Origin of the sequence: Hymenobacter segetis (assembly GCF_038448715.1) — a bacterium.
GTDB lineage: Bacteria > Bacteroidota > Bacteroidia > Cytophagales > Hymenobacteraceae > Hymenobacter > Hymenobacter segetis.
Genome location: NZ_JBCEVZ010000028.1, coordinates 1 through 57,671 on the forward strand (window position 1 = coordinate 1; position 57,671 = coordinate 57,671).

Annotated in this window: 40 protein-coding genes, 1 tRNA gene and 1 pseudogene; 21 read left to right on the top strand and 21 right to left on the bottom strand. The window is 60.9% G+C overall.

All coding sequences use genetic code 11. The annotated features are described in order from the left end of the window. Both AAFH49_RS12475 and AAFH49_RS12480 read left to right on the top strand, forming a co-directional pair. A pseudogene (locus tag AAFH49_RS12475) lies at positions 1-357 on the top strand (glutathione-dependent formaldehyde dehydrogenase); the annotation flags it as partial. 314 nt (positions 358-671) lie between these two features. Further along, positions 672-3,158 (top strand): S8 family peptidase, encoded by a 2,487-nt coding sequence (locus AAFH49_RS12480; protein ID WP_342298531.1) that lies wholly within the window; start codon positions 672-674, stop codon positions 3,156-3,158. An 85-nt stretch (positions 3,159-3,243) separates the two neighbouring features. Here the strand turns inward: AAFH49_RS12480 and AAFH49_RS12485 are convergent, their stop codons facing one another. Together AAFH49_RS12485 and AAFH49_RS12490 are read right to left on the bottom strand one after the other, a co-directional pair. After that, the gene (locus AAFH49_RS12485) at positions 3,244-4,008 is read right to left on the bottom strand and encodes a M57 family metalloprotease (RefSeq protein ID WP_342298532.1); all 765 of its coding nucleotides are present in this window, start codon (positions 4,006-4,008) and stop codon (positions 3,244-3,246) included. A gap of 202 nt (positions 4,009-4,210) precedes the next feature. After that, positions 4,211-5,020 (bottom strand): M57 family metalloprotease, encoded by an 810-nt coding sequence (locus tag AAFH49_RS12490; RefSeq protein ID WP_342298533.1) that lies wholly within the window; start codon positions 5,018-5,020, stop codon positions 4,211-4,213. 479 nt (positions 5,021-5,499) lie between these two features. Between AAFH49_RS12490 and AAFH49_RS12495 the strand changes: the two genes are divergently transcribed. Together AAFH49_RS12495 and AAFH49_RS12500 are read left to right on the top strand one after the other, a co-directional pair. Further along, positions 5,500-7,167 carry a regulatory iron-sulfur-containing complex subunit RicT gene (locus tag AAFH49_RS12495; protein WP_342298535.1) on the top strand — a complete coding sequence of 556 codons (1,668 nt, stop codon included), beginning with the start codon at positions 5,500-5,502 and terminating at the stop codon, positions 7,165-7,167. A gap of 37 nt (positions 7,168-7,204) precedes the next feature. Beyond that, on the top strand, positions 7,205-7,696 hold the full coding sequence (locus AAFH49_RS12500; RefSeq protein WP_342298537.1) for a gliding motility lipoprotein GldH: 492 nt from the start codon (positions 7,205-7,207) through the stop codon (positions 7,694-7,696). A gap of 136 nt (positions 7,697-7,832) precedes the next feature. Here the strand turns inward: AAFH49_RS12500 and AAFH49_RS12505 are convergent, their stop codons facing one another. Further along, positions 7,833-8,027 (bottom strand): cold-shock protein, encoded by a 195-nt coding sequence (locus tag AAFH49_RS12505; protein WP_198069229.1) that lies wholly within the window; start codon positions 8,025-8,027, stop codon positions 7,833-7,835. A gap of 197 nt (positions 8,028-8,224) precedes the next feature. Here AAFH49_RS12505 and AAFH49_RS12510 point away from each other — a divergent pair, with 197 nt between their 5' ends. Next, positions 8,225-9,451, top strand: coding sequence for a putative sodium/potassium/calcium exchanger (locus AAFH49_RS12510; RefSeq protein WP_342298539.1), 1,227 nt, complete (start codon positions 8,225-8,227; stop codon positions 9,449-9,451). 151 nt (positions 9,452-9,602) lie between these two features. Here the strand turns inward: AAFH49_RS12510 and AAFH49_RS12515 are convergent, their stop codons facing one another. After that, positions 9,603-10,526 (bottom strand): hypothetical protein, encoded by a 924-nt coding sequence (locus AAFH49_RS12515; RefSeq protein WP_342298541.1) that lies wholly within the window; start codon positions 10,524-10,526, stop codon positions 9,603-9,605. Positions 10,527-10,697: 171 nt separating this feature from the next. Here AAFH49_RS12515 and AAFH49_RS12520 point away from each other — a divergent pair, with 171 nt between their 5' ends. The 3 genes from AAFH49_RS12520 (at position 10,698) to AAFH49_RS12530 (ending at position 18,517) form a co-directional block, all read left to right on the top strand. Further along, positions 10,698-11,294 (top strand): DinB family protein, encoded by a 597-nt coding sequence (locus AAFH49_RS12520; RefSeq protein ID WP_342298542.1) that lies wholly within the window; start codon positions 10,698-10,700, stop codon positions 11,292-11,294. 242 nt (positions 11,295-11,536) lie between these two features. Further along, the gene (locus tag AAFH49_RS12525; protein ID WP_342298544.1) at positions 11,537-17,701 is read left to right on the top strand and encodes an alpha-2-macroglobulin family protein; all 6,165 of its coding nucleotides are present in this window, start codon (positions 11,537-11,539) and stop codon (positions 17,699-17,701) included. 129 nt (positions 17,702-17,830) lie between these two features. Continuing rightward, positions 17,831-18,517: a hypothetical protein gene (locus AAFH49_RS12530; protein ID WP_342298545.1), complete on the top strand. Its 687-nt coding sequence runs from the start codon at positions 17,831-17,833 to the stop codon at positions 18,515-18,517. A gap of 213 nt (positions 18,518-18,730) precedes the next feature. On the opposite strand, the gene AAFH49_RS12535 is transcribed toward AAFH49_RS12530, so the two are convergent. Further along, positions 18,731-20,269 (bottom strand): family 43 glycosylhydrolase, encoded by a 1,539-nt coding sequence (locus tag AAFH49_RS12535; RefSeq protein WP_342298547.1) that lies wholly within the window; start codon positions 20,267-20,269, stop codon positions 18,731-18,733. Positions 20,270-20,560: 291 nt separating this feature from the next. Here AAFH49_RS12535 and AAFH49_RS12540 point away from each other — a divergent pair, with 291 nt between their 5' ends. After that, positions 20,561-20,830, top strand: a complete 270-nt coding sequence (locus tag AAFH49_RS12540) for a hypothetical protein (protein ID WP_342298549.1) — start codon at positions 20,561-20,563, stop codon at positions 20,828-20,830. 33 nt (positions 20,831-20,863) lie between these two features. Here the strand turns inward: AAFH49_RS12540 and AAFH49_RS12545 are convergent, their stop codons facing one another. From AAFH49_RS12545 to msrA, 3 genes are all read right to left on the bottom strand, one after another. Beyond that, entirely contained in the window at positions 20,864-22,018 is a 1,155-nt protein-coding gene (locus AAFH49_RS12545; protein ID WP_342298550.1) for a methionine aminotransferase, read from the bottom strand. A 193-nt stretch (positions 22,019-22,211) separates the two neighbouring features. Next, positions 22,212-26,444, bottom strand: coding sequence for a PAS domain-containing sensor histidine kinase (locus tag AAFH49_RS12550; RefSeq protein ID WP_342298552.1), 4,233 nt, complete (start codon positions 26,442-26,444; stop codon positions 22,212-22,214). Positions 26,445-26,612: 168 nt separating this feature from the next. Beyond that, on the bottom strand, positions 26,613-27,287 hold the full coding sequence (msrA, locus tag AAFH49_RS12555) for a peptide-methionine (S)-S-oxide reductase MsrA (RefSeq protein ID WP_342298554.1): 675 nt from the start codon (positions 27,285-27,287) through the stop codon (positions 26,613-26,615). 320 nt (positions 27,288-27,607) lie between these two features. Between msrA and AAFH49_RS12560 the strand changes: the two genes are divergently transcribed. The 3 genes from AAFH49_RS12560 to AAFH49_RS12570 all read left to right on the top strand — a co-directional run bounded on the left by AAFH49_RS12560 (position 27,608) and on the right by AAFH49_RS12570 (position 29,575). Then, positions 27,608-28,006 (top strand): hypothetical protein, encoded by a 399-nt coding sequence (locus tag AAFH49_RS12560; protein WP_342298556.1) that lies wholly within the window; start codon positions 27,608-27,610, stop codon positions 28,004-28,006. A 56-nt stretch (positions 28,007-28,062) separates the two neighbouring features. After that, the gene (locus AAFH49_RS12565; RefSeq protein ID WP_342298558.1) at positions 28,063-28,482 is read left to right on the top strand and encodes a hypothetical protein; all 420 of its coding nucleotides are present in this window, start codon (positions 28,063-28,065) and stop codon (positions 28,480-28,482) included. A gap of 88 nt (positions 28,483-28,570) precedes the next feature. After that, on the top strand, positions 28,571-29,575 hold the full coding sequence (locus AAFH49_RS12570; protein ID WP_342298559.1) for a fatty acid desaturase: 1,005 nt from the start codon (positions 28,571-28,573) through the stop codon (positions 29,573-29,575). Positions 29,576-29,652: 77 nt separating this feature from the next. Here AAFH49_RS12570 and AAFH49_RS12575 read toward each other — a convergent pair whose 3' ends face one another. Both AAFH49_RS12575 and AAFH49_RS12580 read right to left on the bottom strand, forming a co-directional pair. Continuing rightward, positions 29,653-30,054 carry a hypothetical protein gene (locus AAFH49_RS12575; RefSeq protein WP_342298560.1) on the bottom strand — a complete coding sequence of 134 codons (402 nt, stop codon included), beginning with the start codon at positions 30,052-30,054 and terminating at the stop codon, positions 29,653-29,655. A 132-nt stretch (positions 30,055-30,186) separates the two neighbouring features. Beyond that, positions 30,187-30,738: a YceI family protein gene (locus AAFH49_RS12580; protein ID WP_342298562.1), complete on the bottom strand. Its 552-nt coding sequence runs from the start codon at positions 30,736-30,738 to the stop codon at positions 30,187-30,189. 224 nt (positions 30,739-30,962) lie between these two features. Here AAFH49_RS12580 and AAFH49_RS12585 point away from each other — a divergent pair, with 224 nt between their 5' ends. Next, entirely contained in the window at positions 30,963-33,836 is a 2,874-nt protein-coding gene (locus AAFH49_RS12585) for a hypothetical protein (protein ID WP_342298564.1), read from the top strand. 166 nt (positions 33,837-34,002) lie between these two features. On the opposite strand, the gene AAFH49_RS12590 is transcribed toward AAFH49_RS12585, so the two are convergent. The 4 genes from AAFH49_RS12590 to AAFH49_RS12605 form a co-directional block, all read right to left on the bottom strand. Beyond that, positions 34,003-34,836 carry an alpha/beta fold hydrolase gene (locus tag AAFH49_RS12590; protein ID WP_342298566.1) on the bottom strand — a complete coding sequence of 278 codons (834 nt, stop codon included), beginning with the start codon at positions 34,834-34,836 and terminating at the stop codon, positions 34,003-34,005. 179 nt (positions 34,837-35,015) lie between these two features. Beyond that, positions 35,016-36,659 carry a sensor histidine kinase gene (locus tag AAFH49_RS12595; protein ID WP_342298567.1) on the bottom strand — a complete coding sequence of 548 codons (1,644 nt, stop codon included), beginning with the start codon at positions 36,657-36,659 and terminating at the stop codon, positions 35,016-35,018. A 42-nt stretch (positions 36,660-36,701) separates the two neighbouring features. Continuing rightward, entirely contained in the window at positions 36,702-37,148 is a 447-nt protein-coding gene (locus AAFH49_RS12600; protein WP_342298568.1) for a hypothetical protein, read from the bottom strand. Between the two features lie 12 nt (positions 37,149-37,160). Further along, on the bottom strand, positions 37,161-38,207 hold the full coding sequence (locus AAFH49_RS12605) for a hypothetical protein (protein ID WP_342298570.1): 1,047 nt from the start codon (positions 38,205-38,207) through the stop codon (positions 37,161-37,163). A gap of 504 nt (positions 38,208-38,711) precedes the next feature. Between AAFH49_RS12605 and AAFH49_RS12610 the strand changes: the two genes are divergently transcribed. Next, positions 38,712-39,290, top strand: a complete 579-nt coding sequence (locus AAFH49_RS12610) for a YdeI/OmpD-associated family protein (RefSeq protein WP_342298571.1) — start codon at positions 38,712-38,714, stop codon at positions 39,288-39,290. Between the two features lie 12 nt (positions 39,291-39,302). Here the strand turns inward: AAFH49_RS12610 and AAFH49_RS12615 are convergent, their stop codons facing one another. The 5 genes from AAFH49_RS12615 to AAFH49_RS12635 form a co-directional block, all read right to left on the bottom strand. Further along, entirely contained in the window at positions 39,303-39,611 is a 309-nt protein-coding gene (locus AAFH49_RS12615) for a hypothetical protein (protein ID WP_342298573.1), read from the bottom strand. An 82-nt stretch (positions 39,612-39,693) separates the two neighbouring features. Further along, a complete protein-coding gene (locus AAFH49_RS12620; protein ID WP_342298574.1) occupies positions 39,694-40,155 on the bottom strand; it encodes a DinB family protein in 462 nt (153 codons plus the stop codon). Positions 40,156-40,182: 27 nt separating this feature from the next. Then, the gene (locus tag AAFH49_RS12625; RefSeq protein WP_342298575.1) at positions 40,183-40,974 is read right to left on the bottom strand and encodes a PhzF family phenazine biosynthesis protein; all 792 of its coding nucleotides are present in this window, start codon (positions 40,972-40,974) and stop codon (positions 40,183-40,185) included. 289 nt (positions 40,975-41,263) lie between these two features. After that, positions 41,264-41,923 (bottom strand): hypothetical protein, encoded by a 660-nt coding sequence (locus AAFH49_RS12630; RefSeq protein WP_342298576.1) that lies wholly within the window; start codon positions 41,921-41,923, stop codon positions 41,264-41,266. A 33-nt stretch (positions 41,924-41,956) separates the two neighbouring features. Continuing rightward, complete coding sequence (locus AAFH49_RS12635) at positions 41,957-44,287, bottom strand: GH92 family glycosyl hydrolase (protein ID WP_342298578.1); 2,331 nt, start codon at positions 44,285-44,287, stop codon at positions 41,957-41,959. Positions 44,288-44,333: 46 nt separating this feature from the next. Here AAFH49_RS12635 and AAFH49_RS12640 point away from each other — a divergent pair, with 46 nt between their 5' ends. Then, positions 44,334-44,822 (top strand): HNH endonuclease, encoded by a 489-nt coding sequence (locus AAFH49_RS12640; RefSeq protein ID WP_342298579.1) that lies wholly within the window; start codon positions 44,334-44,336, stop codon positions 44,820-44,822. 28 nt (positions 44,823-44,850) lie between these two features. Here AAFH49_RS12640 and AAFH49_RS12645 read toward each other — a convergent pair. Together AAFH49_RS12645 and AAFH49_RS12650 are read right to left on the bottom strand one after the other, a co-directional pair. Then, positions 44,851-44,924: transfer RNA gene (locus tag AAFH49_RS12645), tRNA-Arg, on the bottom strand. A 55-nt stretch (positions 44,925-44,979) separates the two neighbouring features. Continuing rightward, positions 44,980-46,335 carry a Pycsar system effector family protein gene (locus tag AAFH49_RS12650; RefSeq protein ID WP_342298580.1) on the bottom strand — a complete coding sequence of 452 codons (1,356 nt, stop codon included), beginning with the start codon at positions 46,333-46,335 and terminating at the stop codon, positions 44,980-44,982. Positions 46,336-46,544: 209 nt separating this feature from the next. Between AAFH49_RS12650 and AAFH49_RS12655 the strand changes: the two genes are divergently transcribed. The 6 genes from AAFH49_RS12655 (at position 46,545) to AAFH49_RS12680 (ending at position 57,266) form a co-directional block, all read left to right on the top strand. Continuing rightward, on the top strand, positions 46,545-50,681 hold the full coding sequence (locus AAFH49_RS12655; protein ID WP_342298582.1) for a metallophosphoesterase: 4,137 nt from the start codon (positions 46,545-46,547) through the stop codon (positions 50,679-50,681). A 198-nt stretch (positions 50,682-50,879) separates the two neighbouring features. Continuing rightward, the gene (locus AAFH49_RS12660; protein WP_342298583.1) at positions 50,880-52,178 is read left to right on the top strand and encodes a M43 family zinc metalloprotease; all 1,299 of its coding nucleotides are present in this window, start codon (positions 50,880-50,882) and stop codon (positions 52,176-52,178) included. A gap of 290 nt (positions 52,179-52,468) precedes the next feature. Continuing rightward, positions 52,469-54,484, top strand: coding sequence for a GEVED domain-containing protein (locus AAFH49_RS12665; protein ID WP_342298585.1), 2,016 nt, complete (start codon positions 52,469-52,471; stop codon positions 54,482-54,484). 389 nt (positions 54,485-54,873) lie between these two features. Continuing rightward, positions 54,874-55,560: a hypothetical protein gene (locus AAFH49_RS12670; RefSeq protein ID WP_342298587.1), complete on the top strand. Its 687-nt coding sequence runs from the start codon at positions 54,874-54,876 to the stop codon at positions 55,558-55,560. A 501-nt stretch (positions 55,561-56,061) separates the two neighbouring features. Beyond that, the gene (locus AAFH49_RS12675; RefSeq protein WP_342298589.1) at positions 56,062-56,370 is read left to right on the top strand and encodes a hypothetical protein; all 309 of its coding nucleotides are present in this window, start codon (positions 56,062-56,064) and stop codon (positions 56,368-56,370) included. A gap of 584 nt (positions 56,371-56,954) precedes the next feature. Beyond that, complete coding sequence (locus AAFH49_RS12680) at positions 56,955-57,266, top strand: hypothetical protein (RefSeq protein WP_342298590.1); 312 nt, start codon at positions 56,955-56,957, stop codon at positions 57,264-57,266. The last annotated feature ends 405 nt before the right edge of the window (positions 57,267-57,671 follow it).

Consider the following 57,671-nt stretch of genomic DNA (forward strand, 5'->3'; position numbering starts at 1 on the left):
CTGCTGGACCGTGCCAAAGCCGTGGCCAACCTAGAAAAAGGCTCCGACAAGGTGCTGCTGGCCTGCATGAGCGCCGTGCGCCGGGGCGGCTTCGTGTCGGTGCTGGGCGTGTACTCCTCGCCGTTCGACAACTTCCCCATCCACCAGTTCTTCGACAAGGGCATCACGCTGAAAGGCGGCCAGGCCCCCGCCCACAAGCACATCGACAAGCTGCTGGCCCACGTAGCCAACGGCGACGTGCGCCTCGACGATATCATTTCGCACCGCCTGCCGCTCTCGCAGGCCCCGCACGCCTACGACATCTTCCGCAACAAGAAGGACAACTGCACCAAAGTGGTGCTGAAGCCCGGCGAGTAGTTTGGCAAATGGCTGCCACCAAAAGAGAACGGAACCCACGTAAGCGGGTTCCGTTCTCTTTTGGTGGCAGGTGGGAATGTATGATTGTTTTACCTTTGGCAAAGGCCATTTGAGCCGCCAATTTCATCTGATAAGCTGATTACATGGGGAATTCTCGGCGTGAATTAATATCTGGTTCAAATTCTTCGCGCTATGGCCGATGGGCATTGCTGCTGATGCTATTGCTGCCGCAGTTGCTCAGTGCTCAGGTGCCTGCTGCCCGTTTGGCTTTGGCAAAGCTGGCTCCGGGCTTACAAGCCACCTCCACCGCCAATATGCCGTGCCCGCTCCGCATTCGCGTGGCCGACGGCCCCGCCTTCCGGCAGTGGGCGCGGCAGCACCAGCCCGTCGCGCAGGTAGCGCCAGCCGGAAATGATGCCCGTACGCTTTCCATCACCGGCCTCACGCCGGCTCAGCTGGCCGCCGCGCCGGGCGTGGAGTTTGTGGACGTGGCCGACCGCCGCGCCCACGAGGAGCGCCGCCTGGGCAATTCCGACTTATCGGTCAACGTCATCTCGGCGGTGCACGCCCGCTTCCCCGACCTCACCGGGCAGGGCCTCACCGCCTCCGTGAAAGAACTGCCCTTCGACCCTGACGACATTGACCTGAAAGGTCGCGTGGTGAACCCCAGCGCATTCGCCAAGCCGTATTCTGACCACGCCACGGCCATGGCCACGCTGCTGGGCGGGGCCGGCAACTCCGACCCGCTGGGCCGGGGCGCGGCCCGCGCCGTGCGGCTGGCCACCTCCGACTTCGCCCGCCTGCTGCCCGACGATGCCACCCAGCTCACCCAGGCCGGCGTGTCGGTGCAAAACCATTCCTACGGCGTGGGCATCGAAAACTACTACGGCCTCGAATCGCAGGCCTACGACCAGCAGACGCAACAGCTGCCGCAGCTACTGCACGTCTTTTCGTCGGGCAACGTGGGGGCATCGGCCAGTCCCAGCGGCGTTTATAAAGACATTGCCCGGTTCGCCAACGTCAGCGGGCAGTTCAAGATGTCGAAAAACACGCTGACCGTGGGTGCCACCGACCCCAGCGGGCAGGTGGCCGCCCTCAGCTCGCGCGGCCCGGCCTACGATGGCCGCATCAAGCCCGAGCTGGTGGCCTACGGCGAAGGCGGCTCATCCGAAGCGGCGGCGCTGGTGTCGGGCATCAGCATCCTGCTCCAGCAGCAGTACCGCGACCTGCACGCCGGTACCCTGCCAACCGCCGCCCTCGTCAAAGCCGTGCTCCTGAACAGCGCCGACGACCTCGGCACAGCCGAAATCGACTACCTCAGCGGCTTCGGGCAGGCCGATGCTCTGGGAGCCGTGAGCACCATGCGCGCCGGCCGCTTCTTCGGCGGTAGCGCCAGCCAGGGCACCGACCAGGTATTCCGCATCACCGTGCCCGCCAGCCAGCAGCAGCTGAAAGCCACGCTGGCCTGGAGCGACCCCGCCGCCACCGCCAACGCCGCCACGGCCCTCGTCAACGACCTCGACCTGGAGTTAGTAAACGTGAGCACCGGCCAGCGCTGGTTGCCCTGGGTACTGAGCGCCTACCCGAACGCCGACTCGCTGGCCCGCCCCGCCCGCCGCCGCCCCGACCATCTCAACAACGCCGAGCGAATCACCCTCACGCTGCCCGCCGCCGGCACCTACGAGCTGCACGTGCGCGGCTTTGCTGTGCCGCAAGGCCCCCAAGCCTTCAGCCTGGCCTACGAATTCAGCCCCCCCGGCCTCACCTGGACCTATCCCGTGCGCCCCGACAACCTACGCCCCACCACCACCGCCAATCTGCGCTGGCAGTGGAGCGGCCCGGCCACCGCCAGCGCCCGCCTCGACTACCGCCCCGTGGGCCGTCCCGGCTGGCGCGTGCTGAATGCGTCCGTGCCGCTGGCCGCCGGCCGCACCACCTGGGCCGTGCCCGATACCGCCACGCTGGCCCAGTTGCGGCTGGTAAGCGGCAGTAGTGAATTCATCTCCGACACATTCGCCATCGCGCGGGCTCCCGCGTTGCAGGTCGGCTACGCCTGCCCCGAAGAGGCCCTGCTGGAATGGGCGCGCATTCCGGGCGTGGCCCGCTATCAGGTGTACCAATTGGGCGCTACTTATTTGGAACCCCTGGCGCAAACGGCCGATACGGCGCTGGTGCTCGGCCGGGCCCAGGTGCCGGTGCTCTACTACGCCGTGGCCCCCGTGGTGGGCGGGCGCGTGGGCCAGCCGGGCACCACCATCAACTACACCACGCAAGGCACGGCGTGCTATTTCCGCTCCTTCCTGCCCAGGCAGCTGGTCGATGAAACCATCCGCCTCGACGTAATCCTCGGCACGATATACCACCTGAAATCGGCCACGCTGGAACGCCAGCGGCCCGATGGCAGCTTTGAGGCCGTGCAAACCATCAGCCCGCTCACCAGCACCACGTTCACCTTCACCAACCACCCCGCCGCTGGCCGCTACCTCTACCGCGTGCGCCTAGACAACGTGGCTGGCCAGCAGTTCTACAGCGACACCGAAGAGGCCTTCCTGCTGCAAGCCGGCCTGATTCAGGCCTATCCCAACCCCGTGCAGACCGGTGCCCTACTCACCGTGGTGGCCAACAGCGCGGACCCCGTGGCCATCCGCCTCTACGATATGCTGGGCCGGTACCAGCGCACCGCCACCGCCGAAGGGCTGATTAACCTGATAGAAACCACCGGGCTAAAGCCGGGGCTGTACCTGCTCCGGGTGCAGCAGGACAACCAGGCCGGGCAAGTCCTGAGAATTGTCATTCAATAAGCCCGCCGGATTGTGCTGCGGGGAAACAGCAAAAAGCCTCGACTTATGAAAGTCGAGGCTTTTTCTCTGAAAACACCAGCCGAGGCTAGTAGATGTAGTTCAGGGCCGTCAGGTCGTTGGCGGTGAAGGGACGGTTCACACCGTTGCCCACGCAGGCCAGCATCCACGAGTTCGGCTCGGCCGTCGAGGGCGTGCCGGGGATGAGGATGGCACCCACGGTGCTGGCCCCTTCGTTGGCCTTACGACCACCGCAGCTATACTGACGGTTGTAGTAGTCGGTGTGGCGCATGCCGATGCAGTGACCCATCTCGTGGGCCATGATGGTGGCGATGTAGTTGGTGTTCGTGCTGTTGATTACGCTGGGAACCAGCGTAAAGCCCGGCGCAGGATTGCCGCCGCTGGGGAAGCCGCCCGACTGGCCCAGTACGCCCGGGCCCAGGTCCGCCGAATACTTCACGGGCAGGTCCGCGGTGCCCGTGGTGACGCGGGTGAGGTGCAACTGCAGGTTGGCGTTATTGTAACGGGCAATGGCTTCGTCGATGGCCGGCCCGTAGGCGGCCGGAAACTGGCTCGACAGGCTCACGGTCAGCGTGCGCGGCAGGCCGGTAACCAAGTTGGTGGTGCGGTATTGCTCCTCGCCGCCCACGCGCAGCGTAGAATAGCCGGGGGCGCTGGCCAGCAGCTCCGGGGTCAGCAGCATGTCGCCTTCTACCACGTAGCCACCATCCACGGTACGCACGTCATCTGTGCTAAAGCCCAAGGCTTTGATTTGGCCCATTACCTCGGTGTTGATGCTTTCGGATTGGGGAGTCGACTCTTTTTCTTTCGAGCAGGACGAAAAAGCGAGCATTGAGGCAAGGCACAGGCCGGCTGCAAATAATTTGTTTGTCATCATAACAAATGGTGGGAAAGATGAAGTGATGGTGAGAATATGGGGGCAATAAGCAATAATTTATGCAATTGTGCTAATAATGCTCCAGTAAGATTATGGCAATTAAAAAAGCCTCGACTTATGAAAGTCGAGGCTTTTTCTCTGAAAACACCAGCCGAGGCTAGTAGATGTAGTTCAGGGCCGTCAGGTCGTTGGCGGTGAAGGGACGGTTCACACCGTTGCCCACGCAGGCCAGCATCCACGAGTTCGACTCAGCCGTCGAAGGCGTGCCGGGGATGAGGATAGCGCCCACGGTGCTGGCCCCTTCGTTGGAAGCGCTGCCGCCGCAGCTAATGGCGCGGTTGTAGTAATCGGTGTGGCGCATGCCGATGCAGTGACCCATCTCGTGGGCCATGATGGTGGCGATGTAGTTGGTGTTCGTGCTGTTGATTACGTTAGGAACCAGTGTGAAGCCCGGTGCGGGGTTGCCGCCGCTGGGGAAGCCGCCCGACTGGCCGAGTACGCCCGTGCCCAGGTTCGACGAATACTTCACGGGCAGGTCGGCCGTGCCCGAGGTGATGCGGCGGAACGTCACCCGCAGAGCGGCTGCGTTGTAGCGCCGGATGGCCTCATCAATGGCCGTTACATAATACGAGTTAAACGAGCTGCTGATGCTCACCGTGAGCACACGCGGCAGGCTGCCCACCAGGTTGGTGGTGCGGTACTGCTCCTGGTCGCCCACGCGCAGGGTGGAGTAGCCGGGGGCGCTGGCCAGCAGCTCCGGGGTCAGCAGGATGTCGCCTTCTACCACGTAGCCGGCATCAACGGTTTTAACATCCTGCGTGCTAAAGCCCAGGGCTTTGATTTGGGCCATGGCATCCGCCGAAGCAACTGTAGGAGCCGCAGTGGCTTCTTCCTTTTTGCTGCACGACGAGAGTGATAGAGTTGCGCCGGCCAGCGCAAGGAGAGTGAAAAGTTTGAAATTTTTCATAGAACTTTTTGGTGGTGAGGTTTTGGTGAAGAATGGGCGAATATATGTGGATGAAATTGCGAATCACATCATTCAAAAACCATTATGTTAAAAATAGTTTAATGAAAACCGTGTTTGAATGTAATGAGGGTATTATTTGGTGGTTTTAATTATGAAAAATGACAAAATTTTGTAAGTGCCAGTATAATAAACTATTGTAATAATTACACGACTGATTGGGAGCATTGCGGCCGGCATTGGGGCCGGCCAGGCTAGGGTAGAAGCGGTTCTAACCCTGTTCTTAGCCCATCGGAAGCGCCCTGTGCTATTTGTGTATCTTTGCTAGGAACCGAATTTTCGCGAAAACCAGCTTTTCGCCCAACTATATAATTGTCTGACTCGTGGCTTGTGCATCATGTTCAACCGGTGGGGGCTGCGGCACCACCAAAGTAGGGGGCTGCGGCTCGAAGGGGGGCTGTAGCTCCGGTGGCTGCACCCGCATGAATGTCTTCGACTGGCTCCAGGACGTGGAAATCCCCGACTCCTTTGCCGGGTTCGACCTTGTGGAGGTGCGCTTTAAAGGCGGCCGTAAGGAGTTTATGCGTAATGATTTGCGTCTGCCCCTCGTGACCGGCGATGCCGTGGTGGTGGATGCCGCCGGCTCCGGCTGGCACCTCGGCCACGTCTCGCTGAAAGGCGAGCTGGTGCGCCTGCAAATGCGCAAGAAGAAGGTGTCCACCGACTCGAAGGAAATCCGCAACATCCTGCGTATTGCCACGCCCGATGACGAGGAGCGGTGGCAGGCCGTGCGTGACCTCGAAACCGGCACCATGTTCCGGGCCCGCGCCATGGTGAGCGAACTGCGCCTGCGCATGAAGCTGAGCGACGTGGAATACCAGGCCGACCGTACCCGCGCCCTCTTTTATTATTCGGCCGAGGACCGGGTGGATTTCCGCGAGCTCATCCGCCGCCTGGCTGACGAGTTCCGGGTGCGCGTGGAGATGCGCCAGATTTCGCTGCGGCAGGAAGCCGGCCGCATCGGCGGCCTCGGCATCTGCGGGCGCGAGCTGTGCTGCTCGACCTGGCTCACCGACTTCAAAACCGTGAGCACCACCGCCGCCCGCTACCAGAACCTCAGCCTGAACCCGCAGAAGCTGGCCGGCCAGTGCGGCCGCCTCAAGTGCTGCCTCAACTATGAGCTGGATGCCTATCTGGATGCCCTCAAGGACATCCCGCAGGTGCAGCGCCCGCTGAAAACCAACAAGGGCGAAGCCTTCTTGCAGAAAACCGACATCTTCCGCCGCCGCATGTGGTTTGCCTTTAAGGGCGATAACAACTGGGTGATGCTTGACACGGCCCGTGTGCGCGAGTTGCTGGAAATGAATAAGCGCGGCGAGGTCATCGAAAGCCTGCTGCCCCCGCGTGAGGAAGCGCCCGAGCCTGAAGTTTCCGCCATCGTGGAAGGCTCACTCGACCGCCTCGACGATAAAATCAAATCGAGCGCCAAGCGCAGCAAGCGCAAAAAAGGCAAAGGCGAAAAAGAAGCCGAAACTGCCGAAGCCCGTGCTCCCCGCGAAGGCCGTGAGCCCCGGGCGCCCCGCGCCGAGCGGGAGCCCCGCGCCGCCCAGGAGCCCGGCACTGAGCCGCGTGAAGGCCGCGAAAGCCGCCCGCCGCGTGAGCCCCGCGAAGGCCGGCCCGCCCGCGATGGCCGCCGCCCCGCCGGTGCCGCGCCCGGTGGCCCCCGTCCGCCCGAGCAAATGACCAGCCCCGGTCCCGGTGATATCGACAACCCGGTACCTGCCTTGGGCGATACCGCCGAGCAGCGTGGCCGCCGTGGTGCCGCCGCCCGCCCCAGCAACCGCCGTGGCGGCCGCAACCGCAGCGACGCGCCCCGCCCCGAAGGCGAAGCCGGCGAACCACGCCCCGAAGGCGGCCGCAACCGCCGTCCCGACAGCCCCCGTCGTACTGATTCCACCGCTGGAGCTACGCCCCGCCCCGCCGCCGAAGGTGGAGGTGAGCCGCGCCCGCGCCGCGAGGGCGGTGAGCGCCGCGCCGACGGCGGCGAGCGCCGCGAAGGCCGGGGCGGCCGCAACCGCCGCGGTGGCCGTGGCCCGGCCAGCGAAGGCGGTGCCGCGCCCGGCTCAGCCCCGGCTCCGGCTGGTTCTTAGTTCAACGCTGTTTTGTTTTTGAATGCCAGTTATTGATATGAATCAGCGTTTTGCATGGAAATTGGCCGTAGTGGGCGGGCTCCTGAGCCTGCTCACGGCCTGCGACCCTAACCGGGTATTTGAGCAGAATACGGACTTCCCCAAGTACTCGTGGGACGTGCAGCAGAAGCCCGCTTTCACCTTCGCCATTGAGGATACCACGGCGCGCTACGACGTGTTTTTCAACGTTCGTTTCGCCTCGGCCTATGGTTTTTATAACCTGTATGTGAAGCACACGCTGACCGGCCCCGCTGGTCCGGCCGGCCCGCCGCTGCTACACCAAATCCTGCTGATGGACCCCAAAACCGGCGAGCCCAAAGGCAGCGGCACCGGCGACATCTACGACCTGCAAGCCCTGGCCCTGCCCAACCAGCACTTCGCCAAGCCCGGTAACTACACCCTGACCCTGGAGCAGTATATGCGCCAGGACCAGCTGCCCGGCCTTATGGCCGTGGGCGTGCGCGTGGCCAAGCATGTGGCGAAAAAGTAGTTAATGGTCAGGTCGTAATTGACTGACAAAGCAAAAGGCCGGCTCCGCATTGTGCGGAGCCGGCCTTTTGCTTTCTAAATAAATGCCGCGGCATCGGCCGTCTGATTTCCGACTGCCTGATACCAGCGTCTCTATTTTATTGCACGCGGGTTACGTCCACGGCGTTGGGGCCTTTTTTGCCGGCTTTGATGTTGAATTGTACCCGGTCGCCTTCCTGGATTTCGTGGATGAGGCCGGTTTGGTGCACGAAGATTTCTTCCTGATTGTCGTCGGCAATGATGAAGCCGAAGCCTTTGGTGTCGTTGTAAAACTTAACGGTGCCGGTAAGCATAAGCGTGGGGTAAGGGTAAAATGAATCGGATTTTGAAGCTCCGCATCCGGCCGGTGAAGGCCCGGGAATGGGAGCGCGGCGGGCCGCTGCCGGACAAAGGTAAAATGACACCGCCGAAAACCGTGCCCACCCCCGCGCCCGGCCGGCTTCGAAAACAACGGATTCGGCGGTGCGTATAGATGAGTAGCCTTTGGCTAATGCCCTCCCCACTTCCTAATAATCAGCCCACCGCCATGACCAACGCCGAAGAAAATCTGAATACCGAGCCCAACGACATTGCCGGCAACCGCATCGACGGGCCGGTGGGCAACACTGCTACCAAGCATACCCCGCCCGGCCAAGGTGTGGGCCAGCCCGGCGGCCCGCCCAAGCCGCCCACCAGCCACGCTACGCCTACTCCAATAACGAGCGAAACGCTGGCGGATGCCGAAACAAGCATAGCCCAGGGAGCCGTGGATGCTGACGGCCAGCCCCAGGAAAACAAAGCAGCCGACCCTGCTCACCTAGTGCCGGAAGGTGCATACGGCGGCAACTTCGGCAACAGCACCCAAGGCAGCTATAATGACCAGGACCGCCGCGAGAACCAGGACAGCGACCCCAACCGGGGCGAGTTTGGCGCGCAGGACTTGGGCGGCACCACCCACGGCGGCTTCGGCAACCAGAACCGCCTGGCCGACTACGAGCCCAACAACACCGCCGAAGACAAGTACTACGGCGGCCCTGGCCGCCCCGGCGAGCAGGACAACGCCTACCGCAGCTACGACGGCCGCGACGCCCGCCCCGACAGCCGCACCGAATACGGTTTCGAAGCCGGTGCCGCGACAGACTCGATGGGAAGTACTGGCAACCCTCGATTTAACGATAACGGCTCACCCAAAAGCGTCGACACTGGTTTTGCGGCTGACTACGGCCACACGTCGCTCCGCTCCGGCGATGCCTCTGGCCAGCGCACCGGAAATGTTGTCGAAGGCGAACACCGCAACGAGACAACGGATTATATGCCTGCCGAAGGCGGTGCCAACGAGAAAGAAGGCCGCCATGATTCCGGCACTTATTCCACCAATCAGCCCGAAATGGCCGACCAGCGCGGCCAAGGCTACGGCGACCGGGGCCGCGACCAGCCCAACAGCCTGCCCGATAACAACACCGGCAGCGAGCGCAACGGCTACACCCAGCCCGAGGCCAACAAGGGCGACGCCGCCCAGGGCATTGGCTCGCGCGGCGGTTCCTATAATGATGCCTACGACGACAGCAAAGCCGGCAGCACCGCCGGCTCGCCCGCCAAAGGCGAGCAGCGCGCCGAAGACACGGCTCAGAACTACGGCTCGGCAGCCCGTCAGGAAAACCGCACCGACGATGAGGACAATGCCGACCACGGTGCTCCGAAACGCAATGCCGGCCGCGACGGCGAGGCGGACGAATAAGCGCGAAAGGCCTTAAAGAAGAACGTCATGCTGAGCGCAGCCGAAGCATCTCTACCGCGAGAGTAATCCAATCGACAGGATTTACTACTGCGGTAGAGATGCTTCGGTTGCGCTCAGCATGACGTTCTGGTTTGGTGCTTATATCCGGCGCTTACCGGTGCACTTTCACGTTGATATCGTACTGGTAGCGCGGCGGGCCGCCCAGCGGAATGGCGAAAAACGGCATGGCCGTTTCGTACTGGTCAGTCACGTAGAACACCATGTCGTTGGGCGCGGGCTTGGTGGACGTGAGGCGGAAATCGAGGCTGAGGCCGTGCTCTTTGGGCGAAACCTGGAAGACGCTGCTACTCCAGACGCCGTCGCCGCTCATGGTGCCGGGCTGGCCGTTTTTGGCAATGCTGAACACGTTGAGCGTGGCTGCATTGTCGGCGTCGAAATTGCTTTGTTTGATGCTCACCACCTTGTCGTTCACGAAAGGGTAGAGGTGCACGGTGGTTTTGCTGGCCGTGGCCGGCAGGCGGAAGCAGTACTCGTAGGTGAAGGCATTGCCACCTTCTACCGACACGTTCTCGGTAGGGCTGGTGCTGAAGAAGTAGCGGTACAGGTTGCCGTCGTTGCCGGTGAGGCCGCGGGCCACCAGCTTGAAAACGTGGCCCTTGAACTCGTCCACCATCTCACCTTCCAGCGGGTTGAGCGGGCCGAAGGTGTACCACTTGCCATCATATTTCGGCTCGTTGCCGAAGGTCTGGCTCTTGAGCAGGCGGCCGGTGGGCACGGGGTTGGTGGGGCGCGGGTCGCGCGCCTGGGGGCCGCTGAAGGTGCCCGGACCTCCGTAGAGACTGAACGACGTGGTGGTGTTGGCGGAGCCTTTCAGGTCGTCGTTTTTGCCGCCGCAGTCGGGGTCGAATACGCGGATATAGACCGGGGTGCGCTGTTTTTCGGGGATGAGGAAGAAGAAGGTTTGGGTGAAATCATCGTCGCCCCACATCTTGTCCGACTGTGCGCCGAAGGTGACCAGACTTTCGACCCGCTCGCCGGCATTGGGCACGGCCTGTGCCCGAACTTCGCTGTGCAAAGCAGTTGCCAAGGCAATTAGTGCACTACAATACGAAAAACATTGTTTTACCATGCCGCCAAGATACCAGCCCGAACCGGATTGTTGAGCTTGGCGGGGCGGGAATCCACCGTAAATTATTCGGAATCCGCTGCTAAATTGTATGTTTACGACTCGTTAGCCTCTGCTTATATGCCCGTTGCCGCTCGTGCCACTTCTGATTTCTTTGACCAGCTAACCAATGACCTGCTGATGCTGCGGGTGAAGGCGCAGCAGCGTTTTCGTCCCCTGAGCGCCGAAGAACTGAACCGTCGCCCCGGCCCCAGCCGCTGGAGCGCGGGCCAGTGTCTGGAGCACCTCAACATCGTGGGTGGCTACTACTTACCCAGCATCGCGGCCCGCATCAAGCGGGCCCAGGAGCGGGGCTCGAAGCCGGCCGCCGTGGCCAAGCAGGGCTATCTGGGCAAGAAATTTATCGATGCCATGCGCACGCCGGCCAGCGAGAAAACCTACACTTCGCCCCAGCGATATGCGCCCACGGGCACCCGGCTGCCGCGTACGGTGGCGGAGGTTTTCAGTCGGCAGGTGGATGAATTGCTGCGCCTCACGCTGCTGGCCCGGCAGGTAAATGCCAATGCCATCCGGATTCCTAACGCCATATTTCCGTTGATTTTGCTGCGCCTGACTGACCAGCTCGAATTTCTGGTGGTGCACATGCAGCGCCACATTGCCCAGGCCGAGGCCGTGCTGGCCGGCAATGTCGTGGGGGCCAGCGCCTCGGCAGCCTGAAAAATGCACCGGCCATCGGTAAAATTTTGGCCTAGCAACGATGAAACTGTGAAAAGCGCCGGGCTGCCCGGCGCTTTTTTTGTAGCACGACTTTTTTAGTTCGCGTCTCCGCGCCGCAGGTTGGGGCTGTGGCGCAAACTAAAAGTTCGCGCTACGGCAGGCTAAAAAATGGCCCGCTCTGTGCAATAAAGCCGGGGCGGGCATCTTTATGGCTCCAACCTTTGCTTGTGCCCGCCCCGCCTATGCGTTTGTTCCTGTTTGCCTGCCTGCTCCTGACCATGATTTTCAGTGCCGACTCTGCTGCTCCCAGCCCGCCGCCCGGCCCCTACGCCGCCCGCTGGAAGAAGATTGACGCGCTGCTGAAAAAGGACCAGACCGCCACGGCTGCGCCGCTGGTAGAGGCCATTTATCAGCAGGCCAAAAAGGAAAACAACAGTGCCGCCTACGTGCGGGCGCTGCTCTATAAAATCCGTCTGCTGCAAGCCAAGCAGGAGGATGCTGATGAAAAAGCAATTGCCTTGCTGGAAGCTGATGTGAAAACGGCCGCCTTCCCGGCCCGGCCCATCCTGCACTCGCTACTGGCCGAGCAGTATACCAACTACCTCAACCAGAACCGCTACCGCCTCTACCAGAGCACGGCGGGGGCCACCCCCACCACCGACGACCAGCAAACCGCCGACGGCGGCACCGGCCTCGCCACCTGGGACATGGGCCGGCTGGGCGCGGCTATCGTGCGGCACTACTACCAATCGGTAGAAGATGAGCCGCAAAAACAACTGAAAACCACCCTGGCCGACCTCGGCGACCTGGCCACTGGCGGCGATGCCGAGGGCCGCGCTCTGCGTCCCACGCTGTACGACCTGCTGGCCCAGCGCGCCATCGAAGGCCTGAAAAATCAGGAGCTGTACGTGACCCGACCCGAGCAGCAATTCCAGCTCACGGACCCCAAACTGTTTGGAACTGCGGCCGAGTTTGCCGCGCTACGGCTGCTGGCCCCGGATGCCGACTCGCTGAACGGCCAGCTGCACGCGCTGCACCTGTTGCAGCGCCTCACGGCTTCGCGCCAGCAGCTGGTGCCGCAGAATGTGGCCGCGCTGGCCGATGTGGATTTGAACCGGATTGATTACCTGCATTCGCTCATTCAGAATACCGATTTGGCGGCGCAGTACGAGCCGGCTTTAGTGCGAATGGCCGAGACGTACAAGGCGCTGCCCATCAGCACAGAATTTATGGCCCGGCGGGCCGAGGCGGTGCGTGAGGCCGGCAACAACGTGGCCGCCGTGGGCCTGGCGCGGGAGGCCGAGGCGCGGTTTCCGAAATCGCGCGGCGCGGCGCGGGCGCGGCAGCTGCGGGCGCAGATTGAGCAGCCGGAGCTGACGTTTTCGGCGGTCGATATCGTGGTGCCCAACCAGCCCTGGCGACTGGACCTGACGGCCCGCAACGTGACTGAGCTGCACGCCTGGGCGTATCGGATTTCGCTGAGCGAATGGGAGAAGTCGGGGCAGTACGACGAGAAGAACCGCACCGTGGCCCAGCGCTACGCCCGTGCCTTGCGGGCCGCGCCGGCGGCGGCCTGGGCGGTGCCGGTACCCCCGCATCCGCAGGATTACAAGGAGCAGAAGTTTGGGGCGGCGGGGGCGGCGCTGCCCATCGGGTATTATCTGGTCATCATCAGCAACCAGGCGGCGAAACCGACGGAGCAGCGGCCGGGTGCGGTGACGAGCTACGGATTCTTAGGAGCTAGTGAGTTGAGTTTGGTAAGCAGGGGCGACCCGGCTGAGTCGGCCGCAAAGCTGCTGCTTTTGCACCGGCAGAGTGGAATGCCACTGGCCAATGTGCAGACCCGGGCGATTTATGACCGGTACGACCAGAAGACTAGAAAGCAGGTCTCCCGCCTGGGCGATGTGGTCGTCACTGCTGCATCGGGCGAAGCAGAGCTGCCCGCGCCCAACCCCGCTGAAACCCATGAGCGGCTGGTGGCCTTGCAGGTTTGGAAAGGGATTGATACGCTGAAGGTAGACTATCGGAATAGCTATTATCCAGACAGGCCCACCTTGGAGCAAGCCCAGCGCCGCACCTTCCTGTTCTCCGACCGCGCCATTTACCGGCCCGGCCAGATACTGTATTTCAAAGGCATTCTGACCGAAACCCTGCGCGCCAAAACCAGCCTCGTGACTGGCCAGGCGGTGAGCGTGCGGCTGGTAGACGTGAACGGCCAGACCGTGCAGACGCTGCCCTTCACGACTTCCGATTTCGGCTCGTTCAACGGCTCGGTGGTGCTGCCTACGGGCCTGCTCAATGGCGAAATGAGCCTGCAAACCGACCACGGCAGCCTCAGCTTCGCGGTGGAGGACTACAAGCGGCCCACCTTTTTGGTCAGCATCGACTCGGTGCCGGGCCGGCCGCAGCTGGGCCAGCCGCTCACCATCAATGGCCGCGCCCGGGCCTACGCCGGGCAGGCCACCGACGGCGCGGCGGTGCGCTACCGCGTGACGCGTCGTGAGCTGTTTCCGCTGTTTGATTATGGCTTTGGCGGGCGCGGCATCTACGCGCCGGGCCGGGGGCAGGGCAGCCAGGAAATTGCTCACGGCACCACTACCACCGATGCCGAGGGCCGGTTCAGCCTCACGTTCACGCCGCCGCTGGTGCCCAAGCCGGCGGGCCGCCGCTGGGAGCCGGGCTACCTGTTCGAGATAACCGCCGACGTGACCGATGCGGCCGGCGAAACCCGCACCGGCACCCGCAGCCTGCCCATCGGCCGCAACCCGCTCAGTTTGCAGCTCACCGGCCCCAATGAGCTGGATAAGCAACATCTGTCCGCCATCAAACTGCTTAGCACCAACGCTACCGGCGAGCCGCTGCCCGCCGCCGGCACGTTGCGCCTGCTGGCCCGCCGCTTCCGGCCGAACCCGCCCGGCGTGCCCGGCCCGGCTCCCGAAGCGGAGGAAAACGAAGCCCCCGCGGAGCTGGTAAAAACCCTGCCCTTCGACACCAAAGCCAGCCCCACGCTGGACCTGAAAGCTACCCTCGCCCAGCTGCCCACCGGCCGCTACCGCCTCGAAGCCCGCGCCGCCGGAACTGATTCGGCCAAAGCGAAGCTCGATTTCATGCTCTACGACTCGCAGGCCGCCACCGTGCCCTTTGCCACGCCCGATTGGTTTGTGGCCCTGGCCGATACCGTGGCCCCCGGCCAATCCACGGAAATTCTGCTGGGCAGCAGCGAATCCGGAGCGCGCATTCTGCTGGAGGTGGAGCGCGAAGGCAAGCTGTTGCGCCAGGAATGGCTCACGCTGAAAGCTGGGGAACAGCGCCGCCTAAGCATCGAAAGCGGCGCGGCCACGGCCGTCGGCCCGCTCTACATCCACACCACGCAGGTGCGCGACAACCGCCTCTACCGCCACGATGCCACCGTGCAAGTGGCCGAGAAGCCGCAGCCACTCCAGCTGTCCATCGCCACGTTCCGCGACCGGCTCCAGCCCGGCCAGAAGGAAACTTGGCGCGTCACCATCCATCAGGCCAACGGCAAAGCGGCTGATGCCGAATTGCTGGCTACGCTATACGACCAGAGCCTGGATATTTTCCGCCCGCATAGTTTTATGGGGCTGGAATTTGGCGCGGGGTATTACCCGGCGCGGTTTGGGTGGCAGGGAAATTTTGGGGAGGTGAATTCGACTTCCTACGCCGCGACTGATGCTGATATGGAGCCAACCGCATTAGCCTACCCGGAATTGAACACCTGGGATGTGCTTCACGGCTCAATTATCGTTGGTTATGGAAGGCCGGGAGGCAGGACCGTACTGCGGATGAGCAATCAAAAACAGGGCGCTCAACTTTCCGAAGTAGTGGTGGCAGACCGAACTATGGTCGCCCCGGCACCAATGGCTTCGGCAACAATGGCACCGCCCCCGCCAATGACTCGGGGAGATATTGATGTGCCAAGAGCCGCCCCCGACCTCTCCACAGTGCCCACCCGCACCGATTTCCGCGAAACGGCCTTCTGGCAGCCGGCCCTGCGCACCGACAAAAACGGCGACCTCGTGCTCGAATTCCAGATGCCCGAGGCCGTGACGCGCTGGCAGCTGCTGGCTCTGGCCCACGACAAAAGCCTGCACAGCGGCCAGCTCGCCCGCCAGCTCGTGACGCAAAAGGAAATCCAGATTACGCCCAACGCGCCGCGCTTCCTGCGGCAGGGCGACACTTTCACCTTTCCCGCCAAGTTCTCGAACCTGACCGACCACGCTACCAGCGGCACTGCGCAATTGTCCCTGCTCGATGCCGCGACGGGCCAGGATATTACCAGCAAGCTCTTGAAAGGCCCGGCGCAGCAAGCCGTGTCGGCCGCCGCGCACCAGAGCGTGGCGCTGGGCTGGGAGATTAGCCTACCTAATGATTTCGCGCCAGCCGCCGTGACGTATAAAGTAGTAGCAGAAGCTTATTCATCCGCTGGAAACGCGCCGGAAGAAAATAAGAAAGCTCGGAAGAAAACCAAAGCAGCTTCCGTGCTCCGCGTAGATGGCTCTGACTATTCCGATGGTGAGGAAAACACCCTCCCTGTCCTCCCCAACCGCATTCTCATTACCGAGAGCCTACCGCTGCCCATCGTCGGCCCCGGCACGCGGGAATTTGAGCTGAAGAAGCTCGCCAGCACCATCAGTCCCACGCGCCGCAACTACTCGCTCACGCTGGAAATGACAGCTAACCCCGCCTGGTACGCCGTGCAGAGCCTGCCCTACCTCATAGAGTACCCCTACGAGTGCTCGGAGCAGGTATTCAGCCGCCTCTACGCCAACCTCATCGCGGCCCAGATTCTCAAGTCGAACCCGCGCTTCAAAACCATCCTGACCGAGTGGACGCGGCAGGCGCAGAGCGGCACCGCTCCCCAGAAAAACGCCCTCGAAAGCAAGCTGGCCCAGAACCAGGAGCTAAAAAACCTGCTGCTCCAGGAAACGCCTTGGGTGCGCGACGCGCAGGGCGAAACCGCCCGCCTGGCCCGCCTCACGGAACTGTTCGACGAAACCCGCCTCAAGGGCGAAACCGCCCGCGCCCTGCTCAAGCTTCAGCGCATGCAGCTGCCCGGCGGGGCCTTCCCGTGGTTCGATAAAATGCCGGAGGACCGGTACATCACCCAGCTCATCGTGGCCGGCTTCGGCAAGCTGCACAAGCTGGGCGCGTTTGATGCCGGGAAAGATGCCGTGGGCCGCGACATCCTGCAAAATGCCCTGCGCTACCTCGATGCCAGCCTCGCCAAAGACTACGCCGACCTGCGCCGCCAGAAAAACGTGAAGCTGGCCGAAAACCACCTCGGTGACCAGCAAATCCAGGCCCTCTACGCCCGCAGCTTCTGGCCCCAGCCGGCCGAAACCACCGCTGCAAAAGCCACAACCTACTACCGCGAGCAGGCCGCTAAATTCTGGCCCGCGCAAACGCGCTACCTGCAAGCGCAACTGGCGCTGGCCCTGTTCCGCCAGGATGCCAAAGCCCCGGCCGCCGCTGAGATTCTGCGTGCCCTCGCCGAAAACGCCCTGCATTCGCCCGAACTGGGCATGTACTGGAAGGAAGTGCGCGGCGGCTACTACTGGCGCGAAGCCCCCACCGAAACACAGGCCACGCTCATCGAAGCCTTCGATGAAGTGAAAATCGACCAGAAATCCGTCGATGAAATGAAGCTTTGGCTGCTGAAGCAAAAGCAGACCCACAGCTGGGAAAGCACCCGCGCCACCGCCGATGCCTGCTACGCCCTGCTGCTGCGCGGCACCGACTGGCTCGCGCCCACCCAGCCCCTGCAAATCACGGTGGGCGGCCAGGCCATCAAACCCGAAGCCGCCCAGGCCGGCACCGGCTACTTCAAAACCAGCTGGCCCGCCGCCGAGGTGCAGCCCGCCCAGGGCAAAGTCACCATCACCAAGCCCGACGCGGGCGTGGCCTGGGGCGCACTCTACTGGCAGTATTTCGAGGATATCGACAAGGTGACACCCGCCGTCACGCCGCTCAGCCTGGAGCGCCAGCTCTACCGCGAAACCCGCACCGCCGGCGGCCCAGTGCTTGAAAAGCTCACGCCCACCTCGCCCCTCAAAATCGGCGATGCGTTGGTGGTGCGCCTCGTGCTCCGCACCGACCGCGCCCTCGAATACGTGCACCTCAAAGACCAGCGCGCCGCCGGCCTGGAGCCTATCGGCCAGACCAGCGGCTACCGCTACCAGAATGGCCTGGGCTACTATGAGTCGCCCCGCGACGCGGCCACCAACTTTTTCCTGAGCGAAGTGCCGCGTGGTACGCACGTGTTCGAGTACCGGCTGCGCGCCAGCCAGGCCGGCGATTTTTCGGGCGGGCTGAGCCAGGTACAGTGTTTGTATGCTCCCGAATTTGGAGCGCAGTCGGCCGGCGTGCGGCTGCGGGTGGCTCCGTAGCCGCCGAGCGGGCAAAATAGGCCCTTAGGCGGCTGAAATGGCTCCGACAGCGTTTAAAACCACTTTTGCCTTGCATTTAACCGGGGTGCTGTGTAGCTTTGTCTTCCGTTGTTATTTCTTTATTCGTCTATGAAGCACCTATTTGTCTTCCTTTTGCTGCTGCTCACCTGGGGCAGTGCTCAAGCCCAAAATGAGAAACAAACACCCGTAACGAAGCTGCCGGGCGAGGAAAACCTCAGCCTCCGCGAGCGCGCCGAGCGTGATTTTCTGATGCCGGTGCGTCGCAAGAAAATCGTAGCCGAAGCCCCCAAAGCCAGCACCGAAGACAACACCGCCGCCCCCGAAACCGACGCCACCGCCCACTACGCCGAGGCCACCGACGAAGCCGTTAACACCTCGGCCCGCACCGCCCGCAGCTACGAGGCCAGCCATGCCGAAGCCCGTGCCGCCCGTCGCGCCGCCGCCCGCCGCGAAGAAGCCCGCGCCGAGGCCAGAGCCGAAGCACGCGCCGAGGCCCGGGCCGAAGCCCGCCGCGCCGCCCGCCATAGCAGCCGCAACAGCAAATCGAAAGCTCACAAATTAACGTCGCACAGCAGCAGCAAAAGCAAGGCAAGCAAGTCGAAAAGCAAGAGCAAGTCGGCCGCGCACAGCAGCAAAAGCACTTCGAAGAGCAAGAGTAGCAAAGCCAAAAGCAAAAGCAGCCACAGCAGCTCCTCGAAAGCCAAGAAAAGCAGTGCCAAAAAGAGCACGGCTCACAAAACCACCAAGAAATCCACGCCCTCCAAAACGAAGAGCAAGACCAAGCACCGCCGCTAGAACACGGTAGTTTGAAACAGCAACGCCCGGCACAGTAGTGTCGGGCGTTGCTGTTTGGAGGCAGTTAGAATGGATTCAACCCGGAACGTCATGCTGAGCGCAGCCGAAGCATCTCTACCGCAATGGTAAATCCAAACGAGTGGGTTACTACTGCGGTAGAGATGCTTCGACTGCACTCAGCATGACGTTCTTCTTTATCCAACAGTTTCAGCCTTACCGCTGGTTGCGGATGATGAAATTGTTGAACGTGGCCGTGCTGCCGGCTGCGCCCTGAGCCACTAGGGCCACGCGCACGCCCCGGTCCCAAGGCGGGAGGTAGGTGCCGTTCAGAGTAAAATTTTCGGTTGGTAGGGGCTGCCAGGTGGCCCCGTCGGTGCTGTAGGCGAAGCGGTAGCGCTGGCCGCCCCACACTTCGAGGCGCAACGTGAGGGTGGGGCAGGCATCGATAAAAATAGTGACCAGGCATTGCTGCTTGCCGCTTTTCAGGTGCCAGATTTGGAGTTGGCCGTTGCCGGCCATCAGGGCCAGGGCGTTGTAGGGGTCGCCCACTGCCGCCAGGCCAGCGAAGGTGTCGATGGGCAGCTTAGCGAAATCAATGGTAGTGGCAGCCTTGTAGGTGGCGGCGTGGGTACGGCGCGCCAGCAGCGCCCCGAGGCGCGAGTCGTGCGCGGCGAGGTGCAACTGGCCGTGGCGCACGGCCGTGGCGGGTTGCTGGCCAATGGGCCACTGCCACTCCAAGCCCAGGCGGTCGCCCCCAAACTCATCGGCCACGTTGAAGCGGGCCATGTTAGCCAGGGCCGGGGCCTGGGGGCTGCGGTTCACAAACTCGGGCCATTCGTCAGCATTCCAGGTAAACTCGCTGAGGAGGCCCTGGCGGCCCACAAACTCGTGGCTTTCGGCCGCGTAGGCGTGGTGCAGCAGGAACCAGCGGCCGTCCAGCTCGGTCACGGTGCCGTGGCCGGGGCATTTCCAGGTGGTATTACGGTCGAGGATGGGGTTTTGCTCGTGCTTCTCCCAGGGGCCCAACAGGTTGCGCGAGCGCGCCACGCCGGTGGCGTAGTTGCAGCCCTTGCCGCAGCAGCTGTTGCCGGCATAAAACATGTAGAACCAGCCGTTGTGCCGCACCAGGGCCGAGCCTTCCACCAGCGGGCCTTCCCATTTCACGTCGTTGCCAAACAGCTCGGTGGCTTCGCCGATGAGGGCGGTGCGCTCATCGTTCAGGCGCTGGGCCCAAATGGGCGTGTCCTGGTGGCAGGAGTTGCCGTCTTCCTTCCAGATGAGGTAGAGGTCGCCGTGCTCATCGGGCATGGCGAAGCCGTCGATGGAGCCGGCTTCCTGGCCTACCAATATGCCGTGGTCGGTGTAGGGGCCGGCGGGGTGGTCGGCGCTGGCCACGGCCACGCACAGCATGCCGCCCTTTTTGCGGGCGGTGTAGTACATGTAGGTGCGGCCGTTCTCGTAGTAAAACTCGGGCGCCCAGAAATTGGAGCCAGCCCAATCGGGCAGCTTTTCGGGGAAAACGTGGCTCACCAGCTCCCAGTCCAGCAGGTTCTTAGAGGTGAAGATGGGGAACACCGCGCCCCACTCGGCCGAGGTGGCACTGGCCCAGTATGTATCGCCGATTTTGGTGACGGTGGGGTCGGGGAAGTCGCCGGGCAATACGACGTGGTCGTAGGAAACGCGGGATGGGGCGGGCGAAACGCCGGGGGCGCCAGCTGCGAGGCGGGCCGCCATTTCTAGTTCAAATGACACGGGTGGGATGTGTTAGGAGAATAGAAAAAAGCTGAAATATTTTATGGTTCAGCTTTCAAGATTTCGAAAGGTAATAATTTGTAATAAATAGTGAATGGCGAAAGAGTTTTAATGAGCCGAATGTCGGAAAATAATCGACGAATGGCAGGCAATATTGGATGAAGTAAACGGCTAAAAGATGATTTTTTGCGGCTTTGATAGGATGTGAAATACTAACTCCATACTTCGGGCCAATATTTCAATGGTATGAGCATAGATATATTATAAAATGATTTTTTCCAAGAATCGGGGATGTATGAAGATTTGCTGAAGTCCCTCCGTAGAAAAGGGGGTGCAAATGATATTGATGAGTTTATCTTCATTCGCCCACTGTTTTGGGAAGGGGGTGTAAACCAAAACAATGGTTTTTCATGTCGCAGGTATCAACTCGCAACAGAGCAGCTTGCGGATATCGCAATGACTTTACAAGGCCATATCCAGATGACTCGACAGGAATTGGCCGCAAGTTTTTGGAAGTCAAAAACAAAACTGCCCGCTTCTTCAAAAAAAGCGGGCAGTTGAAATTTATCGGCTTCAAAAAAAGTCCGGCGCGGGCTACGAGCGGAGCCGCGCCGCTGCCGCTTGCAGCGTGGCCGACTCTTTGGCGACGCAGAACCGGATGAGGCCATCATCGAACCCATCATGATAAAAAGCGGAGACGGGCACCACGGCCACGCCCTTGTCACGGGCCAGAAACTGAGCGAAGGCCAGGTCGCTGGCGGGCGACAAGGCATCGTAGCGGGCCAGCTGGAAGTAGCCGCCGGGCACGGGCAGCAGGTCCCAGCCCGCGCCGTCGAGCAGGGCGCGGAACTCGTCGCGCTTCTGTTGGTAGAAGCCGGCCAGGCGGCGGGCGTGGGCATCGGTGGCATCACCTTCAAGCGCGTCGGCGAGGGCGTGCTGGGTGGGCGTGCTCACGGCGAAGGTGAGGAACTGGTGCACGCGGCGCACTTCGGCCGTGAGGGTGGGCGGAGCGATGCAGTAGCCCACTTTCCAGCCGGTGGCGTGGTAGGTTTTGCCGAAGGACGAGAGCACGAAGCTGCGCTCACGCAGGGCCGGGTGCTGGCGGGCACTCATGCGCGGCGTGCCGTCGAATACGAGGTGCTCGTACACTTCGTCGCTGAGCACTAGCGCGTCGGTGCCATCCAGGAGGCGGGCCAGCTCGTGCCAGTCGTCGGCCGTGAATATGGCCCCGCTGGGGTTGTGGGGCGTGTTCACTATCACCAGACGGGTGCGGGCCGTGAGCACGCGGCGCACGGCGTCCCAGTCGGGCCGGAAGTGTGGGGCGGGCAGGCGCACGTAGCGCGGCACGCCGCCCTGTAGCCGGATGGCGGGGCCGTACAAATCGTAGGCCGGCTCAAATACCACCACTTCATCGCCGGGGCGCACCACGGCGGCCAGCACGGCATAGAGCGCCTCGGTGGCTCCGGCCGTGATGGTGATTTCGGTGGCCGGGTCGGGGGCGGGCGCGTCGGCGTGGAGGCGGGCTACCTGGGTGCCAATGGCCTCGCGCAGCCGGGGCAGGCCGGGCATGGGGGCGTACTGGTGGTGGCCGGGGGTGAGGGCGTGGCGGGCCAGTGCCTCCAGCAGCTCCTGCGGCGGGTCGTAGTCAGGGAAGCCCTGGGCGAGGTTGATGGCCCCGGTTTCCTGGGCCAGCAGGGTCATTTGGGTGAAAATGCTGACGCCAACGTCGGGGAGTTTGGACTGGAGCACGGGCGGGAGGGGAGAGAGTGGTGAGGAGAAGTTAGGATTTCAAAAGAACGTCATGCTGAGCGAAGTCGAAGCATCTCTACCGCGCAAGTAAATCCTATCGAAAGGGATTACTGCTGCGGTAGAGATGCTTCGACTTCGCTCAGCATGACGTTTTGGTTACTCCGCTATCCAAACACCGCAACTGTTCAGCGCCTCACAAATAAATCTGAAACGTAGTCCCCTTATCCACCACGCTGCTCACCTCAAGCCGGCCGCCGTGGTTTTGCACGATGCGGTTGACGAGGTAGAGGCCCATGCCGGTGCCGTCGACGTGGGCGTGGAAGCGGCGGAATAGCTGGAACAACTGCGGGCCGAAGCGTTCGAGGTCGATGCCCAGGCCGTTGTCCTGCACGGTGAGGGTGGGGCGGCCGGTGAGGGCATCGGGGGTGCTGCTGAGGCGGATGCGCGGCGGCCGGCCGGGGGCGGCGTACTTCAGCGAATTGCTGATGAGGTTGAACAGGACGCTTTGCAGGTTGGGACGCACGAAATCAATTGCCGGGAAAGTGGCAAAGTCCAGCTCAAAAGTTGCCTTTGTCTGCTCAATCTGGTCGTGCAGGCTGGCCATTATTTCTCCCGCCAGCTGGCTGAGGTCCACGGCTTCTGCGGGTAGCTCCTGCTGCTGGCGTTGCACCTGCACAATGGCGCTGAGGTCGTCGATGGTGGCATAAATCCGGGCCAGGGCGCGCTCAAAGTAGCTGATGAGCTTGATGGCGTCGGGGTCGCGGAAATAGGCCGTGCGGGTGAGCTCATCAAAGATGCCCGCCATGTTGTTGATGGGCTGCTTGAGGTCGTGCGAGGCGGTGTACACGAAGTTGTCGAGGTCCTCATTGGTGCGCGTGAGGCGGGCATTCTGGGCTTCGAGCTGCTCCTGCGCCTGCTTAAAGTCGTGCACGTCGGTGTTGGCCCCCACCCACAGGGCCACAGCCCCGTCTTTGTCGCGGATGGCTTCGGCGCGGGCCAGAAACCAGCGGTAGTGGCCCATCTGGTCGCGCCAGCGGTGCTCGGCCTCAAAATCGGTGCCGGTGGCCACGCTGTGCTTCCAGCGAACCATGGTGTTGGCCAGGTCATCGGGGTGGATGAACCGCTCCCAGCCCCAGTCGCGCATGGTTTCGAAGGTGCTGCCCGTGAAGTCGTACCAGCGCTGGTTGTAGTAGTTCACGCTGCCGTCGGGGCGCGAGGTCCAGGCCATCTGGGGCAGGGCTTCGAGCAGTTGCTTGAAGCGGGTCTGACTGGCCAGCACCTGCTCCTGGAGCAGGCGCTGCTGATGCACGTCGGTGTTGGTGCCGTACCATTTCTGAATCTGGCCGCCGGGTGCGCGGCGGGCCTGCGCCTGGCCCAGAAACCAGCGGTACTGCCCATCGTAGCGGCGCAGGCGGAACTCGGCCTCGTAGTAGCGCTGGCTGGCAATGGCGGCCTGCCACCGCTCCTGCATGTGGGCGCGGTCGTCGGGGTGCACGAAGCTGAGCCAGTGCGCCGCGCCGTTTTTCTCCATGGCTTCGCCCAGGTAGGCAGCCGTGCGGTGGTTGTAGAAATCCACGGTGCCATCGGGCCGGGCCGTCCACACCTGCTGCGGAATGCTCTCGGCCTGAATACGTTGCTCTTCCTCGCTCTCGGCCAGCTGGGTTTGCAGGCGGCGCAGCTCGGTCACATCAGTATTAGTGCCGAACCAGCGCACCACCTCACCGGTGGCCGCGTCGCGAATGGGCCGGGCGCGGCTCAGAAACCAGCGGAACTCGCCGTCGTGGCGGCGCAGCGGGAACGTGTCTTCCCAGGGCTGCCCGGCCCGGATGGCGGCCAGGTAGTGGGCGTTGATGCCCTCCATCAGGTTGGGGTCATACACGGCCTGCCAGCCCGTGCCCTGCATGGTTTCGAAGGTCGTGCCGGTGTAGTCGTACCAGCGCTGGTTATACCAGAAAATGCGGCCCGTGGCATCGGCCATCCAGGCCAGCTGGGAGATGTTGTCGGCCAGGGCGGCGAAGTCGGTGCGGCTGCGGGTCAGCTCCTCGGTGCGCTCGTGCAGGTCGTGGATTTCCACTGTGGCCGCGCTGAAGCCGGCCAGGTGCCCGGCGGCATCGGTGTAGGGCTGGGCTTTGGTCTGAAACCAGCGCAGCTCGCCATCGCGCCGGCGGCAGCGGAAGGTGGCCTCCCAAGCCTGGCCGGCGGCCATAGCAGCCTGGCCCACGGCACTCACGGCGGCGCGGTCGTCGGGCGGCAGGGATTCCCAAGCCGAATTGGCCGGGCCGGCCGGGTCTAGGCCGGTGTACTCGTAGAAATACGGGTTGGTGTAGGTGATGGAGCCGCTGGGGTCGAAGTTGAAAATGAACACCGGCACCGAAGTCGTGATAGTGCTCACCTGCTCGTTGCGGCGGTTCATTTCGGCCGCCAGGGTCTCGGCGCGCTGGCGGGCATGCACGCGCTCAGTTACTTCCAGCGCAAAATTCAGCACGCCGTACACCTGGTGCTGGTCATCGCGCAGGGGCACCAGGTTCAGGTCGAAGTAGTGCTCCGTATAAGGTTCGGCAGGGTGGTGGCCGGGCAACCGGATGAGCATTTCGTGGCCTCTGAACGGCTCACCGGTCTGATAAACGCGGTCAAGCAACGCCAGGAAGCCCTGCTTCGCTACTTCGGGCTGCACCTCGGCCACGGGCTGGCCCAGGCGGGGGCGCGGGCTCATCAGCTCGTGGTAGCCGACATTGAAAAACGAGTAGCGGTGGTCGGGCCCCTCAAACGTGGCAATGAACGCCGGAGCCTGGGCCAGAATCTGGCTCAGCTGCTGGTCCTTGATTTCGAGGCGCTGTCGGGCCTCGTGCAGCTCGTGAATGTCGAGGTCAGAGCCGAACCACTGTCGGGAGCGGCCCACGGCATCAGCCAGCGGCTCGGGCACGCCCTGGCTCACAAACCAGCGGAATTCGCCGTCGTGGCGGCGTAGGCGCAATTCGTAGCGCCACGGGGTGCCGGCCGCCAGCGCGGCGGCGTACTCGGTGGCCACGCGGGCGGTGTCGTCGGGGTGCAGGCAGGTCACCCAGGCCTCGGCCAGGTCATCCTCCGGCCGGGTGCCGGTGTAAGCGTACCACTGCGGGCTGAGGTAGAGCACCTCCCCGGCCTGGTCGCTGATGAAGGTGATGGACGGCAGGCTTTCCGTCACGAGGCGCAGGCGCTGGTCGGCGGTGTGAGCCTGGGCCAGCAGGGCTTCGTTGCGCTGGCGGGCCTGCACCTGCTCCGTCACGTCGAGGCTGTAGGCCAGCACGCCGGGGGCGGCTCCCGGCTCGCCGGCCAGCGGCAGGTAGCCGAAGTTGTTGTAGTGTTCCTGCGGCTCGCCGGTGGCGGGGTCGGTCAGGATTGACCGCTCCTCGTGGCCCAGCAGGGGCTGGCCGGTGGCCACCACTTGCTGCAACAGTTTCAGGTAGCCCTGCTCGGCAATTTCGGGCAGGCTCTCGGCCACGGTAGCGCCCACGCTGGCGCGCGGCCCCATCATCTGGCGGGCGCGGGCCGAGAGAAAGGTGAACCGGAAATCAGGCGCTTCCATCGTCGTGACGGTGAGCGGCAACTGGTCGAGGATGCGCTGCATGTGGCGCTGCTGAGTGCCCACCTGAAGCTGGGCGCGGTTGCGGGCATCCACGTCGGTGCACAGGCCAAACCAGCGCTGCACCTGCCCATCGGCCCCGCGCTGCGCCACCACCTGCGAGAGAAACCAGCGGTACTCCCCATCCACGCCACGCATCCGGAATTCCAGCTCGAAGGGCTGCGTGCTTTGCAGCGCCGCGCCCCACTGCGCATACATCCGGGCCAGGTCGTCGGGATGGATAATCTGTTGCCACAGAGTCGTTTTGTCGGCCGGAGCCATTTGCAGCACATCGTGGCCGGTGTAGGCGATGAAGCGCTGGTTAGTATAGTCGGCCTGGCCCTGCGCATTGGTGGCCCAGATTAGCTGTGGTAGGCTTTCGGCCAGAAACCGGAACCGTTCCTGCTCCTGCGCGGCCACCTGCTGGCTGTGCAGCTGCGGCGTCACATCCAGCAGGCGCAACAGCACATACTGCGCCCGCTCCGGCGGAATGGGCTGGAGCGTAGCCTGCCAATAGCCGTGCGCCGGGGCCGTGTTTGCCGGTTCGGGCATCAATACCTGCGTTACGCCTGCCAGTGCGGCGGCCAGCGCCGAAGCCCAGGCGGTGCTGGCCGCCAGCAGGCCACCGCCCGTTTCAATCGCGGCGCGCAGGGCCGCCAGCGGCTGCCCGATGAGGGCGCTTGGCGCGGTGCCCGCCGGCAGTAGAGCGGCCAGGGCCGCGTTCAGGTGCAGCACCGTGCCATCGGGAGCCAGCACGCCGTGGGGCGCAGGCAGCAGCGAAAACAGCAGCTCAAAATCCAGCGCGGGCGCGGTAGCAACAGACATAAACGGACGGGGCATTCAACCGAAGCAGACCACCAGCAGGCCACTTCCACTTTCAAAGATAGGCCGCTGGGAGCGGGTGCACAGCGGCTACCAAAAAGCCCCAGCCATTGCGGGCCAGGGCTTTTCGGGCAGCGCGCCCACTGAACAGCCGGCGGCTATAACAGGTTTTTACAACGGGTTTTTCAGGTCGTTGGGAAACAGCTTTTGCACGTGCTCCACCTTGTGCGCCGATACGTGGGCGATGTAGGGGCTTTCGGGGTGCAGGCGGTAGTAGCCCTGGTGGTAGTCCTCGGCGGGCCAGAACTTCTGGAACGGCACCACCTGGGTCACAATCTTGCTGTCGTACTCCTTCGAGGCGTTGACTTTGGCAATGGTCGTTTCCAGAATTTTCTTTTCCTCGGGCGTGCGGTAGAACGCGGCCGAGCGGTACTCCGGGCCGGCGTCCGGTCCCTGGCGGTTCAGCTGGGTGGGGTCGTGCGAGGCGGTGAAGAAAATGTCGGCCAGCTTCTGGTAGCTGATGACTTTGGGGTCGTAGTAAATCTGTACCGTTTCGGTGTGGCCGGTGGTTTTGTCGGCCACTTCCTCATAAGTGGGGTTGGCCTTGGTGCCGCCGGCGTAGCCGCTCACCACCTGCTTCACGCCCTTTATCTCCTCAAAAGCCTCCTCCTGCGCCCAGAAGCAGCCGCCGGCAAACGTGGCCACGGCCAGGCCCGTCAGGTTGGTAGGGGCGAAGCCAGCCGTGGAGCGCGGCGGGTTCTGGGCATCGGCGGGCTGCTGCGAGCCGCAGGCAAACGTGAAGGCCAGCAGGCCAATGCCAAACAAGGATTTCAATTGACTTTTCATGAAAATGATGACGAAAGAGGAATGCCAAAAAGGAATTGCTGCGTCGGTAGACGCGGCTGTGGGGCCGGCCTTACAGCCTGTGCCCAGCTCTTTGCATGCCATGTACGGCCCCGGGCGCGCTCCGGGTTGGGCGGGGTTGCCTGATGTTGGCCACGGACGCAAGCGCAACCGTGCGGCGCATCCGTATTTATGGCGATGCTAAAACCTTTTATATGGTTTGGAAGGGTGCGGGCTGTTCAGAAAAAGTGAAAGTGCTCCCGGTGCGTATCCTTTGCTACGTACTTCACGTAGCAGGCGCAATTGCCGTCCAACCTGTTGCTATGTCCTTACAAACTTTACTTGAAGCACCCCACATCACTATTTCCTACGACCATCTGAATGAGTGGCTTCTGGCCGACTGGCACGGCAACCAGGACCTGGCCAGCGTGCAGCTCGGCGGCCAGGAAATGCTGCGGTTGATGCAGGTGCAGCGCTGCCACAAAGTGCTGAACGACAATACCCGCGTAACCAGCATGTGGAGCGAGGCCGCCGAGTGGGCCGGCAAAGACTGGTTCCCGGCCATGACCGCCGCCGGCCTGCAATACTTCGCCTGGATATACTCGCCCAACCTCTACAGCCGCCTCTCCACCGACCTCACCCTGCAGTTCACGGGCGGCCAGCCAGTGGTGGCCACCTTTGACGACATCGACACCGCCAAAGCCTGGCTGATGCAGATGTAACCGCTGGAATTTTGCAGGAGGTTTGGGTTTCCATTACTTTTTTCACTGTCCTTCCCGTGGAATCTGCTGATACCCTCACCTTTCGCCGGCCCGATGGCCACATCTATCTCACGGCCACCCGCGACCGGGTCAATAACTGGATTCATGCGGAGTGGTCGGGGGTGCAAACCCTGGCCACCATCCAGACCGGCGGCCTGGCCTACATCGACATGCTGCGGGCTGAGCCCTGCGCCAAGCTGCTCAACGACCACCGCGAGCTGGTGGGCCGCTTCGTGGAGGCCAACGAGTGGGTGGCCCAGGTCTGGACGCCGCGCATCATGCAGGCCGGCCTGCGCTACTTTGCCCAAGTGCTGGCCCCGGGCGTGTTCGGGCAGCTCTCGATGCAGGATTTGCACCAGCGCATCAGCGACCAGTTTGAAATAAAAATGTTTGCCCGCCTGGAGGACGCCGAAGACTGGCTGCGCCTTCAGCCCTAAACTCGCGGCCCAAGCTGAACCTATTTGCCGTATTTTTGTCTGAAAGGCCGGGCGCGTCGCTATTCATTGCGCCCACTTTCTGCTTCTTATGGCATCAGCTCCTACCGCTTTCACCGTGGCCACGGCCCCCGAGCCGCACCGCATCCGCACCCGCCAAATCATCAAGGCCCACCCCGAGGTGAAGCAGCTGATGACGCGCAACCCCACCACCTTCCTCATTGGGCTGGGCTGCGTGGTGGCCCAGGTGGCCCTGGCGTATTTCCTGCGGGATAAAGCCTGGTACTGGACCATTCCGGCAGCCTATTTGGTGGGCGCGTTTTTCTCGCACACGCTGTTTGTAGTTATTCACGAAGCAGCCCACAATCTGGTTTTCAAGAAGATATGGCAGAACGTGGCCACCGGCATTCTGGCCAATTTTCCGTCGATTTTTCCTACGGCCATCAGCTTCAAGAATTTCCACATCAAGCACCACGTTTTTCAGGGTGTGCACGAATTGGATGCCGACCTGCCCGACTGGTACGAGGCCAAATTGATTCATAACTACAGCATTGGCAAGGCCATCTGGCTGTTTTTCTTCCCGCTGTTTCAGGTGATTCGCACGGCGCGCTGCCGCGAGGTAGCTACCATCGACCGCTACGTGGCCGCCAACATTGTGGCCCAGATTGCTTTCGATGCGGCCATCGTGTACTTCTTCGGCTGGACGGCGCTGCTGTATCTGTTCCTCAGCTTCTGGTTCTCGGTGGGCCTGCACCCGCTGGGGGCGCGCTGGATTCAGGAGCACTACCTCACCCTCAGCGACTCGCAGGAAACCTATTCCTACTACGGCCGCCTCAATGGCATCAACCTCAACGTGGGTTTCCACAACGAGCACCACGACATGCCCAGCATTCCGTGGAATAATTTGCCCAAAATAAAGGCCATTGCGCCCGAGTTCTACGAGCCGCTGCTGGCCCACACCAGCTACACCAAGCTCTTCTTTAAATTCCTATTCGACCAGGAAATCAGCCTCTACTCGCGCATCATGCGCAAGGAGCGCGGCACCGCCACCCTCAAGGACCAGAGCGTGCCGGATAAGGAATTGCTGTCGGCGTAAGGCCATCGAACCACAAAAAAAGGCGGCCCAATTAGGCCGCCTTTTTTGTGGTCAATAATCGAAAGCCAGACGGGCGCTTAGTTCGTGCGAACCGAGTCACAGGATACCGTGGAGAGGTTGCTGAGCGTGACGAAGGGCACCGGGGTGGTCGTGCCATCGGCCGCCAGACATGCCATGCCGGGGCCAGTCGAGGCCTTGGTATAAGTGAAGTACAACCGATGGCCCAGATTGCCCAGGCTGGCGGAGTTGGCCACGGCCACCACGTTGTTGCCCAAAAAGCGGTTGCCGTACACCGAAACCGCCCGGGCCCCGATGGGATAAGCCGGGTCAACATCAACCAAAACGCCCAACATGCAGGTAGTGGCCACCACTGTGCCGTTGTAGCAGTCGGGTTGCGGTTTAGCGCAGTCTTTTTTGCAGCCGAGGAGCGAGCCGGCCGTGAGCGCGGCCAGGCAGAGAGAGGATGAGAGGCGAAGCATAAGCAGGGCTGGAAAAGTGAAATAACCGGAATTATAGCCCTGACCGGCAGTTGCCGTGCGGCGTTGCATGGCCCACAAAAAAGCGGCGGCCTCCGAAGAAGCCGCCGCTTTTCAAGCAGTAACGAACTGCAATTACGCCTGCTTGGCGAACTGCACGTTGAAAATCAGCTTCACGTCGTCGCCCACCACGATGGAGCCGGCTTCCGTCACGGCACCCCAGGTGAGGCCGAATTCTTTGCGGTTGATTTTGCCGGTTACCTCGAAGCCAGCCTTGTGGTTGCCGTAGAAATCGACGGCCGAGCCGCCGTATTCGGCTTCCAGGGTTACGGGCTTGGTCACGTCTTTCACGGTCAGGTTGCCGGTCACTTTGTACTCGTTGCCGCCGGTTTTCACGAAGGAGGTCGACTCAAACTTGATGTGTGGGAACTTGGCCGAGTCGAAGAACTCCTCGCCGCGCAGGTGGGCGTCGCGCTGCTCCTGGTTGGTGTTGATGCTATCCACATCGAGCGAAAACTCGACTTTGGCGTTCTCAAAGTTGTCGTCGCTGGCCGATTCCAACGTGCCCGCGAAGGTGTTGAACGAGCCGGTAACGGTGGAAATAACCAGGTGCTTGATTTTGAACTGTACTTCGGAGTGCGTGGGGTCGAGCACCCATTTGGTGGCGGTGGCGGTGGTTTCGGACATGACGTTGGGGGTTGAAACGGTGAATTGAGAATACAAAGATAACCGGTGTTGCTACATTTGATGTTGCTACATCAATTATTTTTTTAGCCTAACGCATTTGCTTCACGAAAGTTCAGATGCGTGGACTTAGGCACAGCGTCAGGCGCCGCCAGCATCAGCAAAGCTGAAGCATGACGTTCTTTAATGCCCAATTTATCTATTCCCGCCGATTCCACCCGCTACGCATGCGTCGTTTGTTGTTGCAGGGGCTGCTGAGCCTGATTCTTACCGCGCCGGCCCGCGCCCAAAGCCTGCCCATCCTTCCCCAAAACCCGCCTGAGCTGCGCTGGCGCGAGGTGCGCACGCCGCATTTCCGGGTGCTGTATGCGGGCGGCATCGACTCGGCGGCGCAGCGCACGGCGGCGCGGCTGGAGCAACTGCACGGGCCGGATGTGGCCACGCTGGGCGTGAACCCGCGCCCCATTGCGGTGGTGATGCAGAACCAGACCACGGTCAGCAACGGCTTCGTGACGTTTTTGCCCCGGCACGCGGAGTTTTTTACCACGCCGCAGCAGGGGTTTGGGCTGGGCACGGTGGACTGGCTCGATGGGCTGGCGGTGCACGAGTTCCGGCACGTGGGGCAGTTCGAGAAGGCCCGGCAGGGCGTGGGGCGGGTGCTGGGGCCGCTGTTTGGCGACGGGGCGCTGGGCATTGCGGCGGTGGGCGTGCCGCAGTGGTTTTTTGAGGGCGACGCGGTGGGCACCGAAACGGCCCTGACGCGCAGCGGGCGCGGGCGTATCCCGAATTTCAACGTGGGCCTGCGGGCCAACCTGCACAGCGGCTTCAACTACAGCTACCAGAAGGCGGTGAACGGCTCGCTGGTAGACAATGTGCCCGATTGGTACGTGCTGGGCTACTTCATGACTTCCTACCTGAAAACCCACTATGGCCCCGATGTGTGGGCCAAAGTGCTGGACAAGTATTACCGGTTTCCGTTCTACCCGTTCTCGTTTTCCAACGGCATCCGGCGCACCACCGGCCTGCGGGTGGAGCAGGTGTACGCCCGCAGCATGGCGGAAATCGACTCGCTGTGGTGGGTGCAGCAGCGGGAGCAGCCGGCCGCTACGCCAGTGCGGGAGCTGAAGCAGGTTGGGGTTGGGAAAATCTTCACCCAGTACCAATACCCGCAGTACGTGAATGACAGCACGGTGCTGGCCCTGAAAACCGGCCTCGCCATCATCCCGCGCTTCGTGCTGCTGAGTCGGCACGGAGGCGAGCAGGTGGCCTACGTGCCGGGCCAGATTAACATCCCCGAAATGCTGTCGGTAAGCGGTGGCCGGGCTGTATGGCCCGAGTACCAGCAGAATGCCCGCTGGGGCCAGCGCATTGCTTCGGAGCTGAAGGTGCTGGACCTGAAAACTGGCCGAATTACGCGCATCGGCAAGGGGCAGCGCTACTCGGCTGCCGCCCTCTCACCCGATGGGCGGCGGCTGGTGGCCGCCCGCACCGATGCCGCTTACCACCATGCCCTCGTCATTCTCGATGCCCAAACCGGAACCGAAATCCAGGCCCTGCCCAACCCCGCCAACGACTTCTACCAGCAGCCCCGCTGGCACCCCGACGGCCGCCGCCTGGTGACCGTGACGCTGAGCGCCGCCGGCAAAACCATTGCGGTTATTGACCCCAGCACCGGCACTTCAAAAGCCCTGCTGCCCGTGACCAACCTCAACCTGGCTAATCCACAGCCCTGGCGCGATTTCGTGCTCTACAACTCGGCCCAATCGGGTATCGATAACATCTACGCCGTGAGTGCCCGCACCGGGCAGACCTACCGCGTCACGGCGCGGCCGTTTGGGGCGTACCAAGCGGCTATCTCGCCCGATGGACGCACGCTGGCCTTCCACGACTACCGGGCCACCGGGGCGCGAGTGGTTGAGATGCCGCTTGATACTACGACTTGGGTGCCCGTGCCCACGGCTACCGCCGATATACCCGGCCCCTACGCGGCGGCCCTCACGGCGCAGGAGCCGGCGGGGCGGCTGGTGCCGCACCTGCTGGCCACGCGGGCCGATTCCGTGCTGCCGCGCTATGGGGTGCGGCGCTACCAGCCGCTGGCGCACGCTTTCAACCTGTTCAGCTACGGCGTGGTGCAGAGCCCGAGCGGCAACACGGTGAGCGTAGGACTGCGCTCGCAGGATTTGCTGAACACCACGCAGGCCTTCGCCGGGCTGGGCTACGACCAGGTGGAGCGCACCTTCAACGTGACGGGGGCGCTCAGCTACCAAGGCCGTTTCCCGGTGCTGGATGCAGACGTGACGTATGGCGGGCGCGATGCAGCCATCATCTATCGGGGTGCTGTCTACCGCGACCAGTGGCAGTACGCTCGCCTCACGGCCGGGCTGCGGCTGCCGCTCAACCTCACGCATTCCAAATTTCTGGAGGCCATGTCGCTGGGTACCTACTTCCTGCACGAGCAGGTGTATGGCTACGACCTGCCAGCCCGCAAGCTCTCTGAGGTCAGCCCCAATTCGCCCCTCAATGCTTTGCAAACCACCCTCAGCTACGTGAAGCAGCGCAAGGCGCCGGCGCGGGGAATTGCGCCTACGCTGGGCTACACTTTTCTGGGCACGTGGCGCACCACACCGTTTGGGACGGGTCTGGAAGCGCGGCAATTGGCGGCGCAGGGCAGCGTGTTTCTGCCGGGGCTGGGGCAGCACCACGCCTTGCGGCTGCGCGCCGGCTACCAGTGGCAGGACCAGATGCAGTACCAGTTTGCACCCGCCGTGTCGTTTCCAAGGGGCGAGGGTTACACCAGTTTTGACCGGCTGGGAGTGAGCAGCGTAGATTATTTCCTGCCGCTGGGCTACACGCACTGGGAGCTGGGGCGGCTGCTGTATGTGCAGCGGCTGCGGGCTACGCTATTTGGCGATTTCGCGCAGGGCAATGATTTCCGGGGGGCGGCGGCGCAGCTTAATTACCGCAACGTGGGGGGCGATTTGCTGGTGCTGTTTAATGTGCTGCGGTTGCGCACGCCGGTGGAGGCGGGGGTGCGAGTGGTGTATCGGGGGGCGGTAGGGGCCTGGGCGGTGGAGCCGCTGGCGTTTAGTATTCGGCTGTGAGGGGGAGGAGGGTAGAGGAAACGAGCAAAAAAGAACGTCATGCTGAGCGTAGTCGAAGCATCTCTACCGCAATACTATTCCTTTCGATTGGGATTAGTTGCGCGGTAGAGATGCTTCGACTCCGCTCAGCATGACGTTCTAAAATAGGCTAGACTACCCAACCGCCCTACAGCACCGTTTCGTGGTGCAGGAAATGGTCCATGGCGGAGAGGGTTTCCTGGGGGGCCGAGAGGTGAGGGAGGTGGCCGTTGGTTTCGATGACTACCATGCGACTGTCGGCCAGCTGCTCGTTGATGTAGTGGCCCACGGCGAGGGGGGCGATGACATCGTGCGCCGACTGGATGATGAGGGTGGGTATGGTGAGGAAGCCGAGCTCGGCGCGGGTGTCGGAGAAGAAGGTGACGCGTGCGAAATGCTTGGCGATTTCGGGGTTGGTGCGCACGAAGCTGTTGGTGAGCGCCATTACCAGCTCGGGGCTGTCCTGCTGGCCCACCATCACGGGCGAGAAGCCGTGCGACCAGCCGTTATAGTCGGCCTCCATGGCGGCCAACAGCTCGTTGATGTCCTTTTGCTCAAAGCCGCCGGCATAGCCGGTTTCATTGATGAAGCGGGGCGAGGGCGAGATAAGGACCATTTTGGCGAAGCGCTGGGGCTCGCGCACGGCGGCAATCACGCCAATCATGCTGGCCACGGAATGGCCCACGAATACGACATCGTGCAGGGCCAGGGCGCTGAGTACGTCCAGCAGGTCAGTGGCGTGGCCAGCGAGGGTGCTGTGGGTGGTGGCGGGCTGATAGGCGCTGAGGTCGGACTGGCCCGCCCCAATCAGGTCGAGGAGGATGACCTGGTACTGGTCTTCAAAGGCGGGGGCGATGAGGCGCCAGTCGTGCTGGTCGCCGCCGAGGCCGTGCAGGAAGACAATGGCCTGGGTGCCGGGGCCGGTAGCGCCGGAAATGGTAACGTTGCTGCGGTCAAGAATAGGAGTAGCGGAGGGGGCCATTGGGTGGCTAAACTAAAGGGTTAAATAATTGGACGACTAACATACTACAAATTTCGATTTCTTGGATTGATAGGCTGATTAATGTCACTAGTAAAGGTTTTGGAACTAATGCTTTCCGGGTTTTTTATAATGATTGGTCGATGGTGCCGCTGGCTGTTTCGGTAAAATCCGACCCTGCCCTATGCATAGGCTACCGTAGGTAGGCTGATGGTGAAAGTGGTGCACACGTCGGGCTGGGTTTCCACGGTGATGTGGCCTTTGTGGTTCTTTACAATATCCTGGCTGATGAACAGCCCCAGGCCGGTGCCTTTGGAGGTGGGCTTGGTGGTGAAGAAAGGAGAGAATAACTGCCCCTTTTCAACCTCCGAGATGCCCGGGCCATTGTCCCGAATCTGAATTTTTACCTCGGCCGCCTGAAATGCCGTCGTGACCGTGAGCCGGGGTTGAAAAGCCGGGTTTAGCCGGGATTTTTCGCGCACCGAATACAGTGCATTATTGAGCAGGCTGAACAAGACCGTGCTTATTTCGGCGGGTACAATTCGCGCCGACACGTTTTCCTCGTTGGCGTCTTTCACCAGCTCCACGGGAATCGTGCGGTCGTCTTCATCCACCTCCTTGCGATACGCGGCCAGCTGCTCATCAACAAACGCATTGATATCGACTTCGACGAATTGCACCGATTTGGCCTGGAGCAGCTTGTCCATGCTGCGAACTATGCGCGTCATGCTCGCGCCGTGGTCGTTGATTTTGCCGGTGTTGCTTTCAATCAGGGCCAGCAGCGGCACCAGCTCCGTCTGGACGTAGGCATCGGTGGCGTAGGGCTCCTGGCCGAGCAGCTGCCGGCACTCATCGAGGAGCTCATTCGACATTTCGGCAAAATTATTCACGTAGCTCAGCGGGTTCAGTAGCCGGTCGACCAGCCCCTTGGTGAGCTGGCCGATGGACACCAGCTTCTCCTGCCGAATTAGTTGCTCCTGGGTTTCGCGCAGGTCGGCCAGCGTTTTCTTGAGGCCTTCGAGCAAGTCGTCGGACTTCTTTTTTTCAACCAACAGCTCGCTGCTACGGGCTTCCAGCTCGTGGCGGGTGGTTGAGAGGTCGGTAACCATTTTGTTGAAGGCTGTGCCCAGCTCCCCAATCTCATCCCGCGAATTGCTCGGCACGCGCTGCGTGAGGTCGCCCCGGCCCACCTTGGTGGCGGCGTCACGCAGCTTCAGCACGGGCACGGAAATGTTCTTCGCCAGCACAAACCCGATGCCGATGCCAATGCTGAACACCACGAAGCTGAAAAACAGCGAGGTAAGCCGAATATGCCGCTTGTTTTGCACTATCTCCTGCGTGGAGGAAGCCAGCAAGATTTCGCCGCTCATTATCGGCGTGCTAAAGCCGGCCCGTTTCACGACCGTGAAGTCATTGGAAACCGCGTCCACGTTTATTTTCTTGCGCTCGGGGTAGGTTTTGAATACCGTGCGCGTGATGTGGCTTTGGGTGTGGTTGGCATCCCAAACCGTATCGGTCTGGACCAGGCTCACAAACTGCAGCAGCGGGTCCTGCTTCACAAAGTCCATGGCGGTTTGCACACCCTGGAAATTTTGCTCGGTCATGGCAATTTTCACGCCCAACGCCACAGTATTAGCCTGGTTTTGCACATCCTTGTTGAAGTTGTTCAGCAGGCTTTGCTCCTGAATGGCGGGCAGGTAGAAGAGCACGAAGAAGGAAAACAGCAGGACAATGCTCGTCACTGCCAGCCAGATTTTGGTCTTGACCGTGAGGCGCAGGTGCCGGACGAGCTGCAGTAGAAGAGGGTTGCGGGCGCGGTTTGCCATGCGGGGTAGGGCCTGGTGGAGCAGGCCGTGGAGGGGCCGTTGCTATAAAGATTTCTTCCCGTCGATGGTGATGGTTTTGCTGCTGGCCAGGGGCTGGTTCACCACGCCGATGGCGCCGGTGGTCTGGGCCACAAATTCGGCCAGCTCGGCTTCGGAACTGAAGAAGTTGGGCGCATCGGCTTTGCCCTGGAACACCAGCGCCAGCCAGTATTTATTCAGCTCGTTGGCGCTCATGTTATAGATTTTTTTGCTGGTGCTCTGGCCAATGGGCGTGGTGGTTTTCAGCAGCGCGATTACCACTTTGCTCCCGTCGGGCCAGCGCAGCTTTTCGCCTTTCATCGTGGATTTCAGCTGCGCCAGCTTCATCTCGGGCGGTACCCCTTTGCTGTTGCCAATCACCACGAGGTTCTGGTCTTGTGCCCGCGCGGGCGGGTGGCCGCACCCGATGAGCAGGAGCACGCAGAACGTAAATCGGTAGAGCCAAGCCATATCCATAACGAGTTAAAAGCCCACGGCAATCTGGAAGGTTACTTTGTCGGCGGTGGGGTACAGGGGGCTTTTGGCCCGTTGGTACTCCAGCTTCAGCACGGCCAGGTAGCTGAGCTCGTAGCGCAGCCCCCCGACGAAGGATTGGGTTTTGTTGGGCATGAAATACACCTCCTGGTTGGCAAACCGAATGTCATCGACCCGGATGTAAGGGATAAACTTTTCGGTCAGGCGCAGGCCCGCGTACACGTAGGTGGCCACGGCGCGCTGCTGCCCGAGGCTGTCGGAGCGGTTGCTGACCATGCTGCTCTCGGCCAGCAGCTCGAACTTCTTCGTGAAAACCGAATCATTGTAGGAGACGGAGGCCGTCATAATGTCCTGATTGATGCGCGTCAGGGCCACCGGCATCACTCCGCCCGAGTGGTTGTGCACCGTGCTGCCTTTCGAAATGGCATCGTGGTAGTAAGAGGCCCCGAGCCGCAGGCCATCGGTGGGCTTCACGTGCACGGCCAGCGTGACCGACTTGAACGGGTTGTTGTCCACCACATCGCCCGACCCGATGCCGTTGCCCACCATCGCATCGTAGCCGAAACGGAGGCGGCCCAGGTTCTGCCCCTGCAAGCTCACGCCCGTGGTATGGAGCGGGATAATGCCCTGGGCAAATAGCAGGGGCCGGTCGATGGTGGGGAAGAATACCCGGCCGTGGTGGTAGGTGTCGTTCCAGTAGTTGATGGGTGTGTGGTGCTTGCCCAGCAGCACGCTATGGTTGCCGGAGTAGTTGTATTTCAGAATAATGCGCTCGACGCTGATATTGAAATCGGTGGGCGACTCAGGCGAAAACTTGAACACGGTTTCGCCCAGAAACGACAGCCGCTCTGTTATCTCGGAGGTGATGAACAAGTCCTGCTCGCCCAGGCCAAAGTTTACTTTGCCATTTTGGTAGTAAGCCAGGGCATCGACAAACCCCTTGATTTGCGTTCGTTGGGCCCTGGCGCGTGGTACGATGCCCAGCAACAGCCCAAGCAGCAGCAAAGCGGTAAGTGAGTAAGGGGTTATTTTCATACGCTTCGCTTTCGAACGGGGGCTGGGCTGGCGGGAGCAAAGGCGCAACTGAACTGCTCCCTTAAGTATCGTACCGACAATACTATAATAATTTTGATTTGAAAAGGTACTATGTGGCTAAAATGCCAAAGATAGTATAAGAATAGCGTCCTTTAGTACCAAAAATTATGATATGGGCAATACAATGCAGCTATCCCCAGGCAGGACATCTGGCTTGGAAATGATGACAGTGGGAAAAGCAGGGTGCCGTCTGGCCATAGCGCACCCTTGACGAAGGCCTGAATGCCTTCATCCTGCTACACTGGCCGCTGCACGACGGCCATATGCAAACCCATAAGGTTATCAGCTCCGGCGGCGGACGGCAGGAGAAACCGGCCGCATCGTGAGTTTCAGTTCTTGTGAAAAAGAACCGGCCCGCTTCCGGTTGGAGAGCGGGCCGGGTTTATTGCGTAATTGCACTAAACAAGCGGATAACGCATTGCCATCAATCAACAAATGAATAGAATGAATCCTGCCGTCGATTTCTATTTCAGTAAAAACAAGAAGTGGCTGGAAGAACTGGAGCAATTGCGAACGTTCGTGCTAGACTGTGGGCTGGCCGAGGAATTGAAGTGGGGCGTGCCTTGCTACACGTTGCAGCAAAAGAACATCTGCTTACTGCACGTATTTAAAGAATACTGTGCGATTTTGTTCTTCAAAGGGGCCCTGTTGAAGGATGCCCAGGGTATTCTAATCCAGCAAACGGAGAATACGCGGGCGACGCGCCAGATTCGGTTTACCAATGCCCCGGAAATTGTGGCGCTGGAAGCTACCCTGAAATCCTATGTGCGGGAGGCTATTGAGGTGGAAAAGGGCGGTTTGAAAGTGGATTTCAAAACGAGTGCGGAGTCCCTGATTCCGGAGGAATTTCATGATAAGCTAACTGAAATCCCGGCCTTGAAAACGGCTTTTGCGGCCCTGACGCCGGGCCGGCAACGGGCGTATCTCCTTCATTTCTCGGCCGCCAAGCAGGCCAAAACCCGGGCGGCAAGGGTTGAGAAATGGATGCCGCAAATCCTCAACGGGAAGGGGTTGGATGATTAGTTCTTCGCCAGGCTAGTGCCCGCCAACGTACTGCTGGGCGGCCTGGGCGTAGGCCGGCCACTGGTCCTGGTAGGCAGCGGGCACCTGCACCCATTCTCTCATCGGCCGGCTTTTGCCGGAGGGGTCAAATAAGTGGGAGCCGTCGAAGCTGAGGGCTTCGTGGTGGTAGTCGCCGGGGAGCTTGAATACCATTTCGTTCTGGAAGAAGCAGATGAAGGCTTTGCCGCTGGTTTTGAAGCAGGGCTTGCCGAATAGCTGGCTTTGTTCGGCGTCGGGCAGGGCCTGGCCGATGGCAAGGTAAAGGGCTTCTTCGGCGGTCATGGGTTCGGCGTTGGCGGCGGGTTGGCAGGGTGAGATTGTAGCTAAAATTAGCGGCATTGCGGCGCTACGCCGGTCGTAGCATTTAATCTTCGGATAGATGACTATCCAGTAATCGGCGGTGGTAGTTGATTTGGCCCAGGTGGTAGGCCAGGTGAGTGGTGAGGTGCATCAGCATGTAGCCCAGCGACGTGGGGGCTTCGAATACCACGAGAGGGTATTCGGTGGCAAGCTGGTCGTCTTGCAAGGGCGTGAGGGCGGCCTCCACCACGCGCCGGGTGGCGGCGATGCCCGCGAGCAGCTCGGCGCGGGGAATGTCGCGGGCGGAGAACTCCAGGTCGCGGTGCCGGATGTAGCCGCTGTGGCCCAGCGCCGCCCCGATGTAGGTGTTGAGGTTGCCGAGCAGGTGCAGGCAAAGGTTGCCGGCCGGGTTGCTGATGCCCGGGGCGGTGCGCCACAGGAATTCTTCGGTTTGATAGGCTTCGATTTCCTGCTGTAGCTTGGCTAGGTCGCGGTCGAAGAGGGTTTTGAGGATGGCGATGAGCATGGCGGATGGGGGTATGGGCTGGAACGATTAATCGAAGGCCACCAGCTGGCCTTCGAGGACGATGATGGCCTGGCTGGTGAGCAACACCTTATCGGCTTGCAGCTCGACCTGCATGGAGCCGGTGCGGCCGGATGATTGGAAGGCCTGCATCACCGGCTTGTGGAGCCGGGTGGCCCAGTACTTGGCGAGGAAGGTTTGCACGCCGCCCGTGACGGGGTCTTCGTTGGTGCCGGCCCAGGGCCAGAAGTAGCGGTAGTGGTAGTCATAGGCCGGCGAGCTGCCGGAGGCTGTCACCAGCACGCCGTTGATTCCGGTGTGAGACTGGAGCAGGGCGGCGAAATCGGGCCGGAGGGCGGCCAGCTGCTGGTCGTCGGCGATTTCGAGGAGGACAATCTTGTTCTTCGGGCTGAATGCGGTGTTGACCACCGTGGGCAGGCCCAGGGCGACCAGCAGGGCCGGCGGCGCGGTGGCGGCCACGGTATCATACACCGGGAAGGTCATGGTGATGTCGTCGCCGTGACGGGTGATGGCCAGGTCGACCTGCTCGTGGGTGAGGAAGTGGATTTCCGTTTGCGGCGTTTTGCTGAACAGCACTTTGGCCGCGGCCAGGGTGGCGTGGCCGCAAAGCGGAATCTCCTGCCTGGGCGAGAAATAGCGGATGGCGTAGCTGCCGGCGGCACTGGTTTCGCGCACGAAAGCCGTTTCGGAAAGCCCAAATTCCTGCGCTATTTTCAGCATGGCCTCGGCGCTTAACTCCTGCCGGGGAAAGCACACGCCAGCCGGGTTGCCCTTGAAGGGTTCTTTGGTAAAAGAATCCACGATATACGTTTCCATCGGCGGTTTCGGCAGGAAGCAAAAGCGGAGGTGCTTTTTTGGAAAGCGAAGGTAATAGGCTCCCCAGGCCGCCAGAGTTACATGAAAGCCTGCAAGCTGCTCGACCGCCCGCTCTACGACGGCTACACGCAGGCCCGCAAGATTCTCAATTCCGGCGGCGGCAGCGGCAAGGAGAAACCGGGCGAGGCGTAAGTTTCGGAAGGATTGGAAATGAAGCCGCCCGCTTCCGGTTGGGGAGCGGGCGGCTTTTTTGCGTTTCAAGGCAGATAGATAATTACTTCTTCTTGGTAGCTGTATGAATGTTATTGGCATTAGTTAAACCTATAACATAAGACACTAGCCAATCTCTAAATTTAGAGTTGCTAAACAAAGGTATTAGCTTGATAAGGCTGCGAAAATACATGGCTCTTATCCTGCTAAAGATTGTGTGATTTCTATCATATATCTTTTTAAGTTCTGCTTGAGTAGAAATTTTGAGAAGGCCTTCACCAACGTTTATGGTGATTAATGGATATTCTGCTGCTCCTTCTGCGGTCAGAATTACTTCTCTCTCTAAATTCCAGCTAACAGCCTGCATGAATTTTATAATAGCATCAATTTGAATCTGTTTTTTAAATTCTCGGGGGTCAATATCAAACTCAATTTCATCTTGTAAGAAGAAATGGCAGTTAACAGTTATGCCTTCAATTGTGAATGAACTGGTCTTGCGGTCAAGCTCGCCTGATTCATCCACAAACATTCTTTTTATATAGTCTTTATCAATGCCGGGCCTAGTGTCTCCTTCTTCCAAAGGACCGAAATGCGGGTTGTAATTTTTATTGATAAAGTCAATTAATTGCATCCAAACATCAATATCCACTTCTTGAACATAAATATCTAACAAGCCGCCATCCGGCTCAAATATCCATTTGTGTTCTATCCATTGCTCAGTCATGGCTCAACTTAAGACTTGTAAGGGAAGTTAAATCTACTTCCGCGCCGGCCGCGCTCCCATCACAAACACTAGCCCGCCACCCTTCGCCACGTCCTGCTGCGCCAGAAACGGCTGTGTCAGCTTTTGCCCGTTGAGGGTGACTTGCTGCACGTAGACGTTTTTGGCGCTTTGGTTTTTGACCTGGATGGTGAAGGACTGGCCGTTTTCGAGGTGCAGCACGGCTCCGTGCACGAGGGGGCTGCCGAGGGCGTACTGGCCCGAACCGGGGGCGACGGGGTAGAAACCGAGGGCCGAGAAGAGGTACCAGGCGCTCATCTGGCCGCAGTCGTCGTTGCCGCCGAGGCCGTCGGGGGTGGGGTGGTACTGGCGGGCGAGGATGTTGCGGACCTGGGCCTGGGTTTTCCAGGGCTGGTCGGTGTAGTTGTAGAGGTAGGCGGCGTGGTGGGCGGGCTCGTTGCCGTGCACGTAGCCCCCGATGATGCCCTCGCGGGTGATGTCCTCGGTTTCGGCGAAGAACGAGTCGGGCAGGTGCATGGTGAAGAGCGAATCGAGGTGGGGCACGAAGCGGCGGTTGCCGCCCATGCGGGCAATGAGGCCGGCGGGGTCGTGGGGCACGGCGAGGGTGTAGTTCCAGGCGTTGCCCTCGATGAAGCCCTGGCCGTTGGTGCTCAGCACGTCGAATGTGGGGCGGAAGCTGCCGTCGGCCAGGCGCGGGCGCATGGCGTTGGCGCGCGGGTCGAACACGTTTTGCCAGTTGGTGGCGCGCTTGCTGAACTCCTGGTAGAGGTCGGCGTGGCCGAGTTTCTGGGCGAGCTGGGCGATGCACCAGTCGTCGTAGGCATATTCGAGGGTGTTCGATACAGAAGTGCCACTGCGCTCGTTGGGCACATAGCCGAGGTTGATATATTCGCCAAGGCCATCATACCAGCGGTGGCGGGCAGTAGTTACGCAAGCGGCCAAAGCGCGCTCGGCATCGTCAGCTGTTAGCTCACCGCCATTAATAACAGCATCAGCAATTACGGATACGCTGTGGTAGCCGCTCATGCACCAGTTCTCGTTGGCGTGGTGGCTCCACACGGGGAGCATGTGCTCGGGGCTCTGGTCGTAGTGAGCCAGCATGCTCTTCACCATGTCGGCGTTGCGCTTGGGCTGGATAAGGTTGAACAGCGGGTGCAGGGCCCGGAAGGTATCCCAGAGCGAGAAGGTGGTGTAATTGGTAAAGCCGTTTCTGGAATGAAACCCAGAGTAGCTGAATTGAGTCGTTTGGTCAAGGCCCCGATACTGCCCACGATTGGCATCTTCGTAAACAGTAGGGCTGAGGCAGGCGTGGTAGAGGGCCGTGTAGAAGTTCTCCTTATCGGCCCGGTTGGGCGTTTGGATGGTGATTTTGCTCAGCTCCTGCTGCCAGAGCTGCTGGCCGGCGCGGCGGGTCTGGTCGAAATTCCAGCCGGGCAGCTCGGCGCGCATGTTGGCCAGCGCCCCGGCTGCGCTTACGGACGAGAGCGCAAACTTGACCTTGATTTTCTCGCCCGCCACAGTATTGAAATCGAAGTAGAGGCGCAGCTGGCGGCCGGCCTGCTCGGGCCAGTTTTTGGTCTGGTCGAAGCGGCCCCAGAAGCCCCGGTACACTTCCTTGGGGTCGTACTTGCGGGCGCCATAGCTTTTGAAGGGCTTCGAGAACTGCATGGCGAAGTACTCGGTGCGGGTGCGGCCCCAGCCAGTGGTTTGGCGGTAGCCGGTCACGAGCGAGTCGTTTTCGATGCGCACGTAGCTCCACACGTTCTTGTCGGGGTAGTTGTAGATGCCGGCCATCATATCCAGAATGATGTGCGCCGGCTCAGTCCCCGGAAACGTGTACTGGTGGAAGCCCACGCGGGTGGTGGCCGTGAGCTCGGCGAGGATGTTGTGGTCGTCGAGCTTCACCCGGTAGTAAGCCGGCTCGGCCACCTCGTTCTGGTGCGAGAAGGCAGAGCGGTAGCCGCTCTGGGGCCGGTCGGCGGTGCCGGGGTTGAGCTGGAGCGGGCCGGTGGTGGGCATGAGCAGGAAGTCGCCCAAATCGGAGTGCCCCGTACCGCTGAAGTGCGTGTGGCTGAAGCCGACGATGGTGCGGTCGTCGTAGTTATACCCCGCGCAGTACTTGTAGATGTCGGGGTTGTACTTGCCGTTCAGCTCGTAGCTGATGGTGTCGGTATCGGGCGAGAGCTGTACCATGCCGAAGGGTACGGTGGCGCCGGGGTAGGTGTGGCCCATCTTCTGCGTGCCCACCATGGGGTGCGCGTATTGGACGAGGTTTTCGGGCTGGGTGGTTTTTTGGGCTTGAGCTGTAGTTGCGGTGAGCAACAGCAGGGGCAGGAGTTTCTTCATTGCGGCGGGGCAGGGAATGAAGCAGCAATATCCAGTAATTTGAGGCATGAATAATTGCCTGCACTGCGGCATTGCCACGGCGAACCCCAAATATTGCTCCCGGTCGCATGCGGCCATCCATACTAACCAACAGGCCCCCAAGCGGCAGCTGACGCGCAAATGCCAAGAGTGCGACACGCTGATTCCGGGCAGCCGGCAGTTTTGCGCGGTGCACGGCAAGCGCAAAGCTGACTACCGATTGCTAACGGTGGCACAGCTCAAAGCGAAAGACGCTATCAAGCATCCCAGCTATTACCGGGGCTACCTGAACAGTATCACCCGGCTGTTGAACGCGCACAGGCCACGCACTTGCCAGGCATACGGCTATGATAAACACGTTGAATATTGCCACATTCAGCCCATTAGCGCTTTCCCTGATTCCGTCATGGTGCAAGAGGTGTCAGGGCCAGAGAATATTCTGGTGCTTTGCCCGAACTGCCATTGGGAATACGACCACAGCCTTTCAGCAATAAACCCCGCACTACCCAGCCAGTGATAGGCTGATAGTGCGGGGTCTAACTAAGTGAGCCTGACAGGAATCCAACCTGTACTCTAGCCCTTAGGAGAGGCTTGCTTTATGCAGTTAAGCTACAGGCCCAGGTAATGGGATTCTTCTGCAAAGATAACCCAAGTCTGTGAACCTGTAGTCAGCCCTACATCTTATACAGCAGTGCGATGCCGAACGAGAGCGCCGTGAGAATCAGCCCGACCATGAAGATGGTGTAGCTGGTGCGCAGTAGGCGGTACTTGCGCGTCAGCACCTCGCCGAGGTAGTAGATGTCCGTCACCATGTTGGTGTAGAGCATGTCCTTCGTGCGCATCAACTCGCGCATACCGCCCTGGAAATTGTCGAGATTGAGCTTGGTAAACTGGCCGAAAAACAGCAGGTTGACGCGGCGATTAGTGGCGATTTCGGGGCTTTTCTTTAGCCAGGCGAAGCTGGTCACATCGGGCTGGGCCGAGAGAATGGCTGTAATAACCGACCCCAAGGCCGTCACCAGCAGAATGCTGATGGGAATGCCCAGCACGGGGTTGCCGCTCATCATAGGGCCGAGGGCGCCGGCCTTGCCCATTTTGGCTCCCAGGTAGGTGATGATGACCGACATGAGCACGGCGTTGAGCTGAATCATCATGCTGGCCTTTTTGTCGGCCATGTCGCTCAGCTTCATGTGGTTCGAATACATGGTGCGGAACATGGTTTCGATGCCCCGCTTGGGCTCGGCGAAGGTGTCGGACTTTTCCTTGGTCTTCTTCTTGTCCTTTTTCTCCTTCTTTTTGAGGTGGTCGCGCTGGTCCTCGATGTTCTTTTTCAGGGCCTTCTTATACCGCTCCTTGCCGGCTTCGGAAAGGTACTTGTGGGCCAGCATGAAGTTGAGCTGCAATTCCGTCCACTCGGGCGTGGTGTAGGTTTTGTTGAGCACCAGCTCCCACTCGGTGCGCAGCAGCTCGGCGCGAGAGCGGTAGTCGTCGCGCGCCAGGTTGCTCATATCTGCATCGGACAGGATTTTTTGCAGCTCCGTTTCGGGGGGCGAGTCGCGGTGCGTGGTTTTAATCAGGCCCTGAATTAATTCGATGCGGGCTTTGGGCAGGCCGTGCTCGGCGAGCCAGGCCCCGGCGCGTTCCATGCTGCGGAACTCGTGGCCGTCATACACATCGAGGTAGCCGGCATCGTGAAACCAAGCGGCCAGCAGCAGGTTCTCGGTGTCCTCGTCGCTGAGCTGGGCGGCGGGGGCCAGGGCGCGGCATTCCTTCACCACGGCCTCGGTGTGGCCGATGGTGTGGTAGGTGAGCTTGGCCGGCAGCTCCTTGGCAAACAGGTCGGTGATGTAGGCTTGCGCCTCTTTCACCAGCGGCGAGGCTTTGGCTTTGGGCGATTTATCGGCCTCGGCTTCCAGCGGCAGCTCGGTGGCGGGGGCCGCTTCAGGTGCGGCCGGAGCCGGATTTTCCACCGATGCAGCCGGTGCGGATGCCGCAGAAGTTTCGACGGATTCGGGGGTAATTTCTTTCATGATACGCGAAGCTACGGCCGGCGCATTGGGCTGGTCCGCCGGCTTTCAACGCGAAGCGCGGGCCGGAAGTTAAAAACCGGGCCAAACCGCACCGCCGTGCTTTGCGTAACGGGCGCTACAGCGCCGGCCCACAGCCGGGCGGGCGCGTTATTTCCGTATTTGCCCGGGCCCTGCGGCGTGGCCCATTCTTCGCCTCGTAAATTTATTTCATGCACCTACTTCGCCGCCTCTCTTTTCTGCTTGCCTGCTGCCTGCCGCTGCTGGTTTCTGCGCAGCCCGCCGCCCCTCAATCATCAAAAGAACTCAAAGAACCCAAAGAGCCGCGGGGCACTCAGCGGGAAGCGCCCGAGCCCGGCGAGTCGGACCAGAACCCGCACGTCAGCCGCCCCAACTACCGCCGGGCCGGCGTGAATTGGCAGAAGAACATTCCGCCCGATTCCAGCCGGATTCGCTACCGCGTGTTTCTGATTGGCGACGTGGGCAACCCCATTCCGAAGGCCAAGGGCGGCGAGCCCAGCCTGAACTACCTGCGCCAGCGCATTCTGCAGGCCGGCAAAAACAGCACCACCATCTTCCTGGGCGACAACGTGTACAACTTCGGCATGCCGCCGGAAGGGTCCTACGACCGCAAGTTTGCCGAGGAGCGCCTCACGGCCCAGCTCGATATTTTCCGGGGCTATGCGGGCGAGAAATACATGACGCCCGGCAACCACGACTGGATTCAGGGCGCGGCCGGCGGGCTGGAACAGGTGAACCGCGAGCAGGCCTTCGTGGAGCAATACATGCGCAAGGATTCGACGCAGTTTGCCTACACCGGCGACTTTTTCCTGCCCCGCGATGGCTGTCCCGGCCCGTTTGAGGTGCGCGTGCAGGATGACCTCGTGCTCATCGCCCTGAATTCGCAGTGGTTTCTGACCCCGGCTACCAACCGCCCTTTCGGCCTGAACGGGGCCTGCGGGGCCGACAACAATGACGACGTATTTGCGGCGCTGGAGGAAATTATTGCCCGCAACAAGGACAAGCACATCATGGTGTTTGCCCACCACCCGCTGTTTTCCGACGGCATTCACGGCGGCTATTTCACGCTGGCCGACCATATTTTCCCGCTCAGCATCGTGCTGAAATATGCGTTTGTGCCGCTGCCCATTATTGGCTCCATTTACCCGTTTGCGCGGAAATACGGCGGCATCAGCCAGGATATTCCGCACCCGCTCTACCAGGCTTACCGCAAGGGTTTGCTCGATATTTTTGCCAAATACCCGAACGTGGTGTACGCCGCCGGGCACGAGCACAACCTGCAATACTATACCGAAGGCAGCACGCACTTCATCACCAGCGGCTCGGGCTGCAAAACCCAGCACGTGAAGCCCGGCGATGGCGGCGGGGCGCTTTTTTCGGATAAGGAGAAGGGCTTTGCCGTGGTGAACTACTACGACGACGGCCAGGTGTGGACCGAATACTTCATTCCGGAGGGCAACGGCCAGTCGGCCCGCCGCGTGTTCCGCACGCCGATGTACGCCAAAACCACGGGCGCCATTGCCACCGCGCCCGCTCAGCCCATCTCCGAAACGGCCCTCATCACCACTAACGGCCTGCCCGGCGGCAAAAAGCTGCTCCAGACCGAAGAGGCCATCAAGCAGAAGAAAAAAGACAAGGAGAAGAAGAAGGAAAAGGAGGCCGCCGCCATTGCCAAAGCCCCGATTCCGACCAAGCGCCCCGACTTCCGCGACAGCTCGGTGACGGTGGCCATCAATGCGAACTACGACAAGCACGGGGCCTTCCACAACTGGCTGCTGGGCGAGCACTACCGCAAGGAGTGGGCCACGCCCGTGAAGCTCCGCACCCTGGACCTGGCCAACGACAAGGGCGGCCTGATGCCCTACAAAACCGGCGGCGGCAAGCAAACCGCTTCGCTGAAAGTGCGCAACGAGGAAGGCCACAACTTCACCCTGCGCGGCATCGACAAAGACCCCGCCGCCGTGCTGCCCGAGCAGCTGCGCACCGGCCTGGCCAAGGCCGTGCTGCAGGACCAGATTTCGGCCCAGCACCCGTTCGCCTCATTTGTGCTGCCGCCGCTGGGCACGGCGGCCGGCATTCTGCACACCAACCCCGTTCCCGTTTACATCCCGCAGGACCCGCTGCTGGGGCAGTACTACGCGCAGTTTGCCAACCTGCCCGCGGCGCTGGAGGAAGATTCCAAAGACAACCAGGACAACGTGGAAAGCCTCGGCTTCGCCAAAAACCTGGTGGGCACCGAGAAAATGCTGAGCCGCCTGCTTGACGACAACGACAACCAGGTAAACCAGAAAGCTTTTGCCCGCTCGCGCCTCTTCGATATGTGGATTGGCGACTGGGACCGCCACGAGGACCAGTGGCGCTGGAGCGAAATAAAGGACAAGGAAGGCGACCGCACCTTCACGGCCGTGCCCGAGGACCGCGACATTGCCTTCTTCAAGGGCGATGGCGTGCTGCCGTATTTGATTTCGCGCAAGTTTGCCATCCGCAATTTCCAGAACTTCGGCTACGACTACGCCGATTACAAGGGATTGAACCAGACCGGCATGAGCAACGACCGGGTGTTTATGAGCGCCGTGACCCGCGAAGACTGGATTAAGGAAGCCGAGTACATGAAAACCCACCTCACCGACGAGGTGATTGAGAAGGCTTTCCTGGAGAAGTGGCCCAAGCAAATCTATGACCTGCACGGCAAGGAAATCATCGCCAAGCTGAAAAGCCGCCGCGACCTGCTGCCCGACCTGGCCGGCAAGTACGCCGACGTGCTGGCCGAAATAGTGGAAGTGCGCGGCTCGAAGAAAAACGAGAAATTCACCGTGGAGCGCCTCAGCAACCGCAAAACCCATGTGGTGATGCAGAAGATTAACAAGGACGGCAAGCTGACCAAAATCCTCTACGACCGCACGTTTGATGATGATGTGACCGACGAGGTGCGCCTCTACGGCATCGCCGGCAAGGACGTGTACGATGTGAAAGGCGACGTGAACCGGGGCGTGAAGCTGCGCATCATCGCCGGCACGGGCCACGACTCCATCACTACCCGCGACCACGTGGGCGGCCTGCTCCACAAAACCCAGATTTACGACGCCGACACCGGCAACGTCATTGTGGCCAGCTCCGAGGCCCGCAAGCGCCTGGAGCCCGGCTACGAGGTGAGCCGCTACGACTACCCGCACCGCTTCGACCTGAAAGACTACCGCCTCGACTACCTGGGGCCGGCTCTGTACTTCGGCTACAACATTGATGACGGCATCCTGCTGGGCGGCGGCGTGACCTACCGCCACTACGGTTTCCGCCGCGAGCCGTACTCGTGGGAGCAGACCATCACGGCCAATTTTGCGCCGGCCCGCGATGCCTACAACATCCGCTATTCGGGCCATTTTACCCGCATCTTTAAGAAGACCGATTTGCACATCGCGGCGCAGTTCTACGGCCCGCAGCTGCTATATAACTTCTTCGGCATCGGCAACAACACCGCGAACCTGGCCACCGAGGACGAAACCCGCGGCGTGGTGACCAACCGCACCGTGAACAGCGCCTACCGCGTGCGCTTCGACCGCTTCACCATCGCGCCCACGTTTGAGCGCAAGATGTTCAGCTTCCTCAAGTTCGGCATCGGGCCGCAGTACGACCAGTTCCGCATCGAAAAGGAACCCATCGGCTCCATCATCAAAGACAGCCTGACCAACAAAGCCGGCGTGACCACCTACGAGAACCGCCGCTTTGGCGTGCGCTCCTCCGACTTCCAGACCAACCAGTACCTCGGCGGCCTGGTGTACCTGAATCTGGATGCCAGCTCTTCGGCTAAAAACCCCCGCATCGGTCTGCGCTGGAACAACGAGTACCAGTACAACTGGCAGCTCAACAGCGAAAGCCTGAGCTTCGGGCGCTTTACCTCAGAGGTGCGGGCCTACCTCACGCCCAATTTCCCTTTCCACCTCACGTATGCCGGCCGCATCGGCTACCAGCACAACTACGGCGACTACCGCTTCTACCAGGCCAATACGCTGGGCGGCACCACCAACCTGCGCGGCTACCGCCGCACGCGTTTCGCGGGCCGCACGGCCATCTATGCCAACTTCGAGCCGCGCCTGGAGCTGTTTTCCTTCAACGCCTACCTCTTCCCCGGCAAGTTTGGGGTGATGGGCCTGGCTGATATCGGCCGGGTATATTCCGACAACGACACCGGTACCTACACCGGCCTCAATGCCTTCCACAGCGGTTTTGGCGGCGGCATTTACGTCGATATCCTAAAGGCCGCCATCATCAACGCTACCTACTCGGTAGGGGAGGAGAAGCTGGTGTTTGTCGGGTTCGACTTCCTGTTCTAAGCCGAAGCCCGCCGCGTAAATTTAATAAGTTGCTTAACTGGCAATAGAAGCAGACTTTTCTGCATTCTATTGCCAGTTTTATTTGGTATTGGGTTGTGTTTCTAATGATTTGGTAATAAAAATGCGAAAACGTAACCTTTTTTTCTTAAATTGGTATCCCGATTCAACCATTTTTTTACCCTATTGCCCAACCACTACATGAACAAACTTTACTTCTCCGCGCTGGCCCTGTTGGCCAGCGCCGCTCCCGCCCTAGCCCAGGATGCCCAGCGCCTCGCGCCAGTCACCGGGATGGAAACCACTACCCCCATCACGCACCGCGCCTGCGGCACGATGGAAGTGCTGGCCGCCCAGCTCGCCGCCGACCCTGCCCAGGCCCAGCGCATGGCCCGCATCGAAGCCCAGACCCAACAGCTGCTGGCCAACCCAGCGCTGCAGCGCAGCACGGCCGGCACGGTCATCATCCCGGTGGTGGTGCACGTGCTCTACAACACGGCCGCCCAGAATATCTCCGACGCCCAGGTGCAGTCGCAGATTGCCGTGCTGAATGAGGACTACCAGAAGCTGAACGCCGACTACACCAAAACGCCCGGCATCTACGCCGGTCTGGTGGCCAACGTGAACGTGCAGTTTGTGCTGGCCAAGCGCACCCCCACCGGTGCGGCCACCACCGGCATCATTCACAAAGCCACCAAAACCTCGTCGTGGAGCACCAACGATGCCGTGAAGAACTCCAAGCGCGGCGGCGATGATGCCTGGGATGCCACCAAATACCTCAACCTGTGGGCCTGTAACCTCGGCCAGGGCCTGCTGGGCTACGCCCAGTTTCCCGGCGGCTCGGCCAGCACCGATGGCGTGGTGATTCTGTATTCGGCCTTCGGCAGCCGCGCCAAATATGCCGCCGGCACCTACACCAGCACCTACGACCTGGGCCGCACCGCCACCCACGAAGTGGGCCACTGGCTGAACCTGCGCCACATCTGGGGCGATGACTCCGGGGCCTGCACCGGCTCGGACCAGGTGGCCGATACCCCCAACCAGGGCGCTGAGAACTACGGCTGCCCGGCTTTCCCGCACGTGTCCTGCTCCAACTCGGGCGACATGAGCATGAACTACATGGACTACACCGACGATGCCTGCATGTACATGTTCTCGACTGGCCAGAGCCAGCGCATGAACGCGCTGTTTGCTGCCGGTGGGGCCCGCGTGGGCTTGCTCACGTCGCCGGGCGGCACTGCGCCGCGCACGCTGGCCACGTCTTCGGCCGCTTCCTTCTACCCCAACCCCGCCGCTGATGTGCTGACGCTGGACCTGCCACGCGGGGCCGATGCCGCCCGGTACGCCGTGCGCGTGTATGACCTGACGGGCCACGAAATGACCCAGGTGCGCTACGATGGCCGCGGCCAGATGCGCGTGAGCGACCTGCCCAAGGGCCTGTACTACGTCACCATCGGCACCGGGGCCGAGGTGAGCCGCCAGCGCTTCGAGAAGGAGTAGCCGCTTCCGGTTTTTGTTTGTGCGACGCCTTGCCCTTTGGGCAGGGCGTCGTTGTTTTTGCTGGGGACCAGTGCGGTTGATTAGCGGGTTAGTAGTGTGGAGATTAGAAAAATTTACAGTTGGGATGAGGGAAAAAAGCTAAAATTCCAGCTTAATTATCAAACTAATATATGAATAGTGTAAAACCTTAAAAATATTGCCATGAATGCCGGAATTTTGTGAATAACGTTGCAATATTTTCAATAGCTTGCCGGTCCAAAAACAATTTTCACCACCAAACCCCCATTTGAATGAAAGCAAATGTTTACGCTGCCGCGTTGGGCCTTCTGGGTCTTGCGCTCACTTCTAATTCGGCTAGTGCGCAGGCACCCGCCCCGCATCGTACCTGCGCTTCGGTTGAAGTGCTGGCCGCCCAGCTCGCCGCCGACCCCGGCCTGGCCCAGCGCATGGCTGCCATCAACAACCAGGCGGCGCAGTTTGCCAAAAGCAACCAGGCGACCAACGCTACGGCTGCCGTTACGCTGACCATTCCGGTGGTGGTACACGTGCTGTACAGCACGACTTCCGAGAATATTTCCGATGCCCAGATTCAGTCGCAGATTGACGTGCTGAACGAGGACTACCACAAGCTGAACGCCGACTATACCAAAACCCCCAGCGCCTTTGCCGGCCAGGTGGCCGACGTGGGCATCCAGTTCGTGCTGGCTAAGCGCGACCCCAGTGGCCTTGCCACCACGGGCATCGAGCGCAAGAGCAGCACCACCACCAGCTGGGGCACGGCCGATAAAATCAAGAGCACCAGCACGGGCGGCCTCAACGCCTGGAACTCCAGCCAGTACCTCAACCTGTGGGTGGGCACCATCGGCGGCGGCATTCTGGGCTATGCCCAGTTTCCCGGCGGCGCGGCCAGCACCGACGGCGTGGTGATTTCGCCCGTGTACTTCGGGCGCACCGGCACCGTGACTTCGCCCTACAACCTGGGCCGCACCGCCAGCCACGAAGTGGGCCACTGGCTGAACCTGAACCACATTTGGGGCGATGACTCCGGGGCCTGCACCGGCACCGACAACGTGAGCGATACCCCCAACCAGGGCGCTGAGAACTACGGCAAGCCCGTATTCCCGCACGTGTCGTGCTCGAACGGCCCGAACGGCGATATGTTCATGAACTACATGGACTACGTGGACGACAACGCCATGTTCATGTTCTCGACCGGCCAGAGCTCGCGCATGAACGCGCTGTTTGGCACCGGCGGCGCTCGCGTGAGCCTGCTCACCTCGATGGGCGGTGTAGCTCCTTCGGGCGGCACCTGCCCTACGCCGGCCAGCCTGGCGGCCAGCAGCCTCACCAATACCTCGGCCACGGTATCGTGGGCGGCGGCTACCGGCGCGGTTTCCTATAACCTGCAGTACCGCGTATCGGGGGCCACTACCTGGACCACGGTGAACCAGACGGCGACCAGCAAATCCCTCACCGGCCTCACCGCCGGCACTACCTACCAGTACCAGGTGCAGACGGTGTGCAGCGGCAGCAGCAGCGCCTACAGCGGCATTGCCAGCTTCACCACCACCGGCGGCACCGTTGCCTATTGCGCCAGCAAGGGCACCAGCGTGGCCTATGAGTACATCGACTACGTGGCCCTGGGCAGCATCAGCCGCACGTCGGGCGCCGATGCCGGCTACTACAACGGCACGGCCAGCAGCACCAGCCTCGCGGCCGGCTCGGCCCAGACCATCAGCTTCTCGGCGGGCTTCACGGGCTCGGCCTACTCGGAGTATGTGAAAGTGTACATCGACTACAACCAGAACGGCGTGTTTACCGATGCCGGTGAGCTGGTGGTGTCGGCGGCAGCCAGCACGGCTGCTACTACCCGCACGGGCTCGTTCACGGTGCCCACTACGGCCAAGAATGGCGCTACCCGCCTGCGCGTGGTGCTGAGCGACAACAGCGCCACCACTAGCTGCGGCAGCTACAGCTACGGCGAAACGGAGGACTACACGGTGAACATCACCGGCGGTGCCCGCCTCGACGGCACCACGGTGCGCACCAGCGGCACCACCGGCCTGGCCGACCAGTACACGCTGTACCCCAACCCGGCCACCAGCGTGCTGAGCATCGCTCGTCCGCTGAACATGGACCCCGAGCAGGCGTTCTCGGTGCGCGTGTACGACGTGCGCGGCACCGAAATCAAGGGCCTGTCCTTCGTGGATGGCCAGCTGAACGTGGCCTCGCTGCGCACCGGCATCTACACGCTGAGCGTGAGCGACGGCAGCAAAACCTCGCACCAGCGCTTCGTGAAGGAATAGTCTTTCTGAGCTCCTGAAAACAAAGAAGCCTCGGCCGGTTGGTCGGGGCTTTTTTGTGTGGGAGGAAGTGGCGATTAGCTCGGAGCCGCGCATCTGCTGCTCTGTATTGGGAATGTGCTGCTTTGTATTGAGAATATATTACTTGAGTCCGGGAATGTATTACTTGGTATTAGGAATATGCTACTTTAGGGTGATAATCCATTGCTTGGTATTGAGAATGTATTACTTCATATCAAGAATGTGCTAGTTGGGAGGATGAAATGCGTGCTTGTAATAAGGCGGCTGAAAAAGAGGGCGTTGAGCGACGGCACAGGGCGGAAAAATCCTTCTACATTAGGGCCGCCAGCTGAGATTGGCTGGTGTGTACTCATCTTTCCTTTTTACCCACAATGACCGACGCGGAAATCAACTACCAAGGCATGGCCCTGAACGTGCTCAAGCTGCTGCGCGACAGTAAACCGAGCTGGGAGAAGCTCTACAAAAAGATGCTGCCCGACTACACGGCCCTGGAAACGGCCCTGGCGGCCCTGGATGGCAAGGCCCAGCAGCGCAGCGGCATCAGCAGCAAAGGCTACACCGAAGCCCACGACGTGGCCGAAACGGCGGCGCTCGACGCGGCGATGCCGGTGGTGCAGGGCCTGAAGGCGCTGTATCAGGACGGCGGCCACCCGGCGCTGGCCAAGGCGGCCGGCTACACCCGCTCGGACATCGACAAGCTGCGCGGCCTCACCCAGGTGGCGGCCCTGGAAGACCTGTACACCACCGCCCAGCCTCTGGCCAATGAGCTGGCCGACGAACTGGTGGATGCGGCCCTGCTCCAGGCCCTGCACGACCGCACCGTGGACTACAAGCTCCTGGTAGGGGCCGCCCGCCAGCAGATAACCGGCGGCAGCGTGCTGCGCGAAGCCGCGGTGCTGCACCTGGGCGAGGCCCGGGCCGCCATCAATAAACTGGACGTGCGGGTGCCCAACCTGAAAAGCGCCCTCCCGGAGCTGGTGACCCAGTACGAGAAGGCCCGCGTTATCGTGGACGCGGGCAAGGGCGGCAAAACCAGCGATACGAAAAAAGCAGCGTAGCAGCGCCGGGTTGAGAAACGAAGAAGCCCCGGCTGCGTGAGCGGCCGGGGCTTCGTGCGTGAACGAGCGGCTGCGCGTAAGAAAGGGCAAGAACGATGGCTGGCATCTGTCATCGCCAGCGCCGCTGCTATCCTGACGATGGGGGCCAAGCCGATGATTTTTGACAAGGATGCCGCTGATAAAGCAGCTAAAAAACGGCTCGGAAAACCTGTGTTTCCGGGCCGTTTGGGTATTCTAAAAACGCTCCAGAATACGTCCGTTTGTTGGAGGGCAAGAGTTCACGAAACTCATCCCAATTCAGTGTTTCGTAAACTTTGATTCGTGAACGGGTTTCTTAAACTCCATCTATGACGCAAGGCTATTTTTGCATCTCTGTGGACGAGACTAAAGAGTAGTTCAAGCAAAGGAGCGTTACTTTAGGTTTGTCTGCCTATGCTTAGCCTTTCCCTCATAGCCCGTTATTTTCAAGGTGAACTTCCCGCTTCCACCATTGCTGCGGCCGTGGGAACAGTGCCGACGGCACCGCTGGGGGGAAGCATCCCCATCTACCTGCACGAAGACCAACCGCTAGCCGTGACAGCCGCTGATGTCCGGATGCTGTTGCACGCCTATTTAACGGGTGACTTAAGCGTGAGCATCGTGGGCTACGTGGCCGATGCGCTGGGCTTGAGCAATCACGTCGAGTTTGTCCCCTTGGAAGTTCAGGACGTGTTGGAGTGCACCACTGACCCAGAAGTAAACGGCCCGCTCAACGAGACAATGGCGTGGGCCTTGCTCAAGGATTTGGCAGGCTTACCTCCCCAGGCTTGAACTTCACCTAATTCAGTTCACAAAAACGGTGGCAAGGTAAACGCAGCAATTCAGTTTAAGGAGCGTTCTTGCCGCTTTTACTCCCCCACCCACTCTTCAAGGGACATGACAACAGCTGAGCGACAAGCACTAGCGAAAGGGCGCATCATATGGCGAGGTGACCTCTCGGACGATTGTTCCGCCAATTGGGCGGGGCTGTTGCTGCGGGCCGAATGGATGGAGAAAAAGTCGTGGTGGTGGTGCGTTTACGACATGCAAGACGATAAGGAAGTGCAGATTGATAGTTCCAACCATTACAGCAGCCGCTGCATTGGCGGGATAGCCGCACGAGCCAACGCTGTAAATGCTGCCCGGAAGTACTTGCTCGAATTAGGCTGCGTCCTGAAAGCGCCACCAAAACGGATGAGAATCACCCTCAGACGAACGGGCCGAATCAAATAAGGGAATGGGCGCCCTGTCGTTCACTTGAACGGTCCCAAGGTAAACGAGGCACGTTCAAAGAAAGAAGGGGTTATCTGCACCAATTCCAATACCCTTTCTTGCGTTCCTTTACGCCCATCCCTCAAAGCTCGTCCATCGGTCCCATGAACAAGAAAGTCGGCTGGAGCCTCACCTTGGGTGCTTTGGCCCTGCTCGTGGCCCGCGGCTTGCGACAAGAAATCGGCAACTACCACGCCGGCACAAACGGCGTCTGCGTCAAGGCGCGGGCATACACCCTTTCCTTTCGGAGCACCGAATTTATCGTGGAGGTGGATTACCGCTACCGGGGAAAGCGATATTCAGGCACGGTGACGTGCCTGACGCGAATCAGGAGCGACTCGTGCTACATCAAAATCGACCCGCAACACCCGGACTACGTAGCGTATGCCCCAGATTGCATGGCGCAGAACGATTAAGCAGCTCATTCAACGAAAACGTCAATACTCCATCCAGTCTATGGTCATTGTAAGAATCGTTTCCCTGCTTCCACTGCTCACCTTAATCATCACAAGCGGATGTGATTATTGCAGCTCTTCCATCAAGCGTGAGCCGTTCAAGGGCATCGTAATCGACAAACATATCGAGCGTCAAAGTCGAAATACGCACACGGTTGTCGTCCTCAACAAGAACAAGACATCTTATATTTTCACGCACTATAGTGATACAATCAACTTCTATAGCAAAATCGCTATTGGCGATTCGATAGTGAAAAAGGCCAATTCAACTACTTTTAGGATTAAGCATGGTCGAACCGGCCATTTGTATGAATTCAGTTGCGACTAGTGATTCGTAAACATCACTAAAGGGAGACATCGCTAGTT

What these genes read in the sequence shown, in the direction of transcription:
- AAFH49_RS12480 (WP_342298531.1), top strand. Translation starts at nt 672, where the DNA reads ATGCCGTGCCCGCTCCGCATTCGCGTGGCCGACGGCCCCGCCTTCCGG.
- AAFH49_RS12485 (WP_342298532.1), bottom strand. Translation starts at nt 4,008, where the DNA reads ATGCTCGCTTTTTCGTCCTGCTCGAAAGAAAAAGAGTCGACTCCCCAA.
- AAFH49_RS12490 (WP_342298533.1), bottom strand. Translation starts at nt 5,020, where the DNA reads ATGAAAAATTTCAAACTTTTCACTCTCCTTGCGCTGGCCGGCGCAACT.
- AAFH49_RS12495 (WP_342298535.1), top strand. Translation starts at nt 5,500, where the DNA reads ATGAATGTCTTCGACTGGCTCCAGGACGTGGAAATCCCCGACTCCTTT.
- AAFH49_RS12500 (WP_342298537.1), top strand. Translation starts at nt 7,205, where the DNA reads ATGAATCAGCGTTTTGCATGGAAATTGGCCGTAGTGGGCGGGCTCCTG.
- AAFH49_RS12505 (WP_198069229.1), bottom strand. Translation starts at nt 8,027, where the DNA reads ATGCTTACCGGCACCGTTAAGTTTTACAACGACACCAAAGGCTTCGGC.
- AAFH49_RS12510 (WP_342298539.1), top strand. Translation starts at nt 8,225, where the DNA reads ATGCCCTCCCCACTTCCTAATAATCAGCCCACCGCCATGACCAACGCC.
- AAFH49_RS12520 (WP_342298542.1), top strand. Translation starts at nt 10,698, where the DNA reads ATGCCCGTTGCCGCTCGTGCCACTTCTGATTTCTTTGACCAGCTAACC.
- AAFH49_RS12525 (WP_342298544.1), top strand. Translation starts at nt 11,537, where the DNA reads ATGCGTTTGTTCCTGTTTGCCTGCCTGCTCCTGACCATGATTTTCAGT.
- AAFH49_RS12530 (WP_342298545.1), top strand. Translation starts at nt 17,831, where the DNA reads ATGAAGCACCTATTTGTCTTCCTTTTGCTGCTGCTCACCTGGGGCAGT.
- AAFH49_RS12540 (WP_342298549.1), top strand. Translation starts at nt 20,561, where the DNA reads ATGTATGAAGATTTGCTGAAGTCCCTCCGTAGAAAAGGGGGTGCAAAT.
- AAFH49_RS12550 (WP_342298552.1), bottom strand. Translation starts at nt 26,444, where the DNA reads ATGTCTGTTGCTACCGCGCCCGCGCTGGATTTTGAGCTGCTGTTTTCG.
- msrA (WP_342298554.1), bottom strand. Translation starts at nt 27,287, where the DNA reads ATGAAAAGTCAATTGAAATCCTTGTTTGGCATTGGCCTGCTGGCCTTC.
- AAFH49_RS12560 (WP_342298556.1), top strand. Translation starts at nt 27,608, where the DNA reads ATGTCCTTACAAACTTTACTTGAAGCACCCCACATCACTATTTCCTAC.
- AAFH49_RS12570 (WP_342298559.1), top strand. Translation starts at nt 28,571, where the DNA reads ATGGCATCAGCTCCTACCGCTTTCACCGTGGCCACGGCCCCCGAGCCG.
- AAFH49_RS12575 (WP_342298560.1), bottom strand. Translation starts at nt 30,054, where the DNA reads ATGCTTCGCCTCTCATCCTCTCTCTGCCTGGCCGCGCTCACGGCCGGC.
- AAFH49_RS12580 (WP_342298562.1), bottom strand. Translation starts at nt 30,738, where the DNA reads ATGTCCGAAACCACCGCCACCGCCACCAAATGGGTGCTCGACCCCACG.
- AAFH49_RS12585 (WP_342298564.1), top strand. Translation starts at nt 30,963, where the DNA reads ATGCGTCGTTTGTTGTTGCAGGGGCTGCTGAGCCTGATTCTTACCGCG.
- AAFH49_RS12590 (WP_342298566.1), bottom strand. Translation starts at nt 34,836, where the DNA reads ATGGCCCCCTCCGCTACTCCTATTCTTGACCGCAGCAACGTTACCATT.
- AAFH49_RS12595 (WP_342298567.1), bottom strand. Translation starts at nt 36,659, where the DNA reads ATGGCAAACCGCGCCCGCAACCCTCTTCTACTGCAGCTCGTCCGGCAC.
- AAFH49_RS12600 (WP_342298568.1), bottom strand. Translation starts at nt 37,148, where the DNA reads ATGGCTTGGCTCTACCGATTTACGTTCTGCGTGCTCCTGCTCATCGGG.
- AAFH49_RS12605 (WP_342298570.1), bottom strand. Translation starts at nt 38,207, where the DNA reads ATGAAAATAACCCCTTACTCACTTACCGCTTTGCTGCTGCTTGGGCTG.
- AAFH49_RS12610 (WP_342298571.1), top strand. Translation starts at nt 38,712, where the DNA reads ATGAATCCTGCCGTCGATTTCTATTTCAGTAAAAACAAGAAGTGGCTG.
- AAFH49_RS12615 (WP_342298573.1), bottom strand. Translation starts at nt 39,611, where the DNA reads ATGACCGCCGAAGAAGCCCTTTACCTTGCCATCGGCCAGGCCCTGCCC.
- AAFH49_RS12620 (WP_342298574.1), bottom strand. Translation starts at nt 40,155, where the DNA reads ATGCTCATCGCCATCCTCAAAACCCTCTTCGACCGCGACCTAGCCAAG.
- AAFH49_RS12630 (WP_342298576.1), bottom strand. Translation starts at nt 41,923, where the DNA reads ATGACTGAGCAATGGATAGAACACAAATGGATATTTGAGCCGGATGGC.
- AAFH49_RS12635 (WP_342298578.1), bottom strand. Translation starts at nt 44,287, where the DNA reads ATGAAGAAACTCCTGCCCCTGCTGTTGCTCACCGCAACTACAGCTCAA.
- AAFH49_RS12640 (WP_342298579.1), top strand. Translation starts at nt 44,334, where the DNA reads ATGAATAATTGCCTGCACTGCGGCATTGCCACGGCGAACCCCAAATAT.
- AAFH49_RS12650 (WP_342298580.1), bottom strand. Translation starts at nt 46,335, where the DNA reads ATGAAAGAAATTACCCCCGAATCCGTCGAAACTTCTGCGGCATCCGCA.
- AAFH49_RS12655 (WP_342298582.1), top strand. Translation starts at nt 46,545, where the DNA reads ATGCACCTACTTCGCCGCCTCTCTTTTCTGCTTGCCTGCTGCCTGCCG.
- AAFH49_RS12660 (WP_342298583.1), top strand. Translation starts at nt 50,880, where the DNA reads ATGAACAAACTTTACTTCTCCGCGCTGGCCCTGTTGGCCAGCGCCGCT.
- AAFH49_RS12665 (WP_342298585.1), top strand. Translation starts at nt 52,469, where the DNA reads ATGAAAGCAAATGTTTACGCTGCCGCGTTGGGCCTTCTGGGTCTTGCG.
- AAFH49_RS12670 (WP_342298587.1), top strand. Translation starts at nt 54,874, where the DNA reads ATGACCGACGCGGAAATCAACTACCAAGGCATGGCCCTGAACGTGCTC.
- AAFH49_RS12680 (WP_342298590.1), top strand. Translation starts at nt 56,955, where the DNA reads ATGAACAAGAAAGTCGGCTGGAGCCTCACCTTGGGTGCTTTGGCCCTG.